This is a genomic window from Chloracidobacterium sp. (assembly GCA_016711345.1).
Lineage (GTDB): Bacteria > Acidobacteriota > Blastocatellia > Pyrinomonadales > Pyrinomonadaceae > OLB17.
In genome coordinates, this window is the sequence record JADJTD010000008.1 from 1 (window position 1) to 40,962 (window position 40,962).

A 40,962-nucleotide genomic window follows, 5' to 3' on the forward strand; every position below is an offset into this window, starting at 1 on the left:
GCCCCTACCCCCACCCCTTTCGCATTGCTAATCAGGCGTTTTCGTTACAGGTGGGTGCCCAATGGGCTGGCTTGCGAATTCGGTTGGCTTGTGGTGGGTGGGTGTGTCCACTTTCGAACCAGTGGTGTCCACTTTCCCGCCTCTGGTGTCCAAATGGACAAGAAGGCAAGTGCCTAGCGTGTAGCCCTTCATAATAAGGCAACAAGTTTTCCCTTTGATAAGGGGCCAACGCAAAGAAAGGTAACGGCCACGCGAAAAAACAAACACAATAGCTTGGCATGATTCTTGCTATATAACAGTATAAGCTATAACTAATAGTTAAACTGTACAGTTTCTGCATGTAGCACGTATAACGGTTAAGAGTGTAGGTACCAAGAGGGTAAGAGGTATAACGGTATACAAGCCTACAAGGTAGGAAGGTAGGAGGTTAACTAGTTAAGGTGTTACCTTCTTTAATTAGGGATTAACCAGTAGGCTTGTAGGCTTCTTACCTTGTAGGCTTCTTTAATTAGGGATTAAGGGATTAGCTTGTAGGCTTCTAGAAGCTAGGAGGTTAACCAGTAGGCTTGTAGGCTTCTTTAATTTTTTAATTAGGGATTAACCAGTAGGCTTGTAGGCTTGCAAGCGTGTAGGTGTTAGGCTTCAACGTGAAGGGCCCAAAGAAGCGATCTGCGGGCCGTTCACCTGGTGCCTAGGGGTAAGATGGCCTAGCGGTGCGTTGTGGGGTTTTCCCCATCTTTGGCCATCGTGACGCAGGAGTGGGGGCAAGGGAAAAGAAAGGTTGGGGCCGGGCTCAAGGTTTCCAAAGTTGGGCCGATAATCCAAACCGAGGGGAGAAAAGAAAAGCCTTGCAAAGAATCCGAACCTGTGCTAGACTGGTGGTAAGAAGCTAAAACGAAAAGGGAGAAAACAAAATGTTAACGATAACTGAAGCGCAAGTCTTAGTTGTGACGTGGGCAATGTTCGTGGTGGTAGTGGTCGGGCTGGTTACTCTGATTGCGATGGAGGGATGACATGTCAATCGACCTTATGCAAAACGAAATCGACCGCGAAATGATTGAAGAGGGGACAACGGTGTTTGTCTCCGAAAACTTAGAGGGCGATGCTGTGAGCGCGGCCTTTATCGGGATAGCAAGCGAAGACTTTACAAATGACTCGGATAGAATTGTGGAAATTGTCAATAGCGTGGGCGAATCCGTGGCGGTGTATGCCTTTACCGTCGGGAAAATAAATTAAAACACCCCCCCCCTTGACAAAAATGGGGATGTGTGCTATACTGAAAGTAGGAAAGAGAATCAAAGGGGGAACAAAATGGATATGAAAAGATTCACCATCGACGATCTAAGCAATATCATCGAAGCCGTGATGACGTTCGACAAGATGTCCGACAAAATGAAACACGACGTAGTTCGAGCCGTGGAAAATGCCTGGGTCGGACGTGGTAAGTTTCAAAACAATTAAAGGGAGGCGTCTATGAAATTCCAGATCGTTAGAGTAGATCCGAGGTGTAAGGTGGAGATTGTCGGACGGCTGGCCAACAATGCGGGGGCGGATCTTTTGGAGTGGGTGAAGAACGATACCTTTTCCCCGGCAACACTCTTAAAGAATCACGACCTCCCGGTAGTAGTTTGCAAAGACGGAACGCGGTATTACACACGATAACATGGACCCCTACACGTTGGAACATCTCAGGAAGTGGGCCGTCAGCCACATGGACTATGAGCAGTATGGAGACTTCCTTGATTACGCCATTGCACAATATGATCTAGACAAAGAACGTGCCGAACGGAAGGGTTGGGCGGAATTATACCGGGAGTTTTTATAATGTTTTACTCTTGGGATGGGTTGATGGTGATTGACGGGGAAAGTGTGGAATACCTCGGGAAGACTTTAGACGTGAAGGCTTAAGGAGGTTTTATGAAACTTGACTACGAAAAGGCGGAAGAGTATCAGGCGGATGCGTACCAAGTAGGGAAACGTGATATAGCGTGGTCTATCCTCGGATGGGAGATGGCCAACAATGAAGATACGGAATGGAGCGGATACCAGGAGAGGACGGGGAACCTAGTGGCCGTAATGGTCGGCGATGACCGCCACTTTTCCGTGGATCCCGCCGACGTTAAGGAACTTTCCGCCGATGAGTTTTGTAATGGGTGCGGTCAAGTAGGGTGCGGGCACGGGGTTTAGTTTACCGTCGGAGAAAATAATCCTTGACAAGAAATAGAATCCATGTTATACTGAAAGTGTAGGAGAGAATCAAAGGGGGACACGATGAAAGTAGATACGGCAATACTTCACCAGGGGGAGGTCTTATTCGTTGAGGTCGACGGACAGCACTTTGACGGCAATGACTACCCGTCAACACAACATACAATTCAGGCGATTATTAACTACGTGGAGGAGCAGGCAAAAAGGGGGACACGATGAGCGAAGAGACGAAAGAGCTAGAGGCGGGGGACGTGGACGAATATGGTTACACTCTGATTGAAGAACGTGACGCGCTGGAACGGTACGACGCGTACCTAAACGAGTTTGGAGATGTGATAATCGGCGGTTTGCAATATGGCCAGGCAGAAGCATTAAAGCGGGTTGACCCCATCGCCTATCGATGTGGATTCGATGATTGGGCGGACGCTGAACAGTTGGCCATAATCTAAGGGGATATATGTGCATACTTGAAACAAAAGTATATAAGTTTGCGGAGTTAAGTGAGGAAGCGAAAGAAAAAGCCGTTCAGAAATGGGCGGAACATTACGAATACTCATGGGATGGCGAATTGCGGGATTCCTTAGTGGCGTTTTTCGACCTGTTTGGGGTTAAATGCAAAGACTGGGAGATTGGCTACTCGGGGAGCCGTTCGGATGTTCGCCTGGATGTTCCCTATGACGTGGAGGAATTAAAAGGCGACGCCTTGCGGGGATGGGTCAAAGACTACGTGGGGGGGGGGGAAACTCTTTTCGTAGCCTGTCCCTTGACGGGAATGGGTTTTGACGAAGCACTACTTGACCCAATTAGAAAATTTGTTAAAGGCACGGCGGGGGAGAAGACACTAAAAGAAATTATGGAGGATGGTTTTTACTCCCTCTCTAAGGAAGTGGCGGAAGACTACGAATATCAAGCCTGCGGAGAGGGAGCGCGGGAAAGCCTAGCAGCTAATGAGTATGAGTTTACCGAAAAAGGAGATATGATATGAAACCAAACTACCGGGCGGTATGTGTGCGCGGGTGCTACTCAATAGAACCGCTAGAATCTAAGAAAGACGCGGAATTTAGAGCCTCACAACACAGTAAGCTATACCACCATGATACAACTGTGATAAAAGAGACACCGCCTAAGAAAACGGTCCGCGTTCACGGCAATGTTATCCAGGTCCACCAACAAAACCTAGCAAAGGCGGACCCTAAACAGGCACCGCCGTCGGAGTGGAAACAAGGCTTTCTTGTGGTCCCGGCGGTTGACGTTTTCAAGCTAGACCACGTTAAAACAACGCTGGAATACTTCTACACACAAACGGGGAGGAATTAACCATGAGCGCGTGCGTCTATTGTGGCGGGCAATGCTTAGACCCGCACGATGAGGGGGGCGAGCCTTGCAAGTGGTGCCTTTCCATCGAATGTGTGTGCCCACGGTGCCTTTGTGGTGTGCGGTTGACAAAGGAAGAGGAGCCGGACGATTGTTGTGCCCGGTGTCTGATTAACTCTAAACTAAGTTTCTAGGGGGATCATATGCCACAATTCGCGGCGTGCGGTTTGAAAGCAAACGGAAAGGTTGAGCGGGTCATACTCAGGTCATTCGATGCGGCGCGTGCCTACGCTATAGACTTTAAAAAGAGCGGCTATCTTCTGGCCTACGTTGAGAGTGAAGGGGCGGAAGATCCGAAGGTTTTGTATACGGCCAAGGGGGAATAACATGGTAAAACTTAAAATCAGAGACGAATGGGTAACTTTGGAGGTTGACGGCGTAGCACGGTTTATGAAAAATGTTTCTAGCCCAACGTTTTATAGCGTAACTTTGGGTATAGAAGCATCCGAGCTACTTTGTTTTGCAAACATTGACGTGATTGATGACCGACGAACTACCAAGGGGGAATAAAACCATGTCTAATCTTGTGGTAATACTGATGGTTGTGTTTGGATTCTTTCTAGGGCAGTTGATTGGATACTGGATAATCACAAAAGTAGCTAAATTTTAACATAGGGGGAATAAAATGACAAGCAATGACGCGGACATGAAAGACCTAAGCTATTGGACGTTGAAAGTGGCGGTAAGGGCACTGGTAGGGGAGATCCTGATTCGTCGCACTATGACCTCGGGAGAGGCCATACAAGCGGTTATAGATGGGGTCGATGAAGCGCGGGAAATTGTTTGGGAAGCTAGGGCGAAAGCCAATGCGGGCCACTAGGCGTAAACCGCCCAAGGGAGCGCGGGGGTTTATTTCTAGGGGCCGGGGGCGAGGGGTTTGGACTTCCCTCAAGGATTACTTCGAATGGCGGGACCGCATGTTAAGGGAGGATAAAAATGGGCGTAAATAAAGTGTTGCTGTTTCTAGCCGTCTTCGGTGTGCTCTGTTTCTTCATTGTATGGCTGGCCGTCAAGTGGGGGACACGATGAGTATATACCATATTCGCCGGATAGACTATAAAGGGGAGGATGTAATTGTGGGGGTTACGCATACTAATGGGTTGGCCACCATTATGGACTCCGCCAGGCGTTACGGCGGGGACGTATTTAAGCCAAAATATAATTGGGCCAGCAAAGAGTGGTCCGTGGTAGATAATACAGGAAACGTGTTTCTAGCGGTAAAAATGGACTAGGGGGCTATATGAAACGGGAAGACCTAAATAAAATTCTGGGCACCCACAAGTTATGGGTCGATAACAAAGATGGCGGGGTAATGGCTGACCTCTCTAGGGCTGACCTCTCTGGGGCTAACCTCTCTAGGGCTAACCTCTCTGGGGCTGACCTCTCTAGGGCTGACCTCTCTGGGGCTGACCTCTCTGGGGCTATCCTCTCTAGGGCTAACCTCTCTAGGGCTAACCTCTCTAGGGCTAACCTCTCTGGGGCTACCCTCTCTGGGGCTAACCTCTCTGGGGCTAACCTCTCTAGGGCTAACATCTCTGGGGCTGACCTCTCTGGGGCTAACCTCTCTGGGGCTGACCTCTCTGGGACCGGAGTGGGGGTTATACAAAATCTGGCGGGTTACCATGTATCGGTCGTACATGGAAAGAGCATACGCATTGGGTGCCAGTGCCACACAAAAGAAGAATGGGCAGGGTTTTCTAGTAATGAGATTGAAAGAATGGCGAAAGGGGCAGTGGCCTGGTGGGAGAAAAACAAAGCGGCTGTTTTTGCATTGTATGAGTCTGCTAAACCATAGGGAGCCTGGGCCGTCACGGACAGCGATGGGAACTTGTTTCTAGCGGAAGAACAGATAAACTAAAGGGGGAATATATGGCAAGGCGCATAGTGGACCAAGTGGCGAAAGATATTAGGGACTTCAACGCGACGGGGAAACTCCCCAAAGCGTGGGACCAGAAAGAAGTCTCTGGGGAGTATAGGTACTGGGACTGGGTTCACCGGAAGAACGGCGGCATTGAGCCCGAGCTACTGCGCCTAGATGATATCACGGAAGAGGACGGCCGCCGCCTCTACAAAAGCAACGCCTTCAAACAGAGGGCGACGGAACTTATCCACGAACGTGGGCCGGAATGGTTCACGGTTAGGGAGATGCTGGCCTACTCTCTTTGTTACGTGGATGGCTTGACAGAGCGTGAGGCCGCCGAAAAGATGGGGGTAAGCCAACCGCGCGTGTTCGAATTGAAGGCGGGGATTAAGAAAAAGATAAAGAAATTTCTAGCCGTTACCTTATCAAACGTGTAAAGCATTTACTTGTTATGTAGGCTAGGGGGTGCTATGGGAAAGAAAGTCATTAGCTTTACATCGCAAGTTGTACAGGCCTTTAACATTTTTGACCTCAAGGGACGTGCGATTGTGGGCCTCTTCACGCTGGTTGTGATTGGCCTAAGCATTTGGGCCACACTCACGGGTAACGATCTTCCTAGTGGTGTCCTTACGGCCTACGGAACCGTCATAGCAGGCTTGACAGTCAATAAGACGTTCGAGGCCAAGCCAGTCGCGGCGAAGGGGGTAAAGGCGGAATGTTAAAACAGCGTTTACTTTTAGAGGCGGTTAAAATACTAGGCATATTTGGCATGGGGCTTTACGTGATTCGCTCCTGTCAGCCACCACCCGCGCCGGTGGAAATAGTTTCTAGGGGGTTAAAGCCAAATGAGAAAGAGAAATTCACGGTTAGACCGGGCCGCATCGCGCATCACAAGAAACTGGACGACGGACGTATTGAACGCAAAACCGACTACCGTCCCCCCGAAGCTAAGACTGAGATCGTCGTCGATAACGACGGAGAGGTTCACGTTATATCACGCAGTTGGGGGCCTTGTTTTAGCCCTGGCGTTGGCGGGGCTCTGGCTTCCGGTGGTGTGGTTATTGTGGATGTTAAGCTCTTTTACTACCGACGTTGGGGCCTGGTGGCAGGTGTTCCAGTAACCAAGATCAGCCGGGACTGGGCAGGGCCTTACGCGGCGGTAAGCTACAACGTGTATAAGGGAACAGGGTTGTTTCTAGGCTATGCTCCTCTTGGAGCTAGACCAATCGCTGGCCTTCGGGTCAGTTTCTAGGAGGAAGTCATATGGCTGAACGCGAATTAGTGGGGAAGGGTAGCAAAGAGATGAGCAATACACCGATCATCTCGTATCGAGACGCGAAACCTGGGCAGTTTGTCGGTAAGCTCTTGGCCGTCAAGCGGGACGTGGGCGAGAACCACAAGAACGTCTATACGTTTGCGGCGGTTGACGGAGACCTGCCCACAATGGTGAAGATCGGGAAGGACTTTGTGCCGGTTGACATCGCCGAAGGCGACAAAGTGGAAATCTGGGGATGCACAGTCCTCGATGACCGTCTGGACGGGGCGCAGATCGGCGAGACAGTTCGCATCGTTTACGACGGGCGCGGCAAGAAAGCCCCTGGGCGACAAGCCCCGTATATGTTCTCCGTCTACGTGGTCGAGTAAGGGGGAGCTACCATGGCGATTGCAAAGAAAGAATTAGGAAGTCCGGCGACAAGTGGGGAATCTGTTTCTAGCACGTTGGCTACTCTTCCGCCACGGATAGAGAACTACCAGCCGGGCCTTACGAAGGACCAGAGCATCGCCCGCTCAGTGTCGATCAACAACACGTTCGGGGCTGGGTGGTTCAAAGATACGTGCCAAGTGATGCCACTCGAAGATGCGGTTAAGAAAGCCTTCGAGGTTGCGGGACAGATCGAGGCGTGGCTCACACGCTGAAAAGTTTCTAGGGTTGGCGGACCTATCAAAACCGCCACGCTTTGCCACTTCGCAGTTGTGGCCCCAAGGCGCAGGGTTATGATGCCAGTCAGACACGGTGGGAGGCGTCAACCTCCTTCGCCTCAAACCGTGCACACTTAGCAAACGAGGGGTGATATATGACGTTTCTGAACTTTGTTTCTAGATACCTCGACGGGCTGCCTGACGGGATGAAGGACCAGTTTCTAGAGGACATTGAGGAGCTTATCGCGTTTTCAATTCGGCAGGCGGTTGCCGCCGACCGGAGCCGCCGGATGGAGGTCAGCCAGTGACCGACGACAAGGGGGACAAGATGGAGAGTGAGGGACCGTATAAAGTAGTTCAGCCAGTTGGCATGACACCACTTACCGTTGAGGGGCCGACAGGAAATCACGGACACACGCTACACAACGGAGCCCTTTGCAATGTGCTTAACGCCGCCTACGCCAATGGCCGCAAAGCCGAGCGCGAATGGTGCGCGAAGATTGCGGAGGGCTATTTTCATGCCAGAGGTAGGGTTGTCGCAAAGGCGATCAGAGGGGGACAAGATGAAAAGTGAGATGACCGACGACAATAAGAGTAATGGGCCGTACAAAGAAACCAAGTGGTGGACTGGTAGCGGATCGTCTACTATAGAGGGGCCTGGGTTCGAGTCGCTTCCACAGAAAGTTTTCAAAGATCTTGATATGGGCGTGCTCTTGAATCTAGCATACGCCGAGGGGGTCAAAGCCGAGCGCGAACGGTGCGCTGGAATGGCTAAGTTGAACTGCACTGTTGAAGAAATTGTGGATATGATTATGGGGGGGACAAGATGGGAATGAAGCTAAGCAAAGCGGGGCTTGACTTTCTCAAACGTGAAGAAGGCGTTGTCAAGAAGGTCTACAAAGACCAGGCCGGTCTTCCGACGGCTGGCGTCGGCCACCTCCTCTCCAAAGAGGAAATGAAGTCTCTAGGGCTCAAGATGGGCGACCCCGTTAGTTACGAGCAGGTTGACGCCTGGCTGGCACAGGACGTGGCCCGGTTTGAAGATGCAGTTGGCTGGCCGACGGGTGCGGGGTTCGGACAGTATAGGTTCGATGCCTTGGTCAGCTTTAGTTTCAACGTGGGCGAGGGGGCCTACAAACTCTCGGTGAAGTCTCTGGCCGACCGGGGGCAGTATACAGAAGCGGCGGCGAAGATCAGGTTATATAATAAGGCAACTATTAACGGCGTCAAGCAGGTCTTGCCAGTCTTGGAAGCACGTCGGCGCAGAGAGACAAAATTGCTTCTCCTTGGAGTCTACAAATGAGAGTGATGGCGCACATACCAACTCAGACATACGGGTTCGTCGAGGTCGAAGGAACCGACCAAGAGCTTCCTCGCATCGAGGAGCTTTACAACAAGTATAGCGAAAAGCCCTTGGCGTTTCGTGGTGCGCCCGAACTAGTTTCTAGCGAAGACCCCGGCCAGGTCATCACGACCTTCACCGGTGAGCAGGTGCGCTACTGGCCGAAAGAGCACAAATACCGCACGATGGAAAATAAGAGAATGCTATCCGGCAGTAAGTTCGCCGAGCAGTTTGAGGAGCCCTTCGACAGAGATCGTATCCTGGGGTTCACAGCGAAAAAGCGGGGTAGCACGGTTGAAAAGATTGGCGCGGCTTGGGACATGCGCGGCTTAGTTTCTAGGAACTTTGGCACGGCTATCCACCAGGCAATGGAACTTTGGTTCAAGCATCGCGATGTGGAATATGGTGTGATGAAGCACCCGTTCCTTAAGTCCATGGTGGAGACGTTTCCTCTCAAGGACGAGGACATTAAGTCGGAGGTAATGGTCAGCGATGTGAAGCGCCTATTAGTTGGTCAGATAGATGGCCTACAGGTCACCGGCGAGATGAGAGGCCGGGTGCTGGATTTCAAAAGTGACGCAGAGGTCTCTAAGAACTTGGAGCGCCACAGTTTCCAGCTCTCGTTCTATGCGTCCATCCTCGAAGCGTTTGGGTGGACCATCGAAGGTCTGGACATCTGGAACTACACGGTCGGGTGGAAGAGATACGAGCTTGAACGGAAAGAGGTTAAAATCTAAGGGGGCCTTATGGCGGTAGAGTTTCTTCCATCTCATGTCCGCCTAACGTACCGCGCGCTCAGGCATAAAGGTTTTTCAACGCTAGTTCATGCTCAGGACATGGCTACGGCTCAGGTTGCTGACAGGAGGCTCGTCAATGGAGAAGAAGAGTTTGTCAAGTGGGCCCAAACGTGGAACGGAAGAGCGAATTGTTTTGTCGGTCGCAATCCCCGAGTCAATGGGGACATTTCTACCCTGGCCGGTATTACGGCCTTCACTACGGACGTGGACCCGATCAGACCTAAAGGGACAGCCGCATCTTTGGATCAGCTTGCCCAAGCGGTCAGAGTTGGTAAGGATATTTCTAGAGCCTACCCAGGAGGGTCGGTCTTTGAATCCGGTAACGGTTGCCAGCTCCTTCACACATGGCCTCTCTTTATACCGGAGTCTCTCCCGGCTTTTCGAGAGCAGTGCCGAGCCTACAAAGACGAAATAGTCCGACGCTTCACAGTAGCTGGGATGGAGATCGACCACATTTACGAGCCTGAGCGGTTGGTCAAGATCCCTGGTACGTTGAGCACCAAAGGCGACCGTGCCCTCTGGCGCGTGGCCCGGTTCCTCGATGATGAGGACACGTTCAAAGACGGCTCTAGCGTCCTTCGCGCCATTTTGTCGCAAGGTGTGTCGCAAGCCCCTTTGGTGGCGCCTACCGCCGAAGAGCTTGGCGTCAAGAGCAAGAGTGAGGCACAGTTCGCTATGGCCACGTTTCTCAAGGCCAAGGGCTACAAGGCCGAACAGGCCTTGGCTACTTTGCGCAACTCGCCCTACGGTAAGGCGAACCGCGACGACGACAACGTGCGTATTGTCCAGAAGGTCTTCTCTGGCCGGGCCACGGTGACAAACGGGCGGGTCGAGGAAAAGCAAGTTCAAGTCTACACCCTACAGGGGGCAATGGATGAGTATAAACGGAGAAAAGCTGAACGCGCTAACCAAACAGTTCCAGAACTGCCTCTGGGATTTCGAGCATTGGACCAGATGCTATGGGGGCTACGACGAGGGAACATACTTACGATTGGGGCTCGCACGGGAGTTGGAAAAACGGCTCTTGCGCTTAACGTGGCAAGTAGTGTCGGACGAGTTGGCAAGCGAGTTCTCTTCTTCTCAACTGAGATGCCAGTTGGGGAAATCGTCGATAGAATCGTCACAATACAAGGCGGTCACGATGCAGACCTTGCTCCTCTCGACATCCGAGTCTGTGATGAGTCTGCGCCGAATGTTGAATCAGTCAAAATTGCTTGCGAGCAGCACAAGCCCGACCTTGTTGTCTTCGACTACGTTCAACACACAGGAGATTCAACAGGCGACAATAGATATCGCGAGCTTTCTTTGTTCATCCGGGGCTTTCACGATGTGGTCCGAGAGTTTGATTGCGCCGGAGTGCTGCTTAGCCAACTTAACCGGGTTGCGGAGAGTGAGCCGCCCACGCTGACTAGTTTGAGTGAGTGCGGAGTTTTAGAGAATGAAAGCAGCGCAGTCATCCTTATGCACCGGTTGATGGATAACCCCGATGCCAAGGAAGTTCCGCTCATGCTGAACGTGGCCAAGAATCGTCACGGAGCACGAGGGACGTGCACGTTGCTGTTTAAGCCTGAGGAGATGAAGTTCATTGAGCAGCTCTAGGGGGTAGGCCTATGAACGTATTAGCTCGCAAAGTCGTCCAACACGCTTGCAGCAATATCCGCACCCTTATGCGCGATGCCGTCTTGCAGAAAGACGACATACTACAGTTCAGCTTCTGTGGGTCGTATACGTTCACGAAACGGGGCGGTGTGAAGTTTACGCCGGTCGAGCCCGAAGAGGATGTGCCGAAAGAGCCAGTTAAGAATCCAGTGGGGTTTAGACTATGAAAATTGCCTGCGATATTGACAATGTGCTCTACGATTGGGATGCCACGGCTAGGCACATGCTCCGCCGCTACCTGTCGGAGATGGAGAAACCGGCCATCCCCGGCCTGCTTGAGCCGTCGCGTTACTGGAGCGCTATTCGCGATATAGTTGGCAACGAAGCGTGGGACTGGCTTTGGAGCCACGGGGTAGAGCAGGGACTGTTCCGCAACGGCCACATAATCAAAGGGGCGTTGGACAGCCTGCGCCTGCTTGCTAAGCGCCATGAGGTTATCCTGGTTACGTCGCGACCTAAGAACGCCGTTATGGACACGCTGGAGTGGGTCAGCTTCATGTTGAGGGGCGTTGACATCAGTGGGGTTCACGTTCTCCACCAGGGGCAGAAGAAGACCACGATTCCCTGGGATGTGCTGATTGACGACGGGTTACACAATATCAAGGACGCGCTCGATGCCAAGCGCCAGGCTTTGCTGTTCGCGCAGCCTTGGAATAGTGACTGGCTTGCTGCCCTTGGGGGTTATCCGATCACGAAAGTCGCTGGCTGGGGCGAAGTCTTGGAGATCCTTTAATATGGAATTCTTATTGTAGGCTGGAGGAACTATGGAAGGCAAAAAGAACGACCAGGACAAGCCAATGATGGCCCTGCTACCACAAGAGGCCCTTATAGAAGTAGCGAAGGTTTTAACTTTTGGGGCAGAGCGCTACGGCTCGTGGAATTGGGCGAAGGGTCTAAAATACTCACGGCTACTGTCAGCAGTTTACCGTCACTTGGCCGAGGTGCAGCAGAAAACAGACATTGATCCTGAGACAGGCTTGCAGCACACAGCACACGCAATATGTGGCTTGCTGTTCTTGCTCACTTATCAGCTACGGGGATTAGGGGAGGATGACCGGTATGATCGCTACGTGCCACAAAGATAGGCCAGCGAGTTACTTAGGGTTATGCCGACCGTGTTATGAGAGACGGCTACGGGCAACCAACCCAGCTTACGCAGAGCGCCAACGAGCTAATCAGCGGGCTTGGGCTGCACGTAACCCTGAGCGGATTCGTGCCAACACAGAACGGCGAAAAGCTAAGCTGCGCCAGGATCCGATGCTGCGCCGCAATGTTTACCTGTGGAAGCAGTATGGCATAGCACACGACGTTTACTTGGAAATGCTTGAAAAGCAAGGGGGCGGATGTGCTATCTGCGGTCGAGCGCCCGGCAAGTTCCGCCACCACGTCGACCACTGCCACAAAACTGGCCGTGTTCGGGGGATTCTGTGTCATCAGTGTAACTGGTATATAGGCAAGGTCGAAAGAGGCGACGGGCTGCTAGAGAAAATAGCGGCTTACCTTAAGCGGGGCGAGGACGACCGATACAAAATCTAGGGGGCAACGTGGAAAACTGGGGACCGGCTAGTGCGCTTGGCTATCAGTTGGTTATTGACGGACCGCTCCCGAGCATAGGGACACTGATCGCAGATGTAGAGACCGACGAGTGCGACATTGCCAACTTCGTGGGCATTGCGATTATCGAGCTTGGTGGCCTGACCGTTCGGTATTTCAGCGCCTTAAGCCCTGAGCTCAAAGAAGTCCTTAATAGGTCAAGGTTCATTGGCCACAATGTTAAGGCCGACCTACACTGGCTCAACCAGTGGGGTTGTAAGATAAGTTCGGCAGACATTACTGGTGACACGATGATCGCCGAGTATTGCCGCGACACGACAGGGGGTTCGTATGGCCTTAAAGATCTTGCGAAAAAGCACCTCGGGTGGGAATGGACGAAATACAAAGACCTCGTTGGTAAAGGGAAAAAGAAAGTCACGCTCGACAAGCAGCCAGTTGAAGTGGTCGCCCGATACTGCGGCACCGACTGTGCTGCAACAGCAGAGCTTAGCAAACGACGCCTGGACCCAGTGGCCCGACGAATCTACGAGCAGCTCGAAATGCCAGTCTACCGAGCATTGTTTCAGATGGAGTCCACGGGCGCGACGTTGGACGTGCCTTACTTGCAAGAACTCGATAAAGAGTTCATCGACCGGCGAGATACTGCGCTACAGTCAGTTCGCGAGCTCGTTGGCAAAGCCGACTTTAATCCGGCGAGTCCTGTGCAAGTTAAAAAAGATCTTTTCACGAAGCTAGGGATCAGAGCCGACAAGACAGACGTGGCAACCCTTAAGGCCTACGTTGACAAACCGGCTATCAAGGCCCTCCTAGACTACAGGGAGTTCTCAAAGCTGGCGTCCACGTATACGGGGCCTCTGCTTAGTGGGCCAACGCCAGGCAAGGTGTTTGCACGGTTCAATCAGGTGTCATACGACTCGGGCAGTGAGGGCTCACGCGGAATTAGAACTGGCCGCCTAAGTTCGAGCGACCCAAACTTGCAGAACATACCCGCCAGGACCGACACAGGTAAAAAAGTTCGTGAAGCGTTTATCGCTTCGCCCGGTAACCTACTTGTCGTGGCCGACTATAGCCAGATCGAGCTTAGGGTGCTGGCCCACTACTCTGGTGAAAAAGCATTTCTAGACGCCTTCCACGCTGGACGAGATGTCCACGCAGAGACGGCGGCAATGATGTTTGGCGGGGCCTCGTTTTGGACCGAGGAAGAGCAGGCTAAGAATAGGAAGATCGCCAAGACGATCAACTTCGGTCTTCTCTACGGGTGTGGTCCGAAGAAGCTGGCCTACCTGACCGGCGAGACAGTGGAACGTGCAAAAGAGCTGCTGGACAGCTACTGGAAGAACTTGCCGGGCATCCAGCGGTGGATATCATCGGTTAAGGCCCAAGCATATGTTCGCAACGGCACGAAGACGCTTATGGGTCGCTTTATCCCTCTGGCAGGGTTAAAGTCGTCTGACATGATGGAGCGCTGGGGTGCTGAGCGGCAGGCAGTCAACTACACGATTCAGGGCAGCGCAGCAGAGATTATGAAGCTGGCTCTGATTCGTCTGCATGAGCGTGGGCTTAAGCTGATCGCTACGGTGCACGACGAGTTCATTGTCGATACGCCTGTTGAGAGCGCCAAGTTGACACTGGCGTCAGTTAAGGGCATTATGGAGAACGTGGTGAGGCTTAAGGTGCCCCTGCTAGTCGAGGCACACACAGGTAAAAACTGGGCGGAGGCTAAATAACAATGCACACCTGCAATTACAAGATTGTCTTGTCGAATATGGTGAAGCGGTTCGGCGACATCTCCGACCTGTTTCGCAAAGAGCTTGCTTCCGTTCCCTGGCACCGGCCAATCTACCGGATCCGCGTAGAGTCGGCAATTGTGCTGATCGACGCTATGCACCAGGAAGGGATCAAAATCGTGAAGCTGCTCAGTGGCGTGGACCACGACGGCCCAAGGCCGCAAGGGGGAGCAAATGCCTAGAGTGTTCGTTCTACAAGCGTTCCTGTTCGCCGGGCTTCGGAGGCTTAGCCGGTTCTATCCGGTCAAGAACGAGGCCCTACGGCTGGCCCGCAAGTGTCCTGGGCAGTATGAGTGTGCGGCCTGTAAAAAACTGTTTAAGGTCAACGAGGTCAAGGTAGACCACATCGACCCGGTGATCGACCCTAAGACAGGGTTTACTGACTGGAACACATACATCGCCAGGCTCTTCTGCCCGCTTAGCAACTTGCAGTGCCTGTGCGACGCGTGCCACTCAGCGAAGACGAAGGCGGAAGTCACGGTTCGTAAGGCTACACGAGATGCGAAGAAAGCAGCAGCCAAGGAGGCCACCCATGAAGGCTAGCGACGGAGAACGGTTGGTTGTCAAGACAAGTGGTGAGGTTCGGTTGCTGGCGATTGGGGATATTCACGCTCCTTTCACCGACGTGAAGAAGCTGACGAGTGCTATTGCCCTGGTGAAGGATTTTTCTCCTACGCACATCTGGCAATGCGGCGATGGATATGATATGTACTCGTTCTCTCGCTTCCCTAAGTCGGTTGACTTGATTACTCCTAAACAGGAGCTTGCTGAGGGTAAGGCTCTTCTCGCGGATATGTGGGAAAAGTTTCAGAAGGCTGCCCCTAAGGCGAAGTGCTACCAGAGCCGTGGAAACCATTCGGCCCGAGTAGTGAAGAAAATGCTGGCCAATGCCCCAGAGTTTGAGTCACTCCTCGAAGGGCCAATCAGTGCCCTTACGGAATTCAAAGGTGTTACCGACATGAAGTCTCACCGGTCGGAAATCGACCTAAATGGGACGCTCTTAATTCACGGCTGGTCAACTCGTCCAGGCTTCCACCGGGATTATTTCAGCCAGAACGTGGTGTGTGGCCACACGCATAAAGGCGGCGTGGATTACAAAGCACATAAAGGCCTTCCGCTGTGGGAACTTAACTGCGGATTCCTGGCGGACATAAATGCCTTGCCCCTGCAGTATGGCGAGTCGAAGACTAATTCGTGGATCGCTGGTGTTGGGCTTGTGGACAAGCTGGGGCCGCGCTTCGTTGCCTTATGATCCACGTTCCATCTACGAAGGTTTGTCGGACGTGTAGACGGGAAAAAATACTTGAGGAGTTTCACGTAAAACGTGACTGCTTGTTGGGTGTCGCCCCTCACTGTGCTATATGTGAGAATGCAAGTAAACTCCCGCTTGGGCTCTATTGCCCAGTGGGCATAGGGAGGACGTTATGGGATACATGCAGTACGCTGACCAGCAGCCGTTCCACATAGTCAAGCGCGACCACGATGACGGCTACGATCTCATGGGGCCGAACCGTAATTCGTGGCGCTGGTCTAGGAACTACGGTGAGCTTATGGATTACGCCGCCAAGTTCAATATGGTATACGAGCTGGGTTACTTTCACGGGCTACATACAAAGGAGGGCGGAAATGAGTAATGAGGATTGCGGCATGTATTTTTCAGTTGACAGTCATGGTAACATAAAGCGCCACGTTACATGGAAGCAGTTAGAGTTACCTCTGGGCGCACCTTACGCTCCGGCTGGGAGGACGGTCGTAATTAGGCCGTATGATGAGGCCGATGACATCGTGACAGACTTGGACGACACGGACAGCGAGATGGAAGCTGTAGTTAGAGACTAGGAGGAACTATGCCGAAATCAGCGTTACCGAAGCACCTACAGAATAGGCTACATGAGGACTTCCCTTGGCCGTTTAGCTTTATCCCCAGAGCTTGGACAGCGTTCGATTGGGGAACTCCGACAAAGATAAAGGGGACGCAGCGCCCCTACGGTGGTGTCATGAAGCCCATTGGGCCGAAAGGAACGTGGCAGCTGTCTAAGTTTCTAGACGGTCCTTGGTTTGCCTACTACTTCGCGTTCACGACTAAGGGCGGAACGCACTGGCGCATCGGGGCTCGGTACGACGACGTAGACAGCTACGTCCAGATGCCATCTGTAGCAGTTAAGCGAAATGTCCGCTAGTTCAGAGTATTTCGCGAAGAACCGGGAGAGGCTCAACAGGGAGCGACGCTTACATTACTATGCCAACCACGAGGAAGGAAAAGCCGCTGCCCGAAGATACAGATTGAAGCATCCAGAACGGGCAAAGGCGTGTCAGCGAGCATCCCAGCAGAAGCCTAAGGGGAAGTTCCACATTTACAGGCGTAATGCCTTTGTGCGTGGCTTAGAGTTCTCTATGACACTCGAGGACTTTATGGCCTATTGGCAGAAGCCTTGTTTCTACTGCGAGGACGCTATTCCTACAGTAGGCCTAGACAGGGTTGACAACGCTGTCGGCTACGTGGTAGGAAACGTAGTTCCCTGCTGCAGGTCATGTAATATATGGAAGCTGGCAAAAACACAGGAGGACTTTGTGACAAAAGCGTGTAAGATTGCTGATACAGCTCGTAAGCGGGGCATAAAATGAGCGAGGTTATTCTCAAGTTCGTGCTGCCCGAGGAGCAGGTGGAGGCGGACGTGGCCCGCAAAGCGTATGCGTACTACGAGGCCATAGAAGACTGGACGCAGTTCTTAAGGGGGAAATGTAAATATGAGGAAACTCAAGACACTACTTGGGAAGACGTTAGAGAAGCGTGGGCCAAGCACCTTAGCGAAAGTGGCATCAACGATTAAGGTACTGATTAAGGCGTTCGGCAAGCTGGCCGCTGTTATCGCGGTGGCAGCCGCTGTATCCTACGCATCGTTCAGGATAGGGTTTCTAGCGGGGCGCACCGCAGCCGTGGCCGATAAGTATATCGAGCAAGTAACCCTACAGGCCGTGGAGTATGGATACGATCAAGGTGTTCAGCGCGGATACTCATTACGATTGAACAAGGGGGCATAGATGAACGAATACGATCACGTTAAGATAGAAATCTGCAGCGTGTCTCAGCGCCTCGATAAGGTCAATGCCGTCATCCCGTTGACCTGGTGGATTGGGGCTCCTGATCCCGTAACGGAGAACGCCGTGTGCATGAGAGAGCAGGTGGTGGCCGAACTTATGATGGTAGGAGGCTTGCTATGAAAGTAAACTTGGCAGGCACGGCAGGCGTCGTGATTATGCTCGCCTTGCTGGCAGTTAAACTGGCGTTCTGGGTCGGCCTCTTCTACGTCGCCCAGCACTTCGTAATTAAATTCTGGTAAGGAGTCACTATGAGCACATTCATGAAGTTCACAGAGCTTTACACGAATAGACCTATTCTATTAAGCATCGGCGCAATCGTGACCCTGGCCCCGGTCATGCAAGACGACAAGGTGCTTGGAACACGAGTTGGACTTGGCATGAATTATGACCTAGATGTGAAAGAGCCCATCGATGCGTTCTTCCAGCAGCCACCCCAGCAAGAGCGGCCGGACAGCGGCCAACCAGCTTAAACAAAAAGCCCCAAGTCAGATTCCCAGAAGTTCTGGGTTTCCGGCTTGGGGCTTTCTGCGTCTCACGGTAGCGCTCCGGTGAGACTATATGATGTTTACCGATGCAGTATACCAGCTACGACTTCTTTTGCAATAACCGCACCTATGAGGGAGTAGATGCCAAGTACGGCGAGCTTTAACCACCTCATCCCTTCCATTGCTTCCGCCACCATGATGGATAGCTTCTCCATTTTGTCTTCGAGGCGGCCACACAGTTGATGACATGCCTTAGGGGTCACTGAGGCCATGGCACTACTCTTTCATGAGATCTGCTTGGGTTTTCCGCAGATCTTCATTGTGCTTCTGGATAGGCCCGGCGTTTTTAATATGCCGAATAAACCACCCAGCTATTCCGCCCTTCGGCGTCAGCGCCTCTGGTATTTCGTCCTTCTCTTCTGACATCTCCGGTTCGGCGGTCTCTGTCTCGGTGCTCTTGCTGACTTCAAAGGCCCCGTCTTGTTCGTGGCTTGCTTTGATTTGCGCCAGGGCTTCGTCCAAGGACATCTCAGTTTTCGGCTCTGGTGCTTTGCCCATCTTTTTATCGGTTAGCTTACTTTTGAGGTCCACTGGAGTTTCTCCTTTTCTCGGCCAGCACTTCGGCCAAGCTGCGCCGGGCTACAGAACTTCCCACTATACGTGCTGGTTGCTTCGATACCACTTCGCCTGTCTTTACTAGGCCCTGGCCTAACTTGTAGCCTGCCAGCCGTCCTGATGGCCCTGCGGCAGCTTCTAAGGCCCCTGCGGTGACCCCTGAGGGCACTTCGCGTAGGGCTAGGGCTGCGGCAGCCTTCTTGCCTGCTTGATAGGAACGCCCTGCTTCTAGCGTGGCAAGTGCCTTCTTCACGTCGTACAGTGACCCGGTTTCTTTAAGACCGCCCTGGCCCGCTTGTTTGAGCAGCTCTTGGGCTTTCCCAGGTGATTTGAGGTTGTTGTAGAGAACTGCGTAGGCGTCGGCGACTTCGGAGTAATGCTTTTCAGCCTCACGTAGTTCTTTAACCCCTGGCAACGGGATGGTTTCGATTTCGCTCAGAACCTGGGCACGAAACTTCTTTAACGCTGCTGTGTCTACTGTGGCTGCTTTCGTGGCCCCGCCTTCAAACTGACCGGCTTTGCTGTAGGCAATGAGCTTGTCGAGGTCGTTCTTGAGGGCGTCCAACGATTGGAGCTTAGTGGCTGGTGCCATCTGGGCGCTCGATTGCAGCCTGCTGGCCACACTGTTGGACAGCTCTGCTACCGTCTGGTCGTTCTGCTGGAGAAAGTCGTCCATAGCCGTTTCCAGCTTATCTGGCAGGTTTAGCGCTTTACGTGCGTTTCCTACCCCCATCGTGGCCTTTCCACGACTCTTCTCTGCCGTCTTAATCAGGTTGGCCGCTTTCTTTTGCAGCTGGGCTGCTGTTCCGGCTCCCGCCCGCAGTTCAGCCGATGAGCCCTTAGCGGCCATCGTTTCCAAGGCCCCCTCGGGCACCCCCGCGCGTGCGCCACTACGGAGAGCACCACCAGCCCCACGTAGAAGGACACCAATCGTTTCCGTGGCTGCTGACCCGAGAACACCGCCCAGCGCCCCAGCTCCCGCGCCTTTGGCAGTCTCAATAACGTCTCCACCTGACCGGGCCGCTGCGTCAGACCCGCCCATTACCGCGCCTTCAATCGTGCTACGGCCAAGGCTATACGCAAGACCGGCGGCTTTAGGCGCCTTCAAGAACGCTCCACCCGCTGCCAGGCCGGCAATCTCGCCAGCTACCTGTCCACCAGCAGCACCTGCACGTTCGCCTACCGGGGCTTGGTAATCAGGGGCAAAGGCTTCTTTGGCCTTGTCCATGCTGCCGGTTTGAATCCCAACTCCCGCCGCCCGGCCAACCCGGCCCGGCATTGCGAAGGTCTCCCCAATTGAGCTAAGTGTCGCCTTGCCGTAGTCGCCCATTGTAGGTGCTTCGGCTTCGGCAGCATCGCGCATTTCGACCGACTCCAGGTAGTCCAACTCCTCTGGCTTAAGATCTTTGAGATCTTTCGAGTTGACCATCTCGTAGAAGTCGAGCTCCCGAGGAGATAATTTTGAAAGGTTCATACTATTTACCTCCTTTGGCCGCTCTGCGTGCTTTCTCTGCGCGAATCTGCTCTAAACGTGAAGACTGTTGACTTGTTTGTGGAGCTGGTTGGTTTCTGACCGGGGGCGTCCACGATACGGGAGCCAGGATGTCATCATTCAGCATCCCCTTGGACAAGCGTTTCTTTTCAGCAAGAATCGTGCCCCACAGCTTAATGGCACGTCCGAGCCTGGCTTCAAAGTCCACAGCGCTGGTGTTCTTATCAGGCAGCTCACCAACAACACGGCTTGCTTCACCGTCAGTTACGGCACCACCAGACCGTGCCTTCATAATAGCGTTGCGGAAGGCGTCCAAGCCAGCGTAAAACTCACCTTTTTCAGGCGTGGAGTTGATACCCACTCGCTGCCCAGCCTGGCTCAACGATCCCATTCCAACCGGGCCTACGTAGTCTGGATTGTAGAGCCTCGTCACGCTATCCAAGGCGCTGTTGATGTCCTGGTAGAGGTCGAAGTTTTTAGACACGTTGGCCTGGACTTGGCGCTCGGGGCCGGTCAGCGTCGCGTAGAGCTGCGATTCACGTTGAAGATCGCGGCGCATACGGTTGAGGGCCTTGTCCTGGGTCATCGCGTCTGGCGAGTTGAGGATGGCCTGGCCGTTCATCGGCGGTAGTCCCATCCGACGGCGCACACCATTGGCTTCGTCGATCTCAGCTTTCAAGTCCTCTTGTGACAGCATCGGCTGCGTCTTTTTAGGCGTGTTCTGCTTAACAAAGAGCTCGGCCACAGCCGGGGTAAGCTCACGTTGTGGTTCGACGTTAGTAAGCCCCAGCTCGCTGCCTTTAACGAGCCCGGCTTCTTGGATACGCTGGGCCAGAGCAGCCTTACGCTTTTCAAGCTCAGCCGCCTGGCTTTGGGCTACCCCTGCCTGCCCCGCGTCAATCGCGTTAGCCGTGCGGTCTCCCCCGCCACGAAGGGCGGCAATCGTTTGCTCTAAGCTGATTGGTTGGATATTGTAGGCCATTGGGTCTACCTCAGGTTAAGGTTGCTGGTTCGAATACGGTTTTGATCCCACACAGGGAGTTGGCCGTTGGAGGATAGGTTGCGTGTTTGGTAGCTGGAGGACGCAGCCGGTTGGCTGGATCCACTATACCGCCCAGCGACTGAGCCAATCAACCCAGTCAGTGAAGATTGGAGCTGGTTGGAGTTGGCATTTGCAGCGGACTGGCTGGCCAGATCATAAGTGTTCTGGCCTTGGAGGGCGCCCACGATTCCTTCCGAGCGGTTGGCCTCGATGTCCATAAGGGCCGTGGCTTCGTCAATCAGATCTTGACGACCAGACGCAAAGACCTTGTTAATCGTTTCTTTGTTCATCCCAGTAGCGGCGATTAATGCATTCTCGTTCATGCTGTTGGCCGTTTCAAGCGCACGTTGGCGGGCTTGGAGGTCCATAGTCTGAATTTCCCGTTGGCCTTGACCGATCTGCTGGGCGAGCGAGTTGGCCAATCCAGCTTGGGCCGCACCCGCCGCACCGTTACGCATTTGCCCGCTGGCCGCCAGACCTTCACGCAGTTGGCGTTGGAGCTCTGGTTGCTGGCTGAGCACGTTCTGCTTAAGCGTGTCGCTGAGGCTGCGGTTTAGCCCCTCAGACGCTGTGGCTTGGTCTTGAATATACTCCCCAGCAGCTGCCTTCATTTTAGCCTGGTAGTCATCGGATAGGCCGCGCATGTCCGTGCCGTATTGCGCGGTCATCGGAGCCAGGCCGGTCCGTTGATTGGCCGCAATCTCGTTCTGCCGATTTGCTGAGCTATTGATCTCGTTCCTAATGGCCGTCATGTCTGGGCCTTTCTGTTTCTTTTTACCTAGAAGCCCACCAGCCAATCCACCTACAACGCCACCGGCCACGGCACCCCAAGGCCCAGCCGCCATTCCAGCCGTTGCCCCACTTGCCGCCCCACCCGCTGCACCACTTCCGTCAAAAGCCATAATGTTCTCCTAGGACAACTGGACTGATTTCCAGCCAGTTGAAAACTTCACGTAGAGTTTGTAAGTCGTGCCGTCGAAAACCGGAAACACGTCGCCGATTGATCCTTCTGTTGCTGCCGGAGCTGTGGTCCTCACGTCGTGCCCATGCCCAATCTGGAAAATCTCTTCCAGATTTTGCTGGATATTTACTGTGAAGTCCGTCAGCTCCGGCGCCGGAGGCGACAAAGGCCTCGGAACTAGTCTAGCCATCGATCAGTTCTCCTCTGTCCCTGACGTATGCGTCTACGTGGATCTCTTGAATCGACGCTTGCTTCTCAGTTTCTTCGGTGATCTTCAACATCAGTGTTTTGCCAGTGAACCCGGTCGGCGTAGACCAATCAGGCACGAGGCGTTTCGACGTAATACCCGTTCCGCCGTCGTCTGGAACCTGCCAGACTGTCAAGCCCTTTGCGTCAACCAGAGGTGTGAAGGTTTGGCCCTGATCGGCAGAGACGAAGGCCCGGTAAGTTGCGCCGGTATTTCCAACCACCAGGTATGCTTGGCGGAGGATCTTAGCTTTTGTCACGTCCTCGAAGTCGAAGGCTTTGGTTCGCACGTCCAGCTTGACGACTTCGTTGATGCCGCCCAGGAGCTTCTTAATCTTGCCGTCTACTGCGTCGCCGTAGTAGGGGTCTTGGAAGAAGAAACCAAACGTCACTGCATTTAGATCCCGGTGAATCCGCCAGTTGCCGTTGGGATCGAGAACCAACATTAAGTTGTTGGTCGGATTGTTATACTCGGCCAAGCAAGCATAGTAGGTTCGGAAGTAGAACAAGCTGGCTGCTCGGGTAGAGGCCACGAGTTTGATGAACCAGTTCGTAGTTAAAGACTGCACAACCGGCACTTTACCAGCCTCAGACGTAAATGAGACTCTATACTGGACCCACGGATTAAGGGGCACAGTATTTGGGAACGAGCCGGGCGTTACAACTACGTAAGAAGCTGCCCCGAGCCCACCAGACGTTGCCGCTGACTTCATTTCGTAGCTAAGCGTTCCACCGTTCAGGTCTGAGCTGACTTGTAGAACGTCCCATCCTTCGGGCGCAGCACCCAGGTCAATGGCCCGACTTTCCCATACGGGGGCGAGCTTGTAGCTGAACGTCAGAGAACTCACGTATGATGCGCTGTCCCATCCAGTGGCCGAAACAAGATGGTATTTGAATTTGATATACCGCTTCACGAGGGCACTACCGATGCTACCGTAAGCTGTATACGTGATGTCGTCATCACTGGTTGCGACGGTTAGGGTAGCTTGTCCTCCAATAGCGACGCTTTTTACTTCGGCCGGGGTGTCATAAGATGTTACGTCAGCTGAGCAGTCAATCGCCGGGCTTTCCCACGTAACGTCTGTGGGTGGCCTAAAGTAGAACCACGGCAACTGAGCAGGGTAGCGGTCGTCGTTTGTCTGTAGGGTTCCTTTAATCCTCCAATAGCGCTTTGTCAGCGCGAACGTGTATCCTTGTGTCTGGGTGGGATTCACTACCGGGGTTGAAGCAACCAGCCCAGTTATCATGTCATCCGAGTCTGCCTGTTCAACGAAAATGCTTCCGGACTTGTCGTAAACCCCTCCCCACGCCATAGGATTTGTTCCAACATTTTGGATAGTCACAGCCTGCGCTTGTGGAAGTATCCCTGTATCGATGATCTGACTCGTAAATGTTCCGGCGGAGGCAACGGCGTTTTCCTCAAACGTGAACGCTGCGGCAGAATTTGCAATAGGTGACGAGTTACCCAGGAGGCACGTTCCCCAGGGACCGCCCACAGACGGGTTGGAACTTCCTTTTACATCGTAGCCGCCCGACCACTGTGCTGAGGCGGTAGGTATATGGAGTATCTGGTTGACGTTAGAGTCAATATTAAACACAATCCACGATTTACCAGCAGGCATCGGGAGTGAAAGACTGCTTACAGAGATTGACGTAATAGAGTTAAACGGGAACGGCCCAACGCTATACTGACTCGTCGTAGCTAATTGCGCAGCGGGGACTCCCAAAGCATCCGAAAATACTCTGATTGTGAACTCTACTGGGTTGTGTTCGTTGTAGAATCCTATCTGCGGGATGGAAAAGCCTGTAAGGTTTCCCGATCGCGCTAGATTAACGGGGTAGGCCAGCCGCCTAGGAAGAGCGCCGTTTACGAAAACATACTGTGTGTTGAAATCCGTGCTTATCCCGGTCGATGGGTGGGACTCTCCAGTGAACCCAATGTGTGCGGGGGTCTGGATGTCAAAGTTTCCGTTAATCCCTTCCAACCCGCTCAGTGTGCACGTAGACGCCTTGACGTCGGTTTGAATCGCCGACGCCAGCTTATTCTGTAGGCTGGGCAAACGGGTGACGACCGCGCCTGCGGCAGAGAAAGTCTCCCACTCAGCCTGGGTATCGAGCGAGGCCAGAGGGTTGTTGGTAGGCACACCATTGAGCAGCTGCCCACGAGTCGTCAGGGACCCGGGAATAATGTCAGTGTCGATACCAGTCGAGCTCGTTCCAGCCTGGAAGTCGCTCTGGGTAGACTGGGAGTTAGAGCCTTTGACTTGGTTTGCCTGTTGAAGGTTAAAGCGCACCTGGTCTTCGATATCGTCCGAGATATAGTCAACCGTGGATCCGTTGAACCGATAGAACCCCTTGGCCGAGAGCCAGATCAGGGTAGGCACGCCGTTGATTGTGGAGACTTGAATCGTGCGATTATCCACGCATCCGATGGAGCCGGGCACTTCGGAGTAGCGGAACGTGTCGGCTGTGGTGCCAAAGATTTGCCCAAAGCTATTTCGATTAAAGACAACCACCCGGTCGTTGTAAACTGCCAACCCAGTGATCGGGTCGGAAGGGTTACAGAGGATGGTGTTGGTGGAAAGAACGATGTCCGGCAGGCTGGCTTCGGAGAAGTCGAGCTCAGATGGGTCGCCAGCAATTCCAGCCATCCACATGCGGTCTTTGTGTTGAACGATCAGGCTAAAGTCGCGTGGAGGGTTGTTGTCAGCCGGGATCACGACCGTCCCAATCGAGGCCGTGTCCGTAAAGGTCGTAGCGGTGTTGTTATCCACAGTTCCGACCAGGCGCCAAACGCCGTCGGTGTCGTCGCGGTAGATCTTGCGAGCCGTGACGCCGTAGCCGCCAACAGGAATAGCCGTAAGGGCCACAGACGTATGAGTAGCGTCCGTGGTCACGGCTGGGGTGGAAGCAGGGCTCCCGTTGCTTTCTTCAAAATCGTAGTAGAGAAACGTGACTTTATACGTGTGGGCGCCAGCGGGAACCTGGTTCGCCGTAGAATCAACCACCAGGGCAGTCGTAGGTGCAGCAGAAGGCACCGCAAGGCCCATAGCCTTCGTTTTAGGCACAACAACAGGATCGACGCCACCAGTGAGGGTAGCGCCGCTAATGACCATCGTGCCAGTGTTTCCGCCACCAAGGGCAAGCGTTTGGGCGTTGCCGAGCACACCCACGAGCGTGGATGTGATGGAGACAGTGGTGCCGTTTTCAGTGGAGTTGAGACCGGCGACAGCCTCGACTAGCGCCTCTAATTCGGCAATGTTCGTGAACTCGTTGGCCGCCGGAGCCGCCGCCACATAGGTGAAGGTGGTGCCGTTGACAATAACAGTGTCGTTGGCAACGGGCACACCGAAGGTGATAAAGCCAGTGGCCTTAACCTCGGCTCCCACCCCACCATAAATCTGTGTGCGGTCGTAGACCTGGGGTTCGTCGATACCGTTGCCGAAATATACGCGGTCGGAGTAGGCGGCAAACTCCATATTCCCAATCGCGGAGTAGCCAGAGGTTACACTATTAAACGTGCCGGAGCCCGAACTGTACTGTAAGGTTCCGCTTCCCATAACAAGCATATGATGAGTTCCGTCCGAGAAGACGGACTCAAACTGGTCCTTAATTGGGCCGGTAGGAGTGCCATAGACAATGGGCGCTTCACGCTTGATGATATCGCCTTTGAGGTAGGTGTCAATGTTCTTGGTGCCTTCGGTAAACGAATCGACGCCGACCTTGGAGCTGTCCGGCCCGTATTTGCTTACGGTGCTGCCCCACGCCTGCTGAGGAAGTTTAATTTTCGCACGTTTCATAGAAAAGGGCTCCTAACTCCACGGGTTACTATCTTTTCCAACCGTCAACCAATCGTTCAGCTTCACGGTTTCGCCAAGGGTCTTCTCACGTCTAAACTCGACCGTATCAAACAAGAACTGAAACTCCAAGCAGGTCTTGATGGCCTGGCCCAAGAGCGTATCATCAGGGGTTACTGATTCAGTGAACGTTCGCTGGTTTTGGGTTGATGCGCCGTCGCCTAGGTTGACAGCCTGATCCAGCTCCATCCGTATCTCCTTGATGACTACGTCGCTGATGCCAAAGGACTCGGCAAGGTCTAAGATCAGGAGAATTGACTTTGCAACGGTGTCCGCAGCGGTGACTGATTCAGCAAAGATGGACAGCGACGGCATCTTCCGCAACACTTCCGAGATGGTGCTCGTCTCGGATAGGAGAAGCTCTACGAATAGCCCGCCACCAGTGTTGTATTGCGCTGAGTTATAGAAGGCGGTGTTATACATCTTATGCCTGCTTTGCTTCGAGGTCCGCCACCCGTTTGGTGAGGTCTTGCACCAGCTTGAGAAGCCCAACAACCACACGTTCGTATTGCACACCATCGGCCACCTTCGTGCCGTCTTCGAGGGTCTTGTAATTGACCAAGACTGGATCGAGCAGGTCGAGCTCTTCGGCGATGAACCCGTAGTGCCGTTCTTCTTTATTGTCACCTTCGCACAACGAGGCGTAGGTCACAGGTGTTAAGTCGAGCAGCTTGGCTGCTTCGTCTTGGGCTACTTCGGCAATCGCCGTTTTGTAGCGTAACGACGACGTGGAGCGCATGATGTTGCCTGAGCTGTCCACGTAGACGTTGGCTGCGCTGGCAGTTGTTTGCTGGTAAACACCGATTGCTTGAACGTAGCTGGTTGCCCCGAAGATCGTAAAACGTGTTGTGAACGACCCGGCTTTACGTGACTTGATTACGAAGTCAACACTTTGAGACCCTGACCCAACGGCAGACTGGTTGGCTTCGATGTAGAGGTTGTCGTAATGGCTCCCATCAGACGACTTGCCAACGAAGATCAGCCCAGTCCCTAAACCGGCAGCCGCAGTGCCAGTAGTGCTGCCGATGAGGGCGAGCGGATACTGCGTGATGTTTGTGTTGGCGTCAGCCTCAAGGATTTCACAGCGATAGTTGGCTGGTGTTCGATTAATGCCGACTTTTCCGTCTGACTTGATTCTAAGGCGCTCCGTCCCGTTGGTGGAAACCGCCCACGTATCGGCGGCGGGTGCCCAGATGCCGGTGTTGGTGTCGCCAGCAAGAACCAGACGCGGCACGCCCGCTGACCCAGTACCCTTCACGTCCATCTGACCGCTAGCCCTATCAAACCTTAGTAGGTTTACGTTGCCGGGGACTCCCGACCCGGCGCCTAAAACAAGTGCGCTATCATCCGTCACGTCGATGCCGAGCACGTAATTAGTGGTAGACGAGCCGGACGGGAGATCCGACGAGAGCGTTAGATAGGCGTCGCCGCCCCCGCCGGAACCGCTAGAACTTGCAGAGTTAACCATTATACGGGCCACACGACCGGCAGCAGAGTTGCCGGATATGGCAGAGAGATCAACGGAGCCTATCGACGTAGTATCTTTTATGATTAACGACCCGGCTATCGCAGTCAGATCGGCTAGGCCTTCCACCGTAGTTCCCGTCGATGGGTAAACGGCGACGTGGCCAGCTACACTGGAGTTTACCGTCCCACTACCACCACCACCAGAAGCCGTAGATCGCTTAAGGTTCCCTGAGCTGTCCACGTAGACGTTGGCTGCCGAGGCGTCAGTGTTGGAGTAAACGCCGGGAGCAGTTACCAGTCCTGAGCTACCTATGCGCAGTCTCTCAGTAATACCTCCACCTGTCGACTGTGTGCCTAACGTGAGGGCCCCCGCGTCATTCGCTCCATCACGGAATACAGTGACACTTGCTAAAGAGTCGCCGGCGTAGCCGAAGGAAAGTGATCCGACCTGGTCGGTTCCGGAGAATGTGCCGGTGCGGTATAGGCGTAGAGTTGGTGATGTGTCATTTGTAACGATTTCAAGTTCCGTGGCAGGACTGGCTGTCCCGATACCGACACGGTGGTTAACACTGTCAACAAACAGATCAGTTGCGTTCACCGACACGCTCCCCGTAAATGATGGTGACGCAATAGGTGCTTTAGTGTCGGCATAGGTCTTCACAGCCGACTGGCTTGGGTAAAGCGTAGCGCTATTGGCCACAAGGGTTCCGTCAGTTGACTTATTGGCTACGTTCTCGGGAGTGAAACCTAGGGCGGCTTGCTTCTCGGTGTCAAGCTCGTCAATCGCAGCCTGCACGTCAGTGGCCGCAATCGTTCCCGCAGGCGTGTTGGAGATGGCCGAGGCCGGGTGGCTACCCGCAGCGGTGCGGCCAGACAAACTCCCGTGATCCGTTGCCACATATGAGCCAGAAGGGAGATTGGATACGGAGCGCAGGTCTTGAACGTCAACGACGCGCACTTTCATCGTCGAGCCATAAGCGTTGCTGGTTTGGACGATAACGCGATAGAGGAGCTTCATTTCGGCATAGGGGAGCGTCCCAAACGCCAAGCTCTCGTAAAGGTTGTTGTTTTGGGCGTTGGCCAGAGAGGTGTCCTGGCGTTGGCCCTGGATGGAGATAATAGGGAAGTTCTTCCCATCGGTCGCAAAGATCCAGTAGGCACAGAAGTCACCATTGGAGACCTCGGCTTGGGACCAAGTTCCGGCGGTGTCCAGGTTGTAAGCAATGCGGCCCGTGCCTGTGGTCAGGTAAGGGTAGTCGGTGGCAGTTGCGCGTTTCCACAAACCACCTACGCCTGCACGAGAGAAGACGGGGATTTGGGCTGGCTCGGTCTGCGCGGCAATCGTGATTCGAAGGTCTTCATCCGAGATATGTCCAGCAGAGAACGCAAAGCGCACGTCAGCGTTGACGGCAGAGTTAAGAACGTATCCGCTAGCGGCGAGTCCGTCAACAAAGCGAGTCCCCACGGTGGAGTGGAGATACTGGTGGGTAGCCCAGTCCATAGCCGAACCATGGCGCTCGTCGGCTAAGTCGAGGGATACGCTATCCGTGGCGTTCCAGTAAAGCAAGGAGACAGGGGCGGTGAGGGCTAAGTCCCAAGCCGTTTGGCTGGCCGTCAGGACTCCTGAGGCATCATAGTAGAAGAACCAGACGCCCTCGGTATCGGCAAACACCACAGACTCGGATGTTTTGGTATATTTCTTACCGGCCACGTAAACGTCAAAGCTGGCGCCGGTAGGAGCAATCGTGAACGTGCGTGTACCGTCAACCACAGAGATCGTGGTCGTCGAGGCGTCGGGGAAACCGGTGGGCTCTTTGGTCGCAGCCATCTCAGCGGCGAGTTGGGTTTCAATGGCAATGATTTCGTCTTTGGGGGCGTTGTGGTGGGCCGCAACGGCGTAGTGGTTGACAGCGGTCCCATTCAGGTGGGAGGCGGCAACCGTCCCGTCAGCACCGCGCACGACTCCGTTGGGCACGTTGCCGGTCCAGCTCGTGTAGGAGATGGCCTCAGTCCCAATCGTCAAAAACCCTACTGCGGGAAACGCCGAAGCGTCCACCACAGTAAGGGATGTCGTCACTGCGTCGATTGCGCCGACCAGTGTCGTGGATAGGTTGTTCTTGGCAATGTAGAGGTTCGAGTCAGACGCAACGCCTGTGGGCCAGATAGCCATTTGTGGTTTCTCCTAAAACTACGAAAGAGTGGCCCGCCGATTTGAGCGTTCCCCAGCGGGAAGAGGCTTGGCGGGCACTATAGAATCCTTACTTGTTTACTACGCGAATCATGCGAAAGTAATAGCCCAAGTGATCTGCAAACTGTCCAACGCGCCTTTGTTCACAACCGCAAAGGTTTGGTGAGACATCAGCGTTCCAGCAACAGCTTGGGAAAGAACACCAGACTCAGTAATGGCTCCGGTTCCTTCCCCCGCATTAAACACGACCTGTGACTGCCACACGTTGAGGGACGAGGTGATGGTCGCAGCTTTGCGGATCAGCTCAGTCTCCAGAATCGTATCAGAAGCAGCAACAGCCGTGGTGCCAGTCCCGATCCCGATATAGTTCATCCAGGGAGCAGCCTGGGAAGCAGCCGCGAGCCACGTCGCCAGGAAGGTCTTCCCAGCGGTCGTGATGACGTTCTTGATGTCGCGTTCGTCTTTAATCTGCCCGTCCGGCCCTTTCAAGACAATGTGGAACCTTCCAGAAATACCAGCTTGATCGGTGCATTTCATGTCTATCTCCTGTTAGGCCCACTGGCCGTTCTGCGTAAACCGCGAAGAGGTTCGCAGGTCGATCTGATTGGCTCGGTCGCCAGCTTGCAGCTTCACAAACCGTAGTCCGTCGCGCACATACTGCATATACCGTGCTTCTTCCCTTTGCGCAAGTTCAAACTCTTTCTCTTTGGTCCACGCTTTCCACAACACCCACGCTCGAATTGCTCCGGCAAGGCTGTCGTCAATGGCGATTGAGGCGGCAACATCAGTCACGTTGGCGGCTTTGGCTTTGTAGTAGATTCGGATGCTGTGGCCGTCTTCCTTCGGTGTGGGAACCAACATCATGTTTCGGCCCCAGATGAAGTATTTGCCCGGGTCGCCCCAATCCTCGACTCGCGTGGTCAAGAAGTCGGGAGTTTGCTGCCCCGTCTTCTCTAAGCTGCTTGCTTCCAGTCGCCGCCACCCCTTCACATCGGGGGTAACGGCTGGCGTGTCGAGGTTGTAGAACGCAGCTTTCGTGGCCAACCAGTCATCCGGCAAGACGTAGGAATTACGCCCAGCCTCGGTGTCCATCGTGGCCTCACTCTCCAGGATTCGCGTTCGATTCACGTAATCCTGTTGGGCCTTGTTGATTTGGTTCAGAAGCTCTGCGTCGGTCCAAAATCCTGGGATGGGCTCCAGGAGTTCGAACCGGCAGTCAGAAATGATTTCAGATGCTTGCATTGGATGCTCCTTTAATCTTCTTCGGGAGCAGTTGGATCAGACAGGTTAGGTCCGATGGCCGATGCCTCAATAACGTAGGCGGGTGCCCCGGTCGTATACTTCAACGCAACGGCATGGGGGATGCTAATTCCCGCGCTGTCGAGCAGAAGTTCTTGACCAGCAGCAAGGGCCACAGCCGGATTAACGCCGTCGTAGGAGATCACGAGGATGTTTTCACCAGACGGATCAGTGTTCTTAATGCGCAGGCGGCTTGGAATAAACCCGAACTGGTAGACGAAGTAGTTTTCTTTGATTGTGCGTTCGGCCTCAGTCATCAGAAATGACGTGCCACTAGGAGCCGCAGCGCCGGACGTGGCGGCTTCGTTAACGGTAATTTGCGCCGTGCTACCCGTCCCGCTAATCGTGCATTCCCACCCATCGAGCCCACCAGAGAGTGACGCACCACTAAGGGTAAGGGCTGCACCACCAGTCGTTGCTAATGTGATAGCGTTGCCAGCAACCCCAATGTTCGCCGCTTCCACGGTGACGATGTTGTCCGTGCGGGTGGCGTTGACCTCGGTCAAGGCATGAATCGCGTCTTTCAGGTTTTCAGCCGTCACTTCGTTGCTGGTTTCAGCTGTGAAGTCCACTCCAGCAACCAGGGCATGGCCCGCAACGGTCACGGATTTGCCAGCGATGGCTTCGGCCCCACCCGTAAGGGTCGCACCGGACACAGCCAGGGTGCCAGCACCTGCGCGAGCAAGGGTAATAGCATTTCCGGCAACACCTGCCACAGCAGCAGTAATCGCCACCACCGTGCCATTCTCGGAAGAGTTTACTCCGGTAACCGCCTCAACCAAGGCTTCTAGCTCGCCAATCGTGGAAAATTCTCCAGCTCCTGGCGCAGCAGCCACGTAGGTGAAGGTAGTGCCGTTTACAGTAACTGTGTCGTCGGCAACGGGCACACCATAAGTGACGCTGCCAGTCGCCGCAACGGCAGCCACAGGCGCGAGCGCCGCGTAGCTAACCACAGTAGCAGTGCCAGCCGCCTTCGTGCCGTTGGCAGCAGTCGAAGCGTCAAAGGCCGCTTTAATCTGCGTGGCCGTCGAGACACCATTCTCAATCTGCACAGAGACGCTCTGCCCAGAAACCGTCACAACCTCGGTGCCAGCCGTAGCACCAGTCGTATAATTAATTGTGGAGTCGTTGTCACTGGTCCCCGTAGTGTCAGAGGCAAAGGTAAGGTCTTGGACTTCAACGGAAGGAGCAACAGCAGCCGCGCCGCCAGAAAGGGCAGTCAAGCTGGCGCAGTGAACTACAAGCATGGGAATGTGACCGTCAGACTTCGCCGTAACCAGAAGATTTGCTTCCACGTCAGCGTTAATCGCCGCCGCTACTTCGTTAGCCGTTGACACACCGTCAATAAACGAAACCGTAATATCATTTCCAGACACAGCAACGTCAACAGCAACGTCATCCACGTACTGAATACGAACAGAGTTCCCAGCCGTTCCGCTCGCAATCGCCGTAAACAAAATAGGGCCAAACGACGCGGAAGCAGTGGCAACTGCCGCTCCACCAGCCAAAGGTGCTTCGACCACAGAAAGCTGGACATTCGAGGCAGAACCGGTAACCGTTACAGCTACCCACGAGTTCGCCTGTGGGTGAGCCTCGACCGCAGCTTTAATTTCTGCAGCTGTAGTAAGCGCCGGATCCATGTGCACTTCAATAACGTGCTCCCCTTCATCATGAGTTTCAATAGACGCACCCGCGCCCACCCGGTCGCTGACGTAGGTGATTTTGACGTTGAGCCCAAGGCTCTTTTCCGTGAATTCTAAATCCTGAATCATGACATTCGCATACGTGGTAGACATTTAATTCTCCTCTGTAGGGGTAATGGCTTTAGTTAGGCTTTTAACGGCGTTGTTGACCAGCTTAAACTGCGCCATGTTCCCCGGCATGGGCGCTTTCTGTAGAAATTCAACTGCTTTGATTACGTGCTCCTCAAACGACAGCCCAGCCACAACTGGAAGCGCGGGAAGGGCCTTAGGACTCGATTTGCTGGGCGTTTGCGGTATTGGGAGTGTCCCAGCCGCTGCCGCCTTGTTTATGGCCTCTAGTGCCTCCGATCCTGGATCTTCGACCGGCACTGCTTCAACTTCCCCCCGAGCTGCTTTCTGAGCTTCTTGATCGCAGGCTGGACACCAAGGTTCAGAACCACGATAGAAGATCGCCCCGTGTTTATTGCACATTGGCCCAGAGCTCAGAGCCCCTGGAATTGAAAAGTCAGGCATTAGAGATTTCCCCCTACACAATAGCGATTAATCAGGTCGCGCTTGGGTTTCCCTTGCTTTGCGGCCAGCCGAAACAGCGAAGTCTTTAAGTTCACGTTGAAGACATGCTCAGCCCGCTCTCGCGTGCAGTAGCCTTCTTTTATCAGGATTCGCAGAACCCGGCGCCAGCCAGACCGCTCCAGCATCCCGTTGTTTCTTATGACCGGATACTCGCCAACCCAGTTCTTGTCCACGCCACAAATGTGCTCGTATTCGCCGTTCTTAATGTAGAAGACACCTGCCGCTCGTGAATCATCATCGCCGCAGAATATGCGGAGCTTAGAGTTCAGTTTGCGGAGATTACGCTCGAATTCACCGGCTAACATGGCGTCACCTCGGCGTCCTTACCTTTGACTCGGCAAACCGTAGCATCCGTGAATCCGTAGTCGTCTTTGCCATCGTCGTGCCTTATAAACAGCACAACGTCACCGTCTGTCCCGTCGTTCGGCGTAAACGTGTAACCCTTCGGCAAACCAAACATTAAGTCCAGCAGTTCGGTGCTCGCCCTAATCCTATACATCGACATTGTGTTCCTCCCCCGAATCTTTAATGCCCTTAGCCTTGCCCCCAGAGGGGGAATCCAGAGGCAAGGTAAAGGCACTACTTTCCCAGCCGAAGCTGGGCTTCAATCAGACGGCAGACCCGCTGTAGATTTGGATCCCACGAGCAGCATCCAAAACTTTGGAGGCTTGAATGAAGGTCCAACCCACAGTGGAGAACCGGTTGAGCGGGTTCGACGTATCGTTCGCGCCCGGCTCTTTGCGGATCATTTCCACTCCGTGGCCAGCCAATTCGGTGATCCCGAAGGCGTTACGGCCAAAGATATACGTGTGGTAGGTGGTATCGGTCAGGCCGGTCCCAGTTCCCACGTTCTGCCCCATCACGAATCGGCAACCATAAACGGTCCCGATTTCGCCGCGAAGGATCTCGCTGTTGTCGGTGTATTTCTTGATGTCGGTGACGCTGCCAGCAGCAGTATCCGCTTGCAAGTCGAGCACCGCAGCGGGGTGAATCAAGCCACGATACAGGTTTTTGTCGAAGCCGGGGACGCCCGCCTTGCGGAGGGTGTAGACGGCTTTGCGGATTTCGGCGGGGGAGAGAACGGATGCATCAGCAACAGCCGCTTCGTTCACAGCTCCACCAGCGAACTGGTTCGTCAAGTTACCAGACAACGCAGTGCGAATCACAGAATCGTAAACAGCAGCGGCGTTGTCGCCGAGCTCTTTCGCGAACTCTTCCATGATGGGGTTGATTGATTTCCATTTCAATTCAGACGACACCTGCGCCCATTGCCCGTAGGACAGAGGCTCCACCGAGATTTGCGTGGTCGCCATTTGGGTCACGGCGGGGGTCGCGTTTTCCGTCAACAGATAAGAAGCAGCTGTCGGGGACGTGCCAACCGCAGTCAGTTTGTTGACCCGGCTGAATTTAGCCATCGTCCCGGCGTTCTTGGGAAGAGGTTTCTTTTGTCCGAGATCTTCAAACACCAGATTCGGCATAAGCCGCTCCAAGAACACTTTATCGTAGAAAATTCCTGGATCAGCATATGTGTTTCCAACAGCAGCTTGCGTTCCAATCGTATTAGCAGCCATGATAATTCTCCTGAGAGATTAAGGTAGTCAGGACTCTACCGCTTAATCCTATTCCACGTCCCAGCCGAGAGCCGACGCATTGGCTTTCATCTGAGCAGAGGTCATAGTTTTAATATCGGGAGTCACTTGACCTACAACTCTCCCGCCTCCCGCGACGCCTGTTCTGGCCTCTCTCGCGAGTTCTGTTTCAGCGGCCTTGCGACCGTTTGCTTCCGCAGCCTTAATCGCTTCTTGACTGTGTTGGAGCTTTGCTATCTGGTAGAGCTGCACAAGAAGATCAGCCTCAGACTTCGACTGGATGTCAGCTTCAGGAATAACACCAGAATCGAGCAGCTTCTGCATGTCGTCTTCGAGTTTCGCGAAGTCGGGATACTTAGCTGTGTCGGCGCGCATCGCGTTGACCGTGTTGGTCACGCGGAGGGCCGTTAATTCTTGGCGAACTTGCCCAATCTGCGACAAGTAGTTTTCTTCCCTCTGCTTCCAAGCAGTTTCGAGGTGGCTCTTGAGGAACTCTGGCCCTTTGGCCCTAAACTCCTCCATGAACTGATCAGGATCATACGGCTTTTCCGTCGCCTTGGTTATCAAGTCGGCCATCTCTTTAATCTTGGCCGTCTGCGCTTCCATTTGTTTCCGCATGTCAGCGTTTTGCTGTGAGACGCGCGTAGTCCAACTGCGAAGCTCTTGATAATTCTTATCCATCGGTGGAACGGGGCTTTGATCAGCCTGTCCGGCAACCGGATTACTCGTAGCTTTTGTGGCGGGAACAGCATTGGGGCTACTTTCAGTCGGTGTGTTCGGAACGACAGCCGCCGGTGCCGGGTTCGTTTGCTCCACAGAGGAAGCAGGTTGCGAATTGTCCACACTGGCGTTTACTTCGGGTGTTTCGTTTTCCATTGTGATGCTCCTTGTCCGCTTTAAGCGGGGGGTTGATCGACTATGGTGCGCTCGTCGCGTTTCAACGAGTCTAAATTGGCTAACTGCCTGGCGGCTTGCTCACCGCGCAGTAGCACTTCTTTTACTTCTGCAAAGAACAGTTCGTAACCTTGGGCACGTAAGCGAAACTTTTCGGCTTCTGCCGGGTTCAGCTCCATTGCCCATTTTCGGTAATCTTTTCCAGCGTCTGCTTCCAGGCGCTTCTTCATAAATTCCATGCCAGGGTGCGTCATTAGCGCTCTTACGGTGGCTGCTTCGCTCACCAGCCTGTTCAGACCCTTCTCTTGATCGTCTAAGTTCATTTTAGCGTTTCCCCCTAGATTCGCTAATTAGCTATTGCGGAACTTGCAGACCGCTCGCTCCGTTCTGGGCGACTTGGGCGCTAACCGCGTCCTGGCCTTGAACGGGCTGACCTTCGGTAGGCAGCGGCGCTGGTGCAACTTCGACCGGCGCGGGGAAGGGGGCATTGATACGCATCAGCTTCCACATTGTCTGTCCTACGGAGGCCCAATCGAACGGCAGGCCCTTAAAGGTATTGGTAAACGCGACCAACTGGTTAATCGTGGCCTCAGAGGTAATCGTCTCGGACACGCCAGTGATCTTGAAAGAAACCTGTGTGCGAATTTCTTCCGGTGTCAGGCGAATCGGCAACTCCACGTTTGCGTCAGCCAACAAGTCCCCATAAAACTCCATCAAGACTTCATCGGAGTCGAGGAACTGCGCATTAAGCTGATCGCACATCGTGAGGCATTTCCTGATAACTGATTCTTCCAAGAGCTTCGAACCCATGCCAAACTTCTCAAGGGCTTGCCCGATAATCATCTGAGCACCGCGAGCTGTCCGGCCAAGAGCGCCACTGGTGGGCGAACCTTGAATTGACTTTGGCACAGCGGTGTTGTCGATGTCGGCTTGGATCAGCGCGGACATTTCTTGCGGCGACTGCGGAATAGGGTCTTGCCCCACCGGAGTAACGCCTTCCATATCGCCGGTCAAGATAATACCGTTCGGCGTGGAGATTAAAGTTTCCAGATCGACATCCGCATTGACGTTCACTTTCCACATGCGGTTGATAATCAGGTTGTTCATGTCGATGTTCTGATTACGTATGGTGTTCAGCTCACGGATGAGCGGGATAACCGGTTCGATGAGCCCCATTCCATACCACTCATTGGGAACTGGGAAAAGAACGCCGCGCACGATAGGCCGTTTCTGATGTTCAAACGGGTTGCGGATTGCTTTAACCAAAACTGACTTGTTGGCGATGACGAGCTGGACTTCTTCGCGGATGCCGTCGCCATCGAGGTCTTCGCGGCCCCAGAAGGTCAGGAGCTCAACCATCTCGCCACGAGACGTAGGAGTGGGCGTTGCTGTCCCACGAGCTGCTTTGCGTTGGAGAACTACGTCTGAGTCTTTAACCGCCTGCGTGGTCTCAACGACCTTCGCACAGTTCGCATACATCGGGTAGCTGCCCTGGCAAAGTTCTTTGAACTCATCCAAGGCGATTAAGGAGCGCACGTAAACGCCAGCGCCGCTTTCCATGTCCTTTGCATCTGGGTCAGGATAGACCGCATCGATGTCCAAAACTTCTAAGCAGGGGCGCCGTTCGACAACTTTATAAACCAGCTGCTTTTCCCACGTAAGCGCGTTCTCTTTCGTGACCGTGCCCATGTAGCTTTGCTGCTGGCGGATCGGCGTCGCTTCGTGGACCCACTCACGCTTAACTTTCCAGTAGACATGGAAGTAAGACGTGCCATACATCAGGAGCTGCTTTAAGAAGATCAGGAACTGGGTAAAATAATCGGCGAGATCAAGCTGGTAGAGAAGAAGATCGCGCTTGGCGTCAAGGATACGCTGGTCCACCGGTTTGTTCTGGCTGCGCGAAACGACACCTAGCCAGTCGGGGGAACCGAACAAGACATTGACGATTTTGGGGAGGGCAGATTCGAGGATTTGGAAAACCACAGGCACAACAATCTTGGCCCGCGTCGCAACCCGTGAGGGGCTACCAGACGCAACGAAGAGCTGGTAAATTTCATACCAGACGTTTTGCATCGACTGCCGCCACGTAGCCCAGGAGTTGTAGCGGCTCATGTGCTTGCTGACAAGCTCGTCCTGTTGCTGCATCGTAGCTTCTCCCTCACCGACTTTATATTCGATGGGGGAGACTAGGGCCGGTTGTGCGGCAGCGGCGGGTGCTTGTTGGTCAGAAGGGTTGGAATAGGAATCCATTGGTTTATCCTCGCTAATATCCGGTTAAAAAGTCATGCGGCTTATAGTCGCTGCGTCGTGGCAGGTCGATCTTCAAGCGTCGCATTTGGTAGCCAGCGTGGTGCACCCGGTCAGGGTAGATCCCGTCAAGCTGGCGGGAGAACGCATACTTCAATGCGTCCATCGCGTGGTCATGCACTTTTACCGGGGCGTCCTGGGTTGGCTTGTCCGGATTGTCCAACTGGTAGTGGTAACTCTCAAGTTCGTCAATCGTATTGGGGCAGCAAGAGAAGATCTTTAGCCGACCTTCTTTGAAAAGGCTCTTAATGCGTTCGATACCTGCCTGGACATCGTTGTCAGCCGCCATAATGCCACGAGCGCCAAAGCCCTTGGAAAGCTCTGCCATTTCTTGTGCGCCACGTGGATCTCCCAGGGTGTATTTGTGATTGGCCAGCTTGATATACTCGGCCATCTCACGAAGCATCGGTTGCTTTTTGTAAAACTCGCGGTAAACGTAGAACGTCGAAGGTTTCGTTACTTTTCCCTTCTCGTCTTTCTCTTCGGGCGACATTGCCACGCTGAGAATCGCAGAGGCAGTCGAGTGGCCGAAGTCCATACCGCCAAACCGCTTCCACTCAGGCGGCAAGTGAAAGGCTTTCATTACGTCGCGTTCTTTTTCAAAATCTTTGTAGACCAAACCTTCCAAGCGTGTGAACGACCCTTCGTATCGGCGCTCAAACATCTCTTTCGACATCGTGCGCTTGGCCCGGTCGTATTCGCCCTGGGCAAAGGCCGGATTGTCTACCGATCTCCAGTTGAAAACCTCGATGTCTTTCTCTTTTCCCTCACCCTGCTGCTCAACGCCATTGATTTTGTTGGCCCGGTTGTAAACGTCTGACTGGAGCCAGTTGCAGGCGTAGGGCGTCGTGGTCATCAGCACCCGGCCAAGTTCGATAGCCACCCGCGCCTGGACGTTGATCCAAGCCTGGTGCTTCATCTGCCCAGCTTCATCGAGCCAGGCCCCGGCAATGGTCATACCTTCGATCAGGTCGGGATCTTCCAGTGACCTTACGAAGATTCGGTTGCCCCACTTGAGTTCAAATTCCTGTTTGCCTTCTTTGAAATCGCCCCAGCCCAGCTTGTTGAAGAACTCTTTGAATTTGGGGATGGTCGATTGCTGCAAAATCTTAACCGTGGGGGCGCCGATGAGCCAATCGCAGCGTTTCCCCGCGTCGTAGCTTTCTTTGATCTCACGTATAAGCCAAACGGCGCCTGAGGTCGTCTTCCCGCCTTGGACCCCGGTAACTGCCGCAATAAAACGCGCAGTTGACTTGAGCACCATGGCCTGGTAGGGGTGAGGAGTAAACGCTACAGAAGACGCCATAAATCTCTTATCCCCCTTGTCACAAATAATACGCAGTTTTTGTTACAAATTGGCGGACCTGACTGGGGTTGCACCAGCAGCAACGCGGTTTATCGGTCCGCGGCTCTCTCGTTGTTGAGCTACAGGCCCAAAGCAATTAGAAGCGATTCTAGCGATTTGTTTGCCGTTTGGCTATCTGAGGTGGCAGAAGACGCTTTCGGCCCGCAAATCGATCGGGAGAGGCCTTAGCGTTGAAGGTTGGCGGGGGCTGAGAAACTCTAGGCTGGCTCAAACCCACTATCTGGCGTTTCTTTTGGTTTTTCTGCGATTTCGGCCTTGGCTTCGGCTACCAAAACGCAGCCGGGCGTGGCAAGCGGGGTTTTACCCGGGCGCCAGGTGAGCCCTGCCCCGGCTTTCCCGGTCATTTCGGCCATGAGCGCCCGCGCATAGAGCACGAGGTGGTGGGGCCAGCCATCGTGGATCAGCCGGGCCTCCATGGCGTCGGGCGATTCCAAGCAAACCCTGAGGTGTTTTTCTAAAAACCACTCTAAAGCCACGATTTCAAAGGGGATTGTTATCACTTGGTGTGTCCTCCCGCGAAATGACTTGAGCTTCAACAGCTACCGGCTTAACCGGAGTGTCCGTTGCGAAGTTGATTTGGATGCCCAGGATGTCGCTACCGCTGTCTTGCAAACCAGAAAGGATGCGATTTTGCAGGTCGATCAGCCTTAGCTTATGCTGGATCGAGATTCCCTTGACGGGGGCCCCCTCCCCATCGACAACCGGCAATTCGTGGAGCTGCTGCATTTGCGTGATTAGGTCGGCCTTGGTCGTCCCCCTGGCCATAGCCATCAGGGTAATCTGCTTGTCTAACCTGCTTTTTAGGACGTAAGCGGCGTGGCCTGGGTCCCCTTCGTATCCGGCCTTGACGTAGGCGTCTTGCGGTTTCTTGCCTTCGATTAGCAGCGTTATAAACAATCTTTGCTTGGGTGTGAGTTCTTCAAGGGGGTCTGCGGCCTTAGCGGGCCTCTTGTCAAACGCCGTGGGCGTCTGGTCGATTGAGTTTTCGTTGTCCATCGGTCGAGGCCCCCTAGAAGAAATCACATCCGAAACAAGCACGTTGGCTACTGTTGTGCTTCTAACGTCACACGAAACGTCACAAACAGACGTTTCAAACCCCACCAAAACCGTTGACAGCCAGGCGCTTGGAGCCAACGGCGTATTGGGGCGAGATGTCAACCCCATTTGGCGCTATGCCCTATACCGGCCCCTACCCCCACCCCTTTCGCATTGCTAATCAGGCGTTTTCGTTACAGGTGGGTGCCCAATGGGCTGGCTTGCGAATTCGGTTGGCT

The 40,962-nt window shown here is 53.9% G+C and carries 51 protein-coding genes and 1 tRNA gene; 30 read left to right on the forward strand and 22 right to left on the reverse strand.

What is annotated here, in order from left to right; genetic code table 11:
* Nucleotides 1-1,014: 1,014 nt before the first annotated feature.
* From IPL32_19260 to IPL32_19400, 29 genes are all read left to right on the forward strand, one after another.
* On the forward strand, nt 1,015-1,236 hold the full coding sequence (locus IPL32_19260) for a hypothetical protein (GenBank protein ID MBK8467958.1): 222 nt from the start codon (nt 1,015-1,017) through the stop codon (nt 1,234-1,236).
* Between the two features lie 81 nt (nt 1,237-1,317).
* On the forward strand, nt 1,318-1,461 hold the full coding sequence (locus IPL32_19265; protein ID MBK8467959.1) for a hypothetical protein: 144 nt from the start codon (nt 1,318-1,320) through the stop codon (nt 1,459-1,461).
* Nucleotides 1,462-1,917: 456 nt separating this feature from the next.
* Nucleotides 1,918-2,187 (forward strand): hypothetical protein, encoded by a 270-nt coding sequence (locus IPL32_19270; protein ID MBK8467960.1) that lies wholly within the window; start codon nt 1,918-1,920, stop codon nt 2,185-2,187.
* 236 nt (nt 2,188-2,423) lie between these two features.
* Nucleotides 2,424-2,657 carry a hypothetical protein gene (locus IPL32_19275; GenBank protein MBK8467961.1) on the forward strand — a complete coding sequence of 78 codons (234 nt, stop codon included), beginning with the start codon at nt 2,424-2,426 and terminating at the stop codon, nt 2,655-2,657.
* Between the two features lie 8 nt (nt 2,658-2,665).
* Nucleotides 2,666-3,193 carry a hypothetical protein gene (locus IPL32_19280; GenBank protein MBK8467962.1) on the forward strand — a complete coding sequence of 176 codons (528 nt, stop codon included), beginning with the start codon at nt 2,666-2,668 and terminating at the stop codon, nt 3,191-3,193.
* A 1,629-nt stretch (nt 3,194-4,822) separates the two neighbouring features.
* On the forward strand, nt 4,823-5,377 hold the full coding sequence (locus IPL32_19285; protein MBK8467963.1) for a pentapeptide repeat-containing protein: 555 nt from the start codon (nt 4,823-4,825) through the stop codon (nt 5,375-5,377).
* Between the two features lie 74 nt (nt 5,378-5,451).
* Nucleotides 5,452-5,880, forward strand: a complete 429-nt coding sequence (locus IPL32_19290; protein MBK8467964.1) for a hypothetical protein — start codon at nt 5,452-5,454, stop codon at nt 5,878-5,880.
* 33 nt (nt 5,881-5,913) lie between these two features.
* On the forward strand, nt 5,914-6,165 hold the full coding sequence (locus tag IPL32_19295; GenBank protein MBK8467965.1) for a hypothetical protein: 252 nt from the start codon (nt 5,914-5,916) through the stop codon (nt 6,163-6,165).
* Nucleotides 6,166-6,212: 47 nt separating this feature from the next.
* Nucleotides 6,213-6,695, forward strand: a complete 483-nt coding sequence (locus tag IPL32_19300) for a hypothetical protein (GenBank protein MBK8467966.1) — start codon at nt 6,213-6,215, stop codon at nt 6,693-6,695.
* 11 nt (nt 6,696-6,706) lie between these two features.
* Entirely contained in the window at nt 6,707-7,087 is a 381-nt protein-coding gene (locus tag IPL32_19305; GenBank protein ID MBK8467967.1) for a hypothetical protein, read from the forward strand.
* A gap of 12 nt (nt 7,088-7,099) precedes the next feature.
* Nucleotides 7,100-7,360: a hypothetical protein gene (locus IPL32_19310; GenBank protein ID MBK8467968.1), complete on the forward strand. Its 261-nt coding sequence runs from the start codon at nt 7,100-7,102 to the stop codon at nt 7,358-7,360.
* A gap of 158 nt (nt 7,361-7,518) precedes the next feature.
* The gene (locus IPL32_19315) at nt 7,519-7,671 is read left to right on the forward strand and encodes a hypothetical protein (GenBank protein ID MBK8467969.1); all 153 of its coding nucleotides are present in this window, start codon (nt 7,519-7,521) and stop codon (nt 7,669-7,671) included.
* Nucleotides 7,668-7,937, forward strand: coding sequence for a hypothetical protein (locus IPL32_19320; GenBank protein ID MBK8467970.1), 270 nt, complete (start codon nt 7,668-7,670; stop codon nt 7,935-7,937). Before IPL32_19315 ends, IPL32_19320 begins: the two co-directional genes overlap by 4 nt.
* A 1-nt stretch (nt 7,938) precedes the next feature.
* A complete protein-coding gene (locus IPL32_19325; GenBank protein MBK8467971.1) occupies nt 7,939-8,199 on the forward strand; it encodes a hypothetical protein in 261 nt (86 codons plus the stop codon).
* A complete protein-coding gene (locus tag IPL32_19330; GenBank protein ID MBK8467972.1) occupies nt 8,196-8,666 on the forward strand; it encodes a lysozyme in 471 nt (156 codons plus the stop codon). Before IPL32_19325 ends, IPL32_19330 begins: the two co-directional genes overlap by 4 nt.
* Entirely contained in the window at nt 8,663-9,442 is a 780-nt protein-coding gene (locus IPL32_19335; protein ID MBK8467973.1) for a hypothetical protein, read from the forward strand. The genes IPL32_19330 and IPL32_19335 overlap by 4 nt, the downstream gene beginning before the upstream one ends.
* 498 nt (nt 9,443-9,940) lie before the next feature.
* The gene (locus IPL32_19340) at nt 9,941-11,101 is read left to right on the forward strand and encodes an AAA family ATPase (GenBank protein MBK8467974.1); all 1,161 of its coding nucleotides are present in this window, start codon (nt 9,941-9,943) and stop codon (nt 11,099-11,101) included.
* Between the two features lie 11 nt (nt 11,102-11,112).
* Nucleotides 11,113-11,328 (forward strand): hypothetical protein, encoded by a 216-nt coding sequence (locus tag IPL32_19345; GenBank protein ID MBK8467975.1) that lies wholly within the window; start codon nt 11,113-11,115, stop codon nt 11,326-11,328.
* Nucleotides 11,325-11,894 (forward strand): hypothetical protein, encoded by a 570-nt coding sequence (locus IPL32_19350; protein MBK8467976.1) that lies wholly within the window; start codon nt 11,325-11,327, stop codon nt 11,892-11,894. Before IPL32_19345 ends, IPL32_19350 begins: the two co-directional genes overlap by 4 nt.
* Before the next feature lie 31 nt (nt 11,895-11,925).
* Nucleotides 11,926-12,246 carry a hypothetical protein gene (locus IPL32_19355; protein MBK8467977.1) on the forward strand — a complete coding sequence of 107 codons (321 nt, stop codon included), beginning with the start codon at nt 11,926-11,928 and terminating at the stop codon, nt 12,244-12,246.
* Complete coding sequence (locus IPL32_19360; protein MBK8467978.1) at nt 12,212-12,697, forward strand: hypothetical protein; 486 nt, start codon at nt 12,212-12,214, stop codon at nt 12,695-12,697. The genes IPL32_19355 and IPL32_19360 overlap by 35 nt, the downstream gene beginning before the upstream one ends.
* 8 nt (nt 12,698-12,705) lie before the next feature.
* Nucleotides 12,706-14,442 carry a hypothetical protein gene (locus tag IPL32_19365; GenBank protein ID MBK8467979.1) on the forward strand — a complete coding sequence of 579 codons (1,737 nt, stop codon included), beginning with the start codon at nt 12,706-12,708 and terminating at the stop codon, nt 14,440-14,442.
* Between the two features lie 2 nt (nt 14,443-14,444).
* The gene (locus IPL32_19370) at nt 14,445-14,684 is read left to right on the forward strand and encodes a hypothetical protein (protein ID MBK8467980.1); all 240 of its coding nucleotides are present in this window, start codon (nt 14,445-14,447) and stop codon (nt 14,682-14,684) included.
* Nucleotide 14,685: 1 nt separating this feature from the next.
* Entirely contained in the window at nt 14,686-15,045 is a 360-nt protein-coding gene (locus IPL32_19375; GenBank protein MBK8467981.1) for an HNH endonuclease, read from the forward strand.
* Nucleotides 15,035-15,754 (forward strand): metallophosphoesterase family protein, encoded by a 720-nt coding sequence (locus tag IPL32_19380; protein ID MBK8467982.1) that lies wholly within the window; start codon nt 15,035-15,037, stop codon nt 15,752-15,754. Before IPL32_19375 ends, IPL32_19380 begins: the two co-directional genes overlap by 11 nt.
* Before the next feature lie 172 nt (nt 15,755-15,926).
* Nucleotides 15,927-16,136, forward strand: a complete 210-nt coding sequence (locus IPL32_19385) for a hypothetical protein (protein MBK8467983.1) — start codon at nt 15,927-15,929, stop codon at nt 16,134-16,136.
* Nucleotides 16,137-16,349: 213 nt separating this feature from the next.
* On the forward strand, nt 16,350-16,682 hold the full coding sequence (locus IPL32_19390; GenBank protein MBK8467984.1) for a hypothetical protein: 333 nt from the start codon (nt 16,350-16,352) through the stop codon (nt 16,680-16,682).
* 568 nt (nt 16,683-17,250) lie between these two features.
* Nucleotides 17,251-17,544, forward strand: coding sequence for a hypothetical protein (locus IPL32_19395; protein MBK8467985.1), 294 nt, complete (start codon nt 17,251-17,253; stop codon nt 17,542-17,544).
* Nucleotides 17,545-17,852: 308 nt separating this feature from the next.
* On the forward strand, nt 17,853-18,074 hold the full coding sequence (locus tag IPL32_19400; protein ID MBK8467986.1) for a hypothetical protein: 222 nt from the start codon (nt 17,853-17,855) through the stop codon (nt 18,072-18,074).
* Nucleotides 18,075-18,365: 291 nt separating this feature from the next.
* On the opposite strand, the gene IPL32_19405 is transcribed toward IPL32_19400, so the two are convergent.
* From IPL32_19405 to IPL32_19440, 8 genes are all read right to left on the reverse strand, one after another.
* Nucleotides 18,366-18,680 (reverse strand): hypothetical protein, encoded by a 315-nt coding sequence (locus IPL32_19405; GenBank protein MBK8467987.1) that lies wholly within the window; start codon nt 18,678-18,680, stop codon nt 18,366-18,368.
* Nucleotides 18,664-20,178, reverse strand: coding sequence for a hypothetical protein (locus IPL32_19410; protein ID MBK8467988.1), 1,515 nt, complete (start codon nt 20,176-20,178; stop codon nt 18,664-18,666). Before IPL32_19410 ends, IPL32_19405 begins: the two co-directional genes overlap by 17 nt.
* 1 nt (nt 20,179) lies before the next feature.
* Entirely contained in the window at nt 20,180-21,178 is a 999-nt protein-coding gene (locus tag IPL32_19415; protein ID MBK8467989.1) for a hypothetical protein, read from the reverse strand.
* 5 nt (nt 21,179-21,183) lie between these two features.
* Complete coding sequence (locus IPL32_19420) at nt 21,184-22,140, reverse strand: hypothetical protein (protein ID MBK8467990.1); 957 nt, start codon at nt 22,138-22,140, stop codon at nt 21,184-21,186.
* A gap of 9 nt (nt 22,141-22,149) precedes the next feature.
* Nucleotides 22,150-22,389 carry a hypothetical protein gene (locus IPL32_19425; protein MBK8467991.1) on the reverse strand — a complete coding sequence of 80 codons (240 nt, stop codon included), beginning with the start codon at nt 22,387-22,389 and terminating at the stop codon, nt 22,150-22,152.
* Nucleotides 22,382-25,834, reverse strand: coding sequence for a hypothetical protein (locus IPL32_19430; protein ID MBK8467992.1), 3,453 nt, complete (start codon nt 25,832-25,834; stop codon nt 22,382-22,384). Before IPL32_19430 ends, IPL32_19425 begins: the two co-directional genes overlap by 8 nt.
* Before the next feature lie 423 nt (nt 25,835-26,257).
* Nucleotides 26,258-26,617 carry a hypothetical protein gene (locus IPL32_19435; GenBank protein MBK8467993.1) on the reverse strand — a complete coding sequence of 120 codons (360 nt, stop codon included), beginning with the start codon at nt 26,615-26,617 and terminating at the stop codon, nt 26,258-26,260.
* 109 nt (nt 26,618-26,726) lie between these two features.
* Nucleotides 26,727-29,234 carry a tail fiber domain-containing protein gene (locus IPL32_19440; protein MBK8467994.1) on the reverse strand — a complete coding sequence of 836 codons (2,508 nt, stop codon included), beginning with the start codon at nt 29,232-29,234 and terminating at the stop codon, nt 26,727-26,729.
* Nucleotides 29,235-29,514: 280 nt separating this feature from the next.
* On the opposite strand from IPL32_19440, the gene IPL32_19445 reads away from it, so the two are divergent.
* Nucleotides 29,515-29,670, forward strand: a complete 156-nt coding sequence (locus IPL32_19445; GenBank protein ID MBK8467995.1) for a hypothetical protein — start codon at nt 29,515-29,517, stop codon at nt 29,668-29,670.
* 377 nt (nt 29,671-30,047) lie between these two features.
* Here the strand turns inward: IPL32_19445 and IPL32_19450 are convergent, their stop codons facing one another.
* The 14 genes from IPL32_19450 to IPL32_19515 all read right to left on the reverse strand — a co-directional run bounded on the left by IPL32_19450 (nt 30,048) and on the right by IPL32_19515 (nt 40,684).
* Complete coding sequence (locus tag IPL32_19450) at nt 30,048-30,494, reverse strand: hypothetical protein (GenBank protein ID MBK8467996.1); 447 nt, start codon at nt 30,492-30,494, stop codon at nt 30,048-30,050.
* Between the two features lie 12 nt (nt 30,495-30,506).
* On the reverse strand, nt 30,507-31,049 hold the full coding sequence (locus IPL32_19455; protein ID MBK8467997.1) for a hypothetical protein: 543 nt from the start codon (nt 31,047-31,049) through the stop codon (nt 30,507-30,509).
* 161 nt (nt 31,050-31,210) lie between these two features.
* A complete protein-coding gene (locus IPL32_19460) occupies nt 31,211-32,896 on the reverse strand; it encodes a hypothetical protein (GenBank protein ID MBK8467998.1) in 1,686 nt (561 codons plus the stop codon).
* Between the two features lie 156 nt (nt 32,897-33,052).
* Nucleotides 33,053-33,328, reverse strand: a complete 276-nt coding sequence (locus tag IPL32_19465; GenBank protein MBK8467999.1) for a hypothetical protein — start codon at nt 33,326-33,328, stop codon at nt 33,053-33,055.
* Between the two features lie 143 nt (nt 33,329-33,471).
* The gene (locus IPL32_19470; protein MBK8468000.1) at nt 33,472-33,837 is read right to left on the reverse strand and encodes a hypothetical protein; all 366 of its coding nucleotides are present in this window, start codon (nt 33,835-33,837) and stop codon (nt 33,472-33,474) included.
* Nucleotides 33,831-34,031, reverse strand: coding sequence for a hypothetical protein (locus IPL32_19475; protein MBK8468001.1), 201 nt, complete (start codon nt 34,029-34,031; stop codon nt 33,831-33,833). Before IPL32_19475 ends, IPL32_19470 begins: the two co-directional genes overlap by 7 nt.
* Nucleotides 34,032-34,140: 109 nt before the next feature.
* Nucleotides 34,141-35,103, reverse strand: coding sequence for a N4-gp56 family major capsid protein (locus IPL32_19480; protein ID MBK8468002.1), 963 nt, complete (start codon nt 35,101-35,103; stop codon nt 34,141-34,143).
* A 48-nt stretch (nt 35,104-35,151) separates the two neighbouring features.
* Nucleotides 35,152-35,997, reverse strand: coding sequence for a hypothetical protein (locus tag IPL32_19485; protein ID MBK8468003.1), 846 nt, complete (start codon nt 35,995-35,997; stop codon nt 35,152-35,154).
* Between the two features lie 20 nt (nt 35,998-36,017).
* Nucleotides 36,018-36,338: a hypothetical protein gene (locus IPL32_19490; GenBank protein ID MBK8468004.1), complete on the reverse strand. Its 321-nt coding sequence runs from the start codon at nt 36,336-36,338 to the stop codon at nt 36,018-36,020.
* A gap of 31 nt (nt 36,339-36,369) precedes the next feature.
* A complete protein-coding gene (locus tag IPL32_19495) occupies nt 36,370-38,265 on the reverse strand; it encodes a hypothetical protein (protein MBK8468005.1) in 1,896 nt (631 codons plus the stop codon).
* Between the two features lie 13 nt (nt 38,266-38,278).
* Entirely contained in the window at nt 38,279-39,628 is a 1,350-nt protein-coding gene (locus IPL32_19500; protein ID MBK8468006.1) for a hypothetical protein, read from the reverse strand.
* A gap of 50 nt (nt 39,629-39,678) precedes the next feature.
* Nucleotides 39,679-39,757: transfer RNA gene (locus IPL32_19505), tRNA-Ile, on the reverse strand.
* A gap of 128 nt (nt 39,758-39,885) precedes the next feature.
* On the reverse strand, nt 39,886-40,188 hold the full coding sequence (locus tag IPL32_19510) for a hypothetical protein (protein ID MBK8468007.1): 303 nt from the start codon (nt 40,186-40,188) through the stop codon (nt 39,886-39,888).
* A complete protein-coding gene (locus IPL32_19515; protein MBK8468008.1) occupies nt 40,169-40,684 on the reverse strand; it encodes a hypothetical protein in 516 nt (171 codons plus the stop codon). The genes IPL32_19510 and IPL32_19515 overlap by 20 nt, the downstream gene beginning before the upstream one ends.
* Nucleotides 40,685-40,962 lie beyond the last annotated feature (278 nt).

Excerpts from the sequence above, each read along its gene's own strand:
- IPL32_19345 (MBK8467975.1), top strand. The coding sequence starts at position 11,113 with ATGAACGTATTAGCTCGCAAAGTCGTCCAACACGCTTGCAGCAATATC.
- IPL32_19480 (MBK8468002.1), bottom strand. The coding sequence starts at position 35,103 with ATGGCTGCTAATACGATTGGAACGCAAGCTGCTGTTGGAAACACATAT.
- IPL32_19340 (MBK8467974.1), top strand. The coding sequence starts at position 9,941 with ATGGAGATCGACCACATTTACGAGCCTGAGCGGTTGGTCAAGATCCCT.
- IPL32_19435 (MBK8467993.1), bottom strand. The coding sequence starts at position 26,617 with ATGCCGTCGCTGTCCATCTTTGCTGAATCAGTCACCGCTGCGGACACC.
- IPL32_19295 (MBK8467965.1), top strand. The coding sequence starts at position 5,914 with ATGGGAAAGAAAGTCATTAGCTTTACATCGCAAGTTGTACAGGCCTTT.
- IPL32_19330 (MBK8467972.1), top strand. The coding sequence starts at position 8,196 with ATGAAGCTAAGCAAAGCGGGGCTTGACTTTCTCAAACGTGAAGAAGGC.
- IPL32_19360 (MBK8467978.1), top strand. The coding sequence starts at position 12,212 with ATGACCGGTATGATCGCTACGTGCCACAAAGATAGGCCAGCGAGTTAC.
- IPL32_19460 (MBK8467998.1), bottom strand. The coding sequence starts at position 32,896 with ATGGATCCGGCGCTTACTACAGCTGCAGAAATTAAAGCTGCGGTCGAG.
- IPL32_19485 (MBK8468003.1), bottom strand. The coding sequence starts at position 35,997 with ATGGAAAACGAAACACCCGAAGTAAACGCCAGTGTGGACAATTCGCAA.
- IPL32_19350 (MBK8467976.1), top strand. The coding sequence starts at position 11,325 with ATGAAAATTGCCTGCGATATTGACAATGTGCTCTACGATTGGGATGCC.
- IPL32_19395 (MBK8467985.1), top strand. The coding sequence starts at position 17,251 with ATGAGGAAACTCAAGACACTACTTGGGAAGACGTTAGAGAAGCGTGGG.
- IPL32_19370 (MBK8467980.1), top strand. The coding sequence starts at position 14,445 with ATGCACACCTGCAATTACAAGATTGTCTTGTCGAATATGGTGAAGCGG.
- IPL32_19355 (MBK8467977.1), top strand. The coding sequence starts at position 11,926 with ATGGAAGGCAAAAAGAACGACCAGGACAAGCCAATGATGGCCCTGCTA.
- IPL32_19390 (MBK8467984.1), top strand. The coding sequence starts at position 16,350 with ATGCCGAAATCAGCGTTACCGAAGCACCTACAGAATAGGCTACATGAG.
- IPL32_19335 (MBK8467973.1), top strand. The coding sequence starts at position 8,663 with ATGAGAGTGATGGCGCACATACCAACTCAGACATACGGGTTCGTCGAG.
- IPL32_19420 (MBK8467990.1), bottom strand. The coding sequence starts at position 22,140 with ATGGCTTTTGACGGAAGTGGTGCAGCGGGTGGGGCGGCAAGTGGGGCA.
- IPL32_19285 (MBK8467963.1), top strand. The coding sequence starts at position 4,823 with ATGAAACGGGAAGACCTAAATAAAATTCTGGGCACCCACAAGTTATGG.
- IPL32_19270 (MBK8467960.1), top strand. The coding sequence starts at position 1,918 with ATGAAACTTGACTACGAAAAGGCGGAAGAGTATCAGGCGGATGCGTAC.
- IPL32_19450 (MBK8467996.1), bottom strand. The coding sequence starts at position 30,494 with ATGAAATGCACCGATCAAGCTGGTATTTCTGGAAGGTTCCACATTGTC.
- IPL32_19415 (MBK8467989.1), bottom strand. The coding sequence starts at position 21,178 with ATGGCCTACAATATCCAACCAATCAGCTTAGAGCAAACGATTGCCGCC.
- IPL32_19515 (MBK8468008.1), bottom strand. The coding sequence starts at position 40,684 with ATGGACAACGAAAACTCAATCGACCAGACGCCCACGGCGTTTGACAAG.
- IPL32_19495 (MBK8468005.1), bottom strand. The coding sequence starts at position 38,265 with ATGGATTCCTATTCCAACCCTTCTGACCAACAAGCACCCGCCGCTGCC.
- IPL32_19310 (MBK8467968.1), top strand. The coding sequence starts at position 7,100 with ATGGCGATTGCAAAGAAAGAATTAGGAAGTCCGGCGACAAGTGGGGAA.
- IPL32_19315 (MBK8467969.1), top strand. The coding sequence starts at position 7,519 with ATGACGTTTCTGAACTTTGTTTCTAGATACCTCGACGGGCTGCCTGAC.
- IPL32_19280 (MBK8467962.1), top strand. The coding sequence starts at position 2,666 with ATGTGCATACTTGAAACAAAAGTATATAAGTTTGCGGAGTTAAGTGAG.
- IPL32_19305 (MBK8467967.1), top strand. The coding sequence starts at position 6,707 with ATGGCTGAACGCGAATTAGTGGGGAAGGGTAGCAAAGAGATGAGCAAT.
- IPL32_19325 (MBK8467971.1), top strand. The coding sequence starts at position 7,939 with ATGACCGACGACAATAAGAGTAATGGGCCGTACAAAGAAACCAAGTGG.
- IPL32_19410 (MBK8467988.1), bottom strand. The coding sequence starts at position 20,178 with ATGAACCTTTCAAAATTATCTCCTCGGGAGCTCGACTTCTACGAGATG.
- IPL32_19275 (MBK8467961.1), top strand. The coding sequence starts at position 2,424 with ATGAGCGAAGAGACGAAAGAGCTAGAGGCGGGGGACGTGGACGAATAT.
- IPL32_19300 (MBK8467966.1), top strand. The coding sequence starts at position 6,213 with ATGGGGCTTTACGTGATTCGCTCCTGTCAGCCACCACCCGCGCCGGTG.
- IPL32_19290 (MBK8467964.1), top strand. The coding sequence starts at position 5,452 with ATGGCAAGGCGCATAGTGGACCAAGTGGCGAAAGATATTAGGGACTTC.
- IPL32_19380 (MBK8467982.1), top strand. The coding sequence starts at position 15,035 with ATGAAGGCTAGCGACGGAGAACGGTTGGTTGTCAAGACAAGTGGTGAG.
- IPL32_19425 (MBK8467991.1), bottom strand. The coding sequence starts at position 22,389 with ATGGCTAGACTAGTTCCGAGGCCTTTGTCGCCTCCGGCGCCGGAGCTG.
- IPL32_19455 (MBK8467997.1), bottom strand. The coding sequence starts at position 31,049 with ATGGACACCGAGGCTGGGCGTAATTCCTACGTCTTGCCGGATGACTGG.
- IPL32_19475 (MBK8468001.1), bottom strand. The coding sequence starts at position 34,031 with ATGTATAGGATTAGGGCGAGCACCGAACTGCTGGACTTAATGTTTGGT.
- IPL32_19400 (MBK8467986.1), top strand. The coding sequence starts at position 17,853 with ATGAGCACATTCATGAAGTTCACAGAGCTTTACACGAATAGACCTATT.
- IPL32_19470 (MBK8468000.1), bottom strand. The coding sequence starts at position 33,837 with ATGTTAGCCGGTGAATTCGAGCGTAATCTCCGCAAACTGAACTCTAAG.
- IPL32_19260 (MBK8467958.1), top strand. The coding sequence starts at position 1,015 with ATGTCAATCGACCTTATGCAAAACGAAATCGACCGCGAAATGATTGAA.
- IPL32_19385 (MBK8467983.1), top strand. The coding sequence starts at position 15,927 with ATGGGATACATGCAGTACGCTGACCAGCAGCCGTTCCACATAGTCAAG.
- IPL32_19500 (MBK8468006.1), bottom strand. The coding sequence starts at position 39,628 with ATGGCGTCTTCTGTAGCGTTTACTCCTCACCCCTACCAGGCCATGGTG.
- IPL32_19265 (MBK8467959.1), top strand. The coding sequence starts at position 1,318 with ATGAAAAGATTCACCATCGACGATCTAAGCAATATCATCGAAGCCGTG.
- IPL32_19490 (MBK8468004.1), bottom strand. The coding sequence starts at position 36,338 with ATGAACTTAGACGATCAAGAGAAGGGTCTGAACAGGCTGGTGAGCGAA.